Here is a 57671-nt window from a genome sequence, read left to right as displayed (position 1 = left end):
TCATTACAATAAAAAAAGCAACCATACCTAGGTGTACCGATAGTTGAGTTAATACATTTTCAGAAGTGTAATAACTGTACTGTCCCCAGAGTATAGATGTTATTTTAAGTGTCAACCAAGCAAGCATCCACCAATGAATAGATTGAATCTTGAACCTTTTATACTCAAAGAAAAAAAATATGATAAGTAAAAATATAAAGTATCTTGTATAATTTCCAATAATAAGATTTAAATAACCCTCATAAAAAGAAAGGATGATGTAAATGTATACAAGAATTCTTTTTAACTTACCTGGATATATATAATTATAGTGACTTTTTTGACTAATATTATTTATTGATTCCACTTAGCACCAACTCTCTCTTTAAATTAGTATTTCTTCAAACAATGATTTCCACTGATTTACAATTTCATTTATTTTATATTGCTCACAAATTTCTTTAGAAAAATAAGACATTTTTATTCTTTCCTCTTGATTATCAATCAGGAAAGATATATTGGATATCATTTGCTGTTTATCAAAAGATTCGATTAAAAATCCATTATCACCATTACGTATTATCTCATTTGGACCTGTTAAAACATCAAAACTTATTAATGGCAACCCATGTGCCATTCCCTCAAGTAGTGACATTGGAAAACCCTCATACCTAGATGTCATAACTAAAAATGCATAGTCAGGATAGTGCTTATATAGATTGTTAACAGAGCCTTTTAAAAATAGTTGATTTTCAAGTTTATACTCTTTAATCTTAGTTTCTAATGTATTCCTTAATTCTCCGTCCCCGTATATATCCCAAGTCCAATCTCTATTTTTATGCAAAACATTATTAGCGATATCGATTAATAGTTCAAAATTCTTTTGATAAGAAAACCTCCCAACGCTAATTATTTTCTTTGAATCAGCTTTGTATTTTTTAATGTATTTAAAAATCTCCTCATCGATAGGATTATATATCTGTATTACATTGTTATTTCGATATTTTTCCAAATACATTTTTTGATCATGTTTTGTTAAAGTTACAACTTTGTTAGCTTTTTTTGCACCAATTCTTCTGCTTAACAATTGGTATGAATGGTCTTTTGAATTTCTTACGTTTGAATGTTCCCAGCAAATGGTCTTTGTTTTTGTCCCAATAGAGCTTAAAATTGTAATTGGATAATAAAGTGCCCCACAAGCGACTAAAATATCAATATCGTTATTTAATAGATACTTTCGAAGCTTAGATATGCCACCATTCAAAATACCCTTTGTCATATTAATTGGTTTTTGAAATAAATAATCCTGTTTAATTCTCAAATCCAACACATAATTTTTCTCTTTTTGATTATTATAGAAACTTAATGTGTGTACTTTATACCCTTCACTTTTACAAATTTCATTTGCTAAAATAGAAGTTACTCGGCCTATTCCTCCTGTCCCTGAGAATCCACCAAGCAAAAAACAAACGTTCATTATTCTAGCCCCTTTAGTGACAATATTATATTTTGTATCCTTGTAGGTTTTTATTTCATGAATATCTGCGAATTTCTAGCTCGCAAATCAGTTATTTATGAGAATTACTGTTAACTCATTCTCATACTCCATTTTAGCTTCAAGTAACTGTGTTTAGTATTTTGGCAAATAAAATCTTCATTTATCCAAATCACTTTCAATGTACTTGAGCTATACTTTCATGTTACTTCAGTCAAAACACGTATAACCGATGCCGGCTTACTTCAGCTTGGAGATTATTCTTAAATACCACTTTTCCTTTTTATCTACCTTGTCAAATAACTTTATCTTATAATTTGTATGAACCCTCAAACCGACAGATATTTTTGGTATCTAGAACAAGCTTGTTCTTAATCAGATTCAAATTGTTTTTAATATGATTATGTCCCACCATAATAACAAGGATTTCTATCTCATTTAAAAAGTCTTCAAAATTCATATACTGATGGTCTACAATTCTTTGTTTTACAAAGGGGTCAAACACTTTAACTCCAAAAGCCAAGTGCTCATCCATTCGTTCTAATAATTGAAGGGTAGGGCTTTCCCTTGTATCGTCAACATTTTCTTTATATGCTAATCCATACAGACCAACTTTTGAAATATCTTTAATATCATGATCTCTCATAATATCTCTGATTCGTCCTAATACGTGTCTAGGCATGGAGTCGTTTACTTTTCGGGCAGTTAGTATAAGATTCGTTAGATCTGGATAGTCTCCAACCAAAAACCATGGATCAACTGAAATACAATGACCCCCAACACCTGGACCTGGTTCTAATATATTTACTCGTGGATGTTTATTTGCAATTTTAATAATCTCATATATATTCAAATTATCTTTACGGCAAATTTTAGCTAATTCATTAGCAAATGCAATATTGATATCTCTATAAGTATTCTCTACTACCTTAGACATTTCAGCTGATCTAATATCAGTTACGACAATTTCTGCCTTACAGAAGTTTGCATATAAACCTTTAACTCTCTCACCAATTTTGAAATTATCTGCTCCAATCGTTCTTGAGTTATGCTCAAGCTCGTAGATCATATTTCCTGGAATAATTCTTTCGGGAGCATGTAACAAATGTATATCCTCCCCAATAACATAACTTCTTTTTTCTATTTCAGGGCGAATATATTTATCAATTGTCCCTGGTGAAATTGTTGATTCAATTATTATTGCTGCACCTTTTTCACAAACATCAAGTACGTTATTCACGGCTGAAATAACATACTTTGGATCAAGTTTCTTACTTTCTTTGATAAAGGGTGTTGGGACCGCAATTATATAGGTATGTGTCTTTTTATATTCGGTTGTAAATTCAATTCCATTTGAAAGAGCGTCTTCGAAAATTTCTTTTAACCCTTTTTCTTCAAAAGTAAGCTTACCTTCTTTTAATAAGTTTACTAGATTAGTATTTTTATCAGTTCCTACTACTTTAAGTCCTCTTTTCGCAAACATCAAAGCTGTAGGTAATCCTATATATCCTAATCCTATAATGTTTATCATATATACACCTACCTATAAAATTTCTTATACTCATCGAAAAGTGTTGCTGTGTACTGTTTTGCTATTTCTTCATAATCATAATTCTCCTTCACATAACTAAACGCATTTCCTGCTACAGTACGATATTCTTCTTGTGATAATTTTGCAGTCTTTAATATCTTTTCCCTAAAATCATTCACTTCATCTACCTTGTAAACAAAACCATTATTATGATTTAACCTATCAATGTTAATATTATTATCTTCCGCTACCACTGGTAATCCACAAGCCTGTGCATCATAGAAACTTAAACTGCATTGTTTGGGAAACACACATAAATCCGCCATTTGGTAAAAAGCGGGTAGTTCTGTATATTTTTGTGTCGAGAACCTAATAATTCTATTTTTGGATCTTTTAAATATTTCATCCACTTCTTTTTCATAAAGACTATTAGAATTTCCGACAACAACAAGTACTATTTTTTTATCAATATCGAAACTATTTTCAAAAGCTTTCGCCAAGAGTTTTCCACCCTTAGCCTCTGTTAACTTACCGGTATAAACAACAACAAATTCATCTTCCTTAATGTTATATTGTTCCCTAAAAATTTTTTTTACTTTTGAATCAGGATGAAACAGTGTTGTATCTGATCCAAAAGAAATGAATGGAGTTTGTTCTTCTGGAATCCCTAGATGCTTATTAACATAATTGTCATCTTGTGTTCTAATTACTATTAACTTATTCTTTATTATAATTGGAGTAACAAAGGTCCTGAAAAATAGGCGAAAGATTTTACTTAATGGATTTTTAGATGCCATTTCTAGCATGTGATTATCAAACACAATAGGAATATTAAGTGATTTATATCTTTGTGTAATTCTTATGGAAGATAACGTGTCATTAGTGTGACACATTATCACGTCAGGTTCTAAGTCTTTTATTCTTTTAATATATCCCTTTTTATATATAACACGACCACTTACCACTTTATGAATTGGTAAGCGTATTATTTTAACACCATACTTAGTCATATAAATTTCGTCTTCTTGGATTATGTTATCGTTGTTCCCAAATTCAGCAAAAGTAGGATGCTTATCAATCTTATCTGATGTGAGAATTATTACTTCATGACCTTGTTTTACTTGATATTTAGGTAAAACGTTTATTTGATATCCAAATGAAGGATGGAACATCTCGTCCCAATGTAATATTCTCATACTATCTACCTCTACTTATTTATAATTTTCCGTAAATTTTTTAACATCATTAAAGTCTAAAGATGCTTGTAGTAACTCTGAATCCTTGTAGTTCCACCATTTACTGCTTTGGAGTTTTTCAATTACATCATTACTAAATCTTTTTCTAATAAATTTTGCAGGATTACCAGCCCAAATTTCATACGCTCCAACATCTTTAGTGAGAACTGAACCCATTCCGATTACAGCACCATCTGCAATAGTTACTCCGCTTTTTATTAAAGAATTATTCCCGATCCAAACATCATTTCCTATAACTGTTTTAATTCCGGTAATATAAGGATGGTTCGAAAAACTTTTCCTCATTATATTCTTTCCCTCATGGAACACAGGGGATGTTGATACCCAACCTATTGGATGGTTTGCACCACCAATAATACAATTATCTGCTATTGAGCAAAAAGCCGCTATTTCAGTATTTATAACGGTGCAAAAATTCCCTATATACGAATATTTTCCCAACTCGCTATTAACAATATGGGTTCCAGAACAAACTTTTGATGATCTATGAATTTTAGAATTCCTAATAGCAGGTAAATGGAGTTTTTTAATTATTTTAGATATATAATACAGGAAAGTCATTTGCTTACCTCTCGCTATTTTTTTTCCAAACAACACTATTCACATAATTTGTATAAGATAATATTATTCTTAGTACCTTTTCAGATACATTTGGCTTGCTATAGTCCTCTACATATCTCAATGTTTCTATTCCTTGAGTTTCTAAAATTTCAAGACCCTGAAGTATTCTTTCTTTCTCTAAACCTACCATCATAACCGCTGCCTCTTCCATGGCTTCAGGTCTTTCATGAGCTTGCCGAATATTAAGGGCTCTAAATCCAAGAATAGAGGATTCTTCGCTAATAGTTCCACTATCACTAAGTACCGCTTTTGCTTTAATTTGAAGCTTGTTATAATCATTAAACCCTAAAGGTTTCATAGTTTTTACTAATGGATTAAACTTGACCCCTTTGGCATTTATCATATTTCTAGTTCTAGGATGTGTACTAACAATCACGGGCATATTATATTTCTCAGCAACAGCATTTAGACTATCAACTAAATCTTTGAAATTGGTTTCTGAACTAATATTTTCTTCTCTGTGAGCGGAAATCACAAAGTATTTTCCTTCAGTAAGTTCCAAACTTTCTAATACATCTGATTTCTCAATATCAACCTTTCTAGAATTAAGCACCTCAAACATAGGGCTGCCAGTCTTAATAATTCTATCTGCAGGTAACCCCTCTCTAAGAAGATATTCTCTTGCAATATCACTATAAGTTAAATTAATATCGGCTGTGTGATCCACAATTTTTCTGTTAGTTTCTTCTGGTACTCTTTGGTCAAAGCACCTATTACCAGCTTCCATATGGAATATAGGTATATGTCTTCTTTTAGCAGCAATCGCACATAAGCAACTATTAGTGTCACCAAGTACTAATAACGCATCTGGTTTTACTTCTTCCATAATTGGATCGATTTTCACAAGTATATTTCCTATCGTTTCTACTGCTGTACCTGTAGCTGCATTAAGAAAATAATCTGGCTTTTTTAATTTAAAATCATTAAAAAATACTTCATTTAATTCATAATCATAATTTTGTCCCGTATGAACAAGCGTATGTTCTATTGCGTTTGATTCCTCTAATTTATTAATAACAGCAGACAGTCTAATAATCTCTGGTCTCGTACCAACAACTGTCATGACTTTTAGTTTCTGCATAAGTTATACCTCCAAGATGTAAGTATCCGGCTTTTCAGGGTCAAAGCACTCATTTACCCACATTACAGTGACTAGATCATTTTCTCCCACATTCACAATTGAGTGTGTGTAACCAGTAGGTATATCTACAACCTGTAACTTATTTCCGCTCACTCTATATTCAATGATTTCATCTGATCCTATCTTCCTGAATCTAATTAAACCTTCTCCGCTAACTACTAAGAACTTTTCATTTTTAGTATGATGCCAATGATTACCTTTTGTAATCCCCGGCTTTGATACATTTATGGAAACTTGACCTCTTTCCGGGGTTCTAATAAATTCTGTAAACGATCCTCTGTGATCACAATTCATTTTTAGATCATATGAAAACTTATCCTCTGGTAGAAAGCTTAAATAAGTGCTATAAAGCTTCTTAGTTAACGCATCTTCCATATTAGAAATACTTAAATACTTTCTACTTTCTTTGAAGCTCTTTATTAAATTTGCTAATTTACCAAGTTTGATTTGATGAGTAACAGGAACGGCACAAAAGTCACCTTGAGAAGTAGGATTCCCCTCTAAAGCTCTAAGAAATTCTTCTAATACGTCATCTATATAACAAAGAGTAAGCTCAGCATCTGGATTGTTTATCTGGATATCCAAGTCTCTAGCAATATTGTGGCAATACGTAGCCACCACCGTATTATAGTTAGGTTTGCTCCATTTCCCAAATAAGTTTGGTAATCTATATATGAAAACTTTTACGTCAGTTTCTTTATAGTAATCAAATAATAAGTCCTCTCCTGCCTTTTTACTTCTACCATAAGGATTATCCTTATCTGCTTGGATAGACGAAGTAATTAACACAGGTGCTTTATTACCTGTTTTCTTTAGACTGGCCAGCAACTCAGATGTAAACCCAAAATTGCCTTCCATAAATTCCTTTTCGTTTTCCGGTCTATTAATACCAGCAAGGTGGAATACAAAGTCACAATCTTGTGTGTATTTTTCTAGTAATGAAATATCACTTTCTCTACTAAATTCATATATATCGTAATAACCCTTATTTTTAAGTTCAGCTATAAGGTTTTTTCCAACAAATCCTTGGGAGCCTGTAACTAGAATTTTCATTAATTATTCCATCCCTTATTTCATTACGTAACTTGTTTCTTTCCATTTCTTGAGTTCATCTTGAACATAGTCTAAAGCAAGTAGTTTTTCCTTAATTTGTTCTATATTTAATAACTCTGTATTTTGCGAGTTATATTCTTCTACAGTAGTTAACTTTTTATCCCCATCTACAAAATACTTATCATAGTTTAAATCCCTTTGATCTGCAGAAACCCTGAAGAAGCCGCCCATATCCTCTGCTACTACATATTCTTCTCTTGTTAAAAGTGTTTCATATTGTTTCTCACCAGGACGAGTACCTATTACCTTTATTTCGCTAGTAGCATTAAATAGTTCTTTAATGGCTTGTGCAAGATCCCCAATTAAACTTGCTGGTGCTTTTTGAACCATAATATCTCCAGCTTCTGCATTCTGAAATGCAAATATAACCAACTCTACTGCCTCTTCAAGACTCATTAGGTACCTTGTCATATTAGGGTCTGTTACAGTCAGAGGCTGCCCACTTTTAATCTGTTCAATAAATAGGGGAATAACTGACCCTCTAGAAGCCATTACATTTCCGTATCTGGTACCACAAATAAGAGTTTTCTCTGGAGAAACTGTCTTTGATTTTGCTACAAATACTTTTTCCATCATTGCCTTTGAAATTCCCATTGCATTTATTGGATAGGCAGCTTTATCCGTTGAAAGACAAATCACTTTTTTAACCCCATATTCAATAGCGGCTGTAAGTACATTGTCAGTTCCTAATATATTTGTTTTTACTGCTTCAAGCGGAAAGAATTCACAGGAAGGCACCTGCTTTAACGCTGCTGCATGAAAGATATAATCTACCCCATGCATAGCATTCTTAACACTTGCTAAGTCCCGAACATCACCTAAATAAAACTTAAGTTTCTCGCTCTTATATTGTTTGCGAACATCGTCTTGTTTTTTTTCATCTCTAGAAAATATACGAATTTCACCGATATCTGTATCTAAGAACCGTTTCATTACAGCATTACCAAAAGAACCTGTTCCGCCTGTTATTAATATTGTTTTATTTTTAAACATATTATCTACCTCACTTTTCCGAAATGCATCTCTAATATTTCAACAGAACGTTTAACATTGAATTTTCTTTCTAAATATTTACGTCCATTTAATCCAAACTCAGAGAGTTTTTCTGATTTAGCCATTTCTTTTGCCTTAATAATAAATTCCTTTACATCTCCCGACCAAACCCATTTACCGCAATTGGCTTCGGCAATCATCTCCTTAAGATCAGTAACACTATCTGTAGCAGCAATCACAGGCTTAGCATATTCCATATATGCAAGTATACGCGATGGGTAATTTGGTATAGTGAATCTTGGGTCAAGCACAATCAGTCCAACATCACATTCCATAGTAATTTGTTCGTATTCATTCCTTGGTAGATTCTCAATCACTTGAGCATTGTTGATATTATTTTCTTTTATTGACTGTTCTAACTTATATCTATCCGTTCCCCTACCGATAAAGAGAAAGTACATATCTTTTTCATTCTTGCATTCTTCAATAACCTCGCAAAAGAGGTCTATATACTGAGGTCTGCCCATATTTCCACCAAATAAAAAAACACAGGATTCTTCAGAAATTCCAAACCGCTTTCTCATTGGGAAACCTTCTGGACTTATTCTATTTGTCAATTTCTTAGTATTAGGGAAGATTTCAACTTTTTCTGGGTTTAGCCATGAATTATGATCTAACACATATTGCTTATTGGCAGAAGACATACAACCAATGTAGTCCGCAGTTTGTAATAACCTTTTTTCCTTTGATTTAAAATATCGATGGAAAATACCGTTTCCTTTTATTATTCCTAAATCTACCGCGTTCTGAGGAAAAATATCTTTGAGCATTAGATATGAAGGACAATTGAACTTTTTCTTTGCCCATGCTACCAAACCTGCATTAGTTACTGGTGGTGATTCAAATAAGATAAAGTCAAATTCCCTATTACTTAAATACTTCTCTATACCTTTCTTCATTAGAATCGGTATTTTAAGAGTAGTTAGTCCTTTCTCAATAAAACCAACATCATAATAATTCCCAGTAATAATTCGCAGTACATCAAAACCTCGTTCTTTATTCATTTCAGTATGTTTTTTGTTCTTTGCCTGTTCAGATACAGCGACTGTAATCTCATGACCCGCTTCATGTAATGCTTCAGCTAAATCTGTATAGATTGTAGCTCCCTTACCTGGCTCCGGAAACGAAGTAGCAATGTATAATACTCTCAAAAAAAATCTCTCCTCAATTTCTGCTCCAAACTATTATATTTTGCTAATTAAGCTATAAATTCCATAAGTGGTAGATTTGATGACAACCTACTTGTTTACAACCAACTTTATGGTAAAAGTTAATAGCACCCATATTTCTTTCTTGAGTACCAACTCTAATTTCACTGAATCCACGTTGTCGGGCTTCATTTTCAACCACTTTAAATAAACTTGTACCAATTCCACCCTTAGCAGCATATTTGGATACCGCAATTAACTCGATTACGCACGCATTTTCAGAATATGAATGTAATAGAAATCCATTAATATCACCATTCTCGTCCTTAGATAATGCAAAATATTTATTTGGCTTTTCAAAAGAATTTATTAACCATTGACGATAAACTTGATCCCCACCACGGTTAGCTAATTCGGGATCCTCTGTAAACTTTGAGAATTGAAAGTTTGCTAGTTCTATTACTTGATTTTTTCTTTTTAACGCTTCATGAACTGTAATATTTTTTGGCACATCAAAATGCTCTTCAATTTTTTTTATAAACTGTATATTGACGTCTGCTAAAAACGCATGAGTATCTTTCCCTATCATTTGTGCATTAACAGGTTCTGAATTATGATTCTCAATTGAAATAAACTGATATTCTTTAAAGCTACTTTTCAGTTCATCCCATTCTTTTAATATAAGTGGTTTATGCAAAATAGCTTTTGCACTTGCGACCCCGAAAAACTCAGTATCCCACTTTAAATCATAGAAAGTAACTATTTTCTCTTCCATAACAAGCTCCTAACCTACATCCCCATATTAGAACTTTTATTAGAATTTTTATCAGTCACAAAAATATCTTCACTCTTCAGTACTGATATTGCTGTTTTAAAAAATACTTTTATGTCGAGCCACCAAGATAAGTGGTCAATATAGTAGATGTCATTTTGTATTCGTTCTTTCCAAGGTACCGTATTTCTAAAATAAGCTTGATTATATCCTGTTACTCCTGGTCTAATTTCTAGTTTTCGCTCTTCATTGCCCTCGTAAAGTTTACGATGTTCCGGCAAGTCTGGTCTGGGACCGATGATACTCATATCACCTTTAATAATATTCAATAGCTGCGGTGTCTCATCAAGACTAGTTTTGCGTATAAACTTTCCAATTTTAGTTAGCCTCGGGTCATCTTCTGCATTAAAAGTTGACCCATCTTCATTTCTAAGGTCAGGTGCATTCATTTTCATAGAACGGAATTTATACATCTTAAATACTTTTCCATTCATACCTAACCGAGGTGCATTATAAAAGATTGATCCTTTATCTTGGAAATAAATAATCGGCCCAACAATAATCAGTATTAATAGCCATAATGGCAGAGCTACTATGGCAAGTATTAAGTCAAATAGTCTTTTTAAAAAAATCTTATACATTCTGTCCCCTCACTTGAGAGCCATTACTTAAAACTTTATTTACTATCTTCTTTAAAGTCACAATAATATACTCTACATCTTCATCACTAAGTAGAGTATGCAGTGGCAATGTAATCTCATTCTTATAAACATCAAAAGCATTAGGATAATCCTTAATATCAAACCCTAAATTCTTATAGGCAGTAAACATTGGTAAAGGCTTATAATGAACATTACAAGCTACTCCTGCTTCAGCCATTTTTACAATTATTTCATTTCTCTCAGTTTTCCCAATCCCAGGTATCCTTGCTAAATAAAGATGCCCTGATGAGGCAAACTCATCACCATAATGCTGCAAACTTTGAATACCTAAAGGCAATAGCGCCCTATCATACATCTCAATAATTTCTTTCCGTCTATACAAGAGACCTTTGTATCTTTCTAATTGTATTAAACCAATCCCAGCCATAATATCAGTCATATTGCACTTGTAAGCGGGATAGACAATGTCATATTCCCATGCACCTTTTTGGGTTTTAGCCAAGGCATCTTTTGACTGGCCATGTAAACTATAAAGCATATATTGTTTATATAGCCATTCATCATCCAACCCTAAACCACTGCCCCAAACAACCGCTCCACCTTCAGCTGTTGTCAAATTCTTAACTGCATGGAATGAAAAACAAGTGAAATCTGCAACTTGTCCACATTTCAACTCATTTCTTTCAGCTCCGAAAGCATGTGCAGCATCAGTCATTACAATTACTCTATTAAACAACTCTTGGAGTCCATTATTAGCCTTAAATAGTTCTCGCTTGCTTTCTACTATTTCATATAAAAGATCATAATTACACATCTTACCTGCTATATCAACTGGAATAATTACCTTTGTCTTCTCTGTAATCGCATTAGCAAGTTTTGTATAATCCATTTCAAAAGAATCTGGTGCTGTATCAACTAGAACTATTTTAGCCCCAACATGATCTATAACCGAAGCAGATGCTGTATACGTATATGCTGAAGTAATTACTTCATCACCAGGTCCTACCCCTAAAATTCGGAGGGTTAGTTCCATTGCTGCGGTTGCAGAATTAAGACATACTGCTTTGTTTACACCTACATATTCAGCAATTTTCTTTTCAAACTCTTTTGTTCTTGGTCCTGTAGTAATCCAGCCAGACTTCAACGCCTTTATGACTTCTTCAATTTCTTCGTCCGTAATATCAGGAGGAGAGAAGGGGATGTTCCTTACTTTGGTATCAGGCATTTTTATTTTCCTCACTTTACTTAGGTATTGGTTTATAAAAATAATTATTCTTCTTTAGTCACTTAATACTTAGAGGGATATAAATTTTTATCTTATCCAACTAACTAGTAATCCACTAAAGTCGAAAGAATATTATTAAATATAATTATTTTAGTAACCTTGAGTGCTAGTCTTTAGTTGGTTAGTAATATGATATTCTTAACCAACTAAAGACACTATACTACCCCTACTTCAAACTTAATTGAACTTCTCTCACATCGTTAATCAGAGAATCATCGTTGCTACTTACTACATCTCTCAAATAATTTAAAATATCATCTCTGAGATCCTCATGCTGTAAAGCAAACTCAATCGTCGTCTTCACAAACCCAATCTTCTCCCCAACATCATACCTCTTACCCTCAAAATCATAAGCAAACACTCGCTGAATCTGATTCAACTTCTGAATCGCATCCGTCAACTGAATCTCACCACCAGCGCCAGTTTCCTGCTGTTCCAAATACATAAAAATTTCTGGAGTAAGAATATATCTCCCCATTATCGCCAGATTAGAAGGAGCAGTTCCTTGCTTTGGCTTTTCAACAAAATTATTTACTTGATATCTTCTACCGTCTTGGACCGAAGGTTCAACAATCCCATACCGATGCGTCTCCTCATTAGGAACAGTTTGAACACCAATAACAGATGAATGTGTTTCTTCATATACATTAATAAGTTGTTTTAAACACGGAGTCTCACTTTGGACAATATCATCACCAAGAAGAACCGCAAACGGCTCATCGCCTATAAAATTACGCGCACACCAAACCGCATGCCCTAAACCTTGGGGCTCTTTTTGACGAATATAATGAATATCAGCAAGATTCGTAGCGTAGCGAACCTTTTCCAAAATATCCAACTTTCCCTTTTCCATTAGGTTTTGCTCAAGTTCATGAGCTATATCAAAATGATCTTCAATGGAACGTTTACCCTTACCAGTAACAATAATAATATCTTCAATCCCCGAAGCCACTGCTTCTTCAACAATATATTGAATCGTTGGTTTATCAACGATTGGTAACATCTCTTTGGGCATTGCCTTCGTTGCCGGAAGGAATCTTGTTCCCAATCCAGCAGCCGGTATAATTGCTTTCCGTACTCGTTTCATGAAAAATCCACCTTTTTATACGAAATCAAACCGAGAGGTTTGAATCTATTAATCAATTATTTTATTTAACCGCAACTAAAGCAGTTCGCCGTTCATACTTATTATTAGCAACTGCAATCAAAGTATCATGCATCTCCATCTCACTCATATCTAACAAACTACCAATTAAACGGCGCAACTCCTCCGCCCGAATAACCTTCGCCTTCCCAATATGAATCTTCGGAAATACCTGTTCAGGATGCACCTCATTCTCATTAAGAAGTTCCTCGTACATCTTCTCTCCAGGACGAAGTCCTGTGTACCTAATTCCGATTTCTTCTATAGAATAACCTGACAGCTTAATAAGGTTTTTCGCAAGGTCAACAATCTTAACCGGCTCCCCCATATCTAAAACAAATATCTCTCCACCACGAGCAAGCGACCCCGCCTGAATCACAAGCCGTGAGGCTTCCGGTATCGTCATAAAATACCGCGTCATTTCAGGATCCGTCACCGTTACCGGTCCGCCAGCCTGAATCTGTTTCTTAAACAGCGGAATCACACTGCCGCGGCTGCCAAGTACATTCCCAAACCGAACCGCCACAAACTTTGTTTCACTATTCTGAGCCAAACTCTGAATAATCATCTCCGCAAACCGCTTCGTCGCCCCCATCACATTCGGAGGATTCACAGCTTTGTCCGAAGAGATCATCACAAAAGTATGAACACCGAAGGTATCAGCAGCTTCGGCAACATTCTTCGTCCCCAAAATATTATTCTTCACGGCCTCGCGAGGATTGTATTCCATCAACGGAACATGCTTATGTGCCGCTGCATGATACACAACAAACGGGCGATGCTCATCGATCACATCAAACATTCTTGCCCGGTCCTGAATATCCCCAATCACTGGAACAATCTCAATTTGACCTTGGTATTGCCTGCGGAGCTCCATATCAATCAAATAAATGCTGTTCTCACCGTGACCAACCAAAACAATTTTACTAGGATTAAACTTGCAAATCTGCCGGCAGATTTCCGATCCTATCGAACCGCCCGCTCCGGTAACCAACACTGTTTTTCCTGACACCCGTTCTGAAATGCCTGCGATATCTAACTCCACCGGTTCCCGTCCTAATAAATCCTCTACCTGAACATCGCGGAAATGATTAACGGAAACCTTTCCTGTCATTAAATCTTCCAGCATCGGCATGATTTGCGTCTTCGCTTTTGTTTTCGCACATTCATCAAAAATCCGCTTTAATTCATTTTGCTTTAACGACGGAATCGCAATCACAATATTGTCGATACATAGCTTCGTTACCGCCTCTTGGATCTGAGTAGAATCGCCAAACATCGGGATATTTAATATCTGCAGCTTGTATTTTTTCGGATCATCATCGATAAAGGCAACTGGCTCTAGCTCCGTATCCGCACTTTTCTGCAATTGCCTGGCCACCATGACTCCGGCAGCACCCGCACCAATAATGAGCGTCCTTTTTTTCGAGGTATCTCCCCTTAAATAGTTATCGCGAATCATTCGCCACACAAAGCGCGAACCGCCAATCGATAATACATACAGCATCCACGTTGTTATTAACGCTCTAACGTATATCTCAAAGTGGGCTATGTATTGAATAACCGCAGTCGTCAACACAGCGAATGTTACTGCCTTCACAATCGCCAGTAACTCCCCGACACTCGCATATTCCCACGCCTTATTATAAAGCCGGTAATAGCTAGCAAAAATATGATGACAGACCACAAGTGTTATCCCGCTTATGACCATAACGAATTTTGTTTCAATGATAATTGACGGATGTAATGGATAATAACTAAGATATAATGCCATTAAAACAAGACAAGAATCTAATATCCCTAACGTTACAAGCCTAGTTCTGTAAGTCACTCATCATTCCCCCTTTTATATTTTTTTCGTCTACCTAAACAGTCCTGGCCAAAAAAATAAATACCTAATGAAAACGCAAGTGCCTGACCACTTATTCTTTCATTAGATATTTATTATTGTAAATTTGTTTTTTAGTGGGCATTTAACCCAATCTCACATCATCCTTCTGGCGACCTGCGCCTAAGGGCCGAAAAGGCCCCACAGCATGATCGAGTGCCCCCATGGATAACGGACAGGGAAGCATCGCCGTAAAGAAGGTGAAGCCTGATTCATGATAAGAGAAGTATTCTTATCGGCTAATAGGTTAACTAACAACTTCTGAGTCCAACATGCCCGAAAGGGCAGGTCGCGGGACAAAAGTGGATATTGACGGTAAAAAGCATGAAGATAAGTCTTATTAACTAAAAAATCCCAAATATCTTCTTCTTCTTCCTAACCCGCTCCGGCACTTCCTTATAAACATGACTGCCCCCAACCACCAGCGCTGCATTTTCTTGAAACAAATAAACCATTTCATTCCCATACTTCGCCTGAATCACATCGAATGCCTCTCTCATCTTAAACGTCCGATTCCCCATATTATGGGCATCTGAAGCAATAAAATGAGTTAAGTTCGCCTCGATTAACTGGTGTGTAAAGTGCTTAATCTTCTTGCCAAAGTCGCCGGAAACGCTCGCTGCCGTGACTTGCGATAGTGCGCCCTTTTTCACAAACTGATACAGAAGATCCGGCTGTTCGACAATCTGCTGATTCCGCTCCGGATGGACAATCACCGGCACGAGCCCTTTCAGCTGCAGTTCATAAAACAACTTCTCCGTGTATCTCGGGACATGGCTCGACGAGAACTCGACCAAGACATTTTGGCTGCCATTAACCGCGAGGATCTCTCCTGATTCGTAACCGTCGGCCAGTTCTCCATAGATCCGTGTTTCCTGTCCAGCTAAAATCTTCAAATCTATCTTTTCTTGTTGTAATGCTCGATTCAATTCTTCGACACCAGCGATAATCCTTTGCTTCGGATTTTCGTACTGATTATTCAAATGATGCGGCGTGGCGACAATCGTGCGGATTCCCTGCTCGACAGCTTTCCGCGCCATTTCCAAACTCTCTGACAAATCCTGTGCCCCGTCGTCAACGCCCGGCAATATGTGACAGTGCAAATCAATCATAAGCCACACCCATTTCCGTTAAACTTTTATCTTATTAAGACTAACACGGTCGAAAGTCCTAGTAAAGGGGGGGATTTTGTCGAAATTTGTTACTTTGCACCATAATAATAGTAATAATCACTATTCTTAATCTCTTTATGGTTCAACACGACACCAAGCAGCTTACTTTGCGCGTGGTCAAGCAATTCTTTTGCCTTCTTCGCCTGCTCGATTTCTGTCTTCTCACTATAGACAACGAGAATCGAACCATCACACTTATTCGCGAGAATTTGCGGATCTGCTACGGCCAATAATGGCGGAGTATCTAAGATACAATAGTCAAATTGCGCCTTTACTTCCTCCATAAATTGCTCCATCGATTTCGAACTTAATAATTCAGCCGGATTCGGCGGCACCGGTCCGCTCGTTAACACATATAAATCCTGCTCTTCTGTTTCAACAACCGTTTTTTCGAGCGTCTTTTGCTTCGTTAACACGGTGGTAAACCCAAAGCGGTTATCCTCACCAAATGTATGATGAACCGTTGGCTTACGAAGATCGGCATCGACTAATAGGACTTTTTTCCCAAGCTGGGCGAAGGTTACGGCAAGGTTAGCCGCTGTCGTTGATTTTCCTTCTGCCGGTCCTGATGAGGTCACCATAATTGTTCTGATTTCTTCATCAATCGCGGAATATTGGATATTCGTGCGAATCGTCCGGTACTGCTCCGAAATCGGCGACTTTGGTGCAATCGCTGTAATCAGCTTTCTGCTTGGGTCTTTACTTGTTTGTGTCTTCTTCTGCTTACGAGCCAAGGGTCTCACCTCTTAACGTTGATTTTCGCGCCGCCCGCTTCAATTTCAATTCTTCGATTTGCTGGTCATCAATCGTGGCAATAACCCCTAGAATCGGCAAACCTAAGATTTTTTCAACATCTTGCTCGTTTTTAATCGTGTTATTGAAATACTCCAGCAAGAACGCAAGGCCAACCGCTGCCATTAACCCGACGACAATCGCAATCGCCACATTTAATAACGGTCTTGGTTTAATCGGCGCCGGATTTTCCGAAATATCCGCTTTTGCTAAAATACTGACATTATCAACCTTCATAATCTTCGGGATTTCTTTTTGAAATACTTCGGCTGTTTTGTTGGCAATTTGCGCTGCCACTAATTTATCCGGGTCTTGAACAGACAAGTTCACTACCTGCGAATCCTTTTCGCTGCCAACGGTAATCTTTCCTTTTAACTGAGAAGCCGTCATTTTTAAATCAAGCTCGCTCACGACGATATCTAAAATCGCCGGGCTAGTGATAATTACATTATAGGTATTAATCAATTGAAGGTTTGTTTGTACCTCACTTGGGCTATAAACACTTTGTTCATTTTTCTGTTGGTTGACGAGAATTTGTGTAGAAGCTTGGTAAATCGGGGTCAATAAAAAGTAACTAACCACACCACTTACAATGGCAGCTATTAAAGTTATCGACACGATTAGAAGTAATCGTTTTTTTAAGGTCTCAAGCAGCTCTTTTAAACTAATAGTCTCTTCCATTTCGGCCTCCTAATTTTATCACTACAAAACATAGAGTATTATATCACAATTTGTCAGCTTTTACTGTAATTTGTCAAATTTAATATTACATACTCTATTAAACACCCATTTGTAAGATATTTGAAGAGGAAATTAAAAAATGGTAAAAATTTCACCTATTTACAGAGGATCTAGCAAGTTAGCCAGCCGAACGAAAGACCTAAATAGAGTAGGCTCCCCGCCTCATTGCTCATTTCCCCCCCCTAACCCAAGCAACTCTTCACCGCTAGACGCCTCCCCTGCCAGTAATAAGAGGGAATTCGAAATTGGTATTAATTTAACACCAATCTTCCAAATATTAACAAGTTAATACTTCAAACTAAAAACATAAAAAAAAAGAGGTTTCTAACCTCATGAAAACAAACTCATTTCCCGATTAACCTGTGCACTGCTTGAATTTGTAATTTGGAAATATGGGCGGTCTTTTCCGAATTGGAAAAATGGGCGAGGTAGGTATCACCGAACGCTTCAATCTTGACGATTTTTCTCAGATTCACCACGTACGAGCGGTGGGTTCGGTAAAAGTAATTCGGCAGGCGTTTGGCGATATCCTGAAGGGAATCGGCGGACTCCACCTGATCCGCTTCCAAATGGATGATCGACTTTCTTCCTTCTTTCTCAACATAGACGATCTCTTCCATCGCAAGATAAAGAAGCGCTTGATTCGATCTTATAGCAAGCTTCCTGAGAGCGGCTGCTCCCTGCTTCGCTTCCAAGCGCTTGTGTAATTGCAGACCAATCCTGGCCTTTTCTAAGGCAATTAACAGCCGGACCTTCTCGATTGGTTTGACAATATAGTCGACCGCTGAGAGATTAAACGCCTCCACCGCAAACTCATCATACCCCGTCGTAAAGATCACCTGAAGAGATGGAACCATTTCCTTACACAGCTGTGCTGCCTCGATGCCGTTGATCCCTGGCATATTAATATCCACTAATACAATATCCGGCTGCTTCTTCCTGACAAGCTCAAGCAGCTCTTCACCGCTAGACGCCTCCCCTGCCATCACATATCCAGGAAATAACTGAATATAGTGGCCAAGCAGTTTTTTCGATGACAGGTCGTCATCCGCGATCATCACGTTCAGATTCTTCATGCCACCACTCACTTTTACACGCTAGTATTGATGCCGCTGCACCCCCATTATTTTACACCAATTTCGGGACAAAATGAAGGAGCAGTACGTTGTGTTTTAAGTGGGGACTGATACTTCCGAAAGACCGTCTGGGCGGTTAGTTTTTCCGGTTTGCCTAACAGGTAGCCCTGAATAATCGGCACATCGATGTTGATGGCCGCAGCTAAATCGTCGTCCTCTTCAATTCCTTCTAAGATCACGCCCATTTTGTACTGTGCATATTGAAGTAACAGCGAAATGATTTGCTGTTTTTCCGGCGACGTCGATAGTCCGATGGAAAAGTAGCGGTCCAGCTTAATGTAATCCGGGGAAAACTCAATCATTTTTTCTAACCCCGTTGCCCCTTTGCCGACATCATCAAGTGCGATCTTCATGCCGAGGTCTTTAATCAACGAGATTCTTTTCTTAAATTCAGGAAGAGCCCAGCAGGATTCTTCTTCTATCGTTTCATTTAATTCAATGACGACCCGCCCGCGAACGAACGGAAATTTTTTTACTAACTGATTCATGAATTGGTGAAAATGAGGATGGAGCAATGTTGATGGATAAAGATTGAGAAACAGCAGCCCCTCCGAAGGCTTTTTTAACGGAAACCGGCTGATCGCTTGTGCGAATGATCGTGTGTCAAGCTCGTATAACATCCCTTCCGTTCGGGCCGAAGCGAAGATCTGCTCAATATTGCCGCCGCCATAGCCCCCAGGAAACCGCAGCAATGCTTCATAACCAAAAATACTCATGGCGTCTACATTCCACATTGGCTGGTAAACATGTTCTATTTTTTGAAGGAGTACATCACTGATTCGACCCACGCTCATAACCAACCCGCCATTTCTGAAAGAGAATTTTTAAAATTCGTAAAAATTACCATAGCTTTTTATCATAAAGGATTTGTCATCCTTGTTTAAGTCGTTCAGTTTGCATGCTTGATTCTTGTTTCAAAATAATCCCAAAATGTTTCAACGGTGACAATAATCCGGTTGTGCTCAGCACTTCCTTCTAGATTCGAATCCGTGCCCTTCTTCGAATTCCCACCTGTAGATGCAACCTTTAGCTTACCCTCTGCCGCCGGTTCTACTCCCTGCTCTTCCGATGGCGCTTTATACTCAGCTAGTATATCCGCTTCGATCTCTTCCACGATTTCAACCGCATCCACTACTTCTTTTTTCAGCCAGGCTTCTCCATACAGAACCATCCATAGGACACCCAACGATAGCAGGACAGTAACAGCCTTTTGGATCACGATAATCCCCTCCATCTGAACGAGGGCCTTGGCAACCGTAGAAATCGTGCTAATCCCTCTAATTGGCGTACGGGAATACCTAGGATATTACTCCCTTAATTCCCTGCACATCCCAAATATAGCCATTAACGACAAAAGTGTCTAACCACCTTAATGCATGACAGACAGGAATATAGGCCTTATAACTTAAAATAATGACAGAATACGACATGAAATGTGACATTTCGCACACTTCCATAAATACGATTAGGTCTATTGTCACAGGAGGGTGGTCTTATTGATTGTGGGTGCTCTTTTTCCTGCTAAGGATCGGTCTCTGTGACCGGGAGACGCTTTTTTCCTCTGTCCGGGCACTGACAACCGCTCTCTGTGACCGAATGACCGCTTTTTTCCTCTGTCCGGGCACTGACAACCGCTCTCTGTGACCGGGTAACCGCTTTTTTCCTCTTTCCGGGCACTGATAACCGCTCTCTGTGACCGGGTAACCGCTTTTTTCCTCTTTCCGGGCACTGACAACCGCTCTCTGTGACCGAATGACCGCTTTTTTCCTCTTTCCGGGCACTGACAACCGCTCTCTGTGACCGGGTGACCGCTTTTTTCCTCTGTCCGGGCACTGACACCCGGTCACAGGCTTTATGAAACACTCTTATCGACCGTGAGTACTCTTTTTCCAATAGAAACAGCCGCCAGGAAATCTGGCGGCGGCTGATTAGTGTAAATGTTTCGCAACTACACTTAAAAAGGCTGGGATATCAATTGGCTTACAGATATATTCAGTAAATCCCTTCGCCAGTACCCGATTGATTTCATCTTGGAGGGCATTGGCGCTTACCGCAATGACTGGCGTTCGTTCGCAGGCAGGATTCGCTTTGATCCTGTCAAACACTTCACAGCCATTGAGATCAGGAAGGTTGAGGTCTAAAAGGATTAAATCCGGCCGCTGCACCACGGCCAGCTCGATTCCCTCAGCGCCGGTCACAGCAGAAAGGAAGCCAATCCCTGGAATCGTGCTGAGAATTTCTTTGATTAATTGCAAATTGGACAAATTGTCCTCAATATACAAAATCGTAAACTCGTTGTCTTCGAGCTGAACTAGCGCCGTTTTTTCAATCTGTGGCAGGCCGCTTGCTCCCGGAGTTTTCACGAGCGGAAGGCTGATGCAAAAGTCACTTCCTACTCCCATCTGGCTTTCGACAGCGACCGTGCCCCCCATTAATTGAATCAATTGGCGGACAAGCGAAAGGCCAATCCCTGTTCCTTCTATTTGCTGCTGACCGCTTCGGTAAAACGGTTCAAAGATCTGTCCTTGCTCAGATAAGGGGATTCCTCCGCCGCTATCGACAATATGAACGAAAAGGAAATCATCCCTCACGTCCCAGCGAATCGCCACGGTTCCCTTTTCCCGGTTATATTTAATCGCATTATCCAACAGATTCAAGATTACTTGTTGCAGCCTAAACCGATCTGCGACTACGTAACAATCATCCGGAGCGGTTTGCTCGATTAGGATGCGGACCCCTTTATTCGCTGCTAGCAGGGAGATAAAGCGAACACATTCATCAATAACGGTACCGATGCTTATGGCCTCCGTTTCCATTTTCAACTTGCCTGCTTCGATCGCCGCTGAATCTAGGACGTCATTAATTAATGTCAATAGATGAGTGCCGCCTTTTCCGATTTGATCGACAAACTCCCGCTGCTTCGCACTTAGCTTCTCCTCTAACTTCAGCAATTGCGAAAAGCCAAGGATCGCATTTAACGGCGTGCGAAGCTCATGACTCATCCGCGACAAAAACTCCGATTTCGCCTGATTGGCCTTGACCGCTTCTTCCTTTGTTTCGATGATGCCCCTTTCCATCGCCCGCCGTTCGCTAATATCTTCAAGCGCCCATATATGCCCCTTTAGTTCATCATCGATATAAAAGGGAAAATAGCTCCTTTTATAGATTTGTTTTTCAAAACGGTTTACTTCATCTACGACCGGCTTTCTATTCGCTAGGATTTCGTTAACAATATGCTTGTCCTGCTGATGATTTTGAAAATAGATATGCAGCAATTCAAAAAAATCCTTGCCAATCATCTCCTCAATCGGCATGTCTATTCGAAACAATTGGCAGCACCTGTGATTGATTGCGATGATTTTCCTGTCATCATCCATCACAACCATGCCAATCTCCAAACTATTAATCAGCGCCCTTTTTAACGCCAGCGACTCCTTGTGAATTTGCTCTGTCCGTTTGCGCTCGGTAATGTCCACACCAGAACCGATGACCTCGACGACTTTGCCCTTTTGCTTCACTGGACTTAACGTGACAAAATAATCCACACCGTGTAGCTGGGCTTCGTAAGCACTGATTTCGCCATTCCAGGCCTTTGAATATGCCTGCTCAATCCGATCCGCATCCTGTTTCGAATAAAACTGATGGAGATTTTTCCCCGTCACCATCGCTGGGGTAAGCCCCATTTTTTTAAGTAATTGACCTTCCATCAACGTATGAATGTAATGGTCGCCCTGTTTGACATACTTTAACGTCATTCCTTGCTGGCGGCGGATCGTATTGATTAAATCGAACTCTACATTTTTTACCCGTTGTCTGTATTTGAGGAGCAGCAGCAGTGTGGCAAACGAAGCTATCAGGGCAATCAGGATCGATGCGGCAGCAACTATAGGTTCGTACGAATTTGAAGCAAACATCTAAACTCTCTCCTTTATCTAACAGGCAGGGATTGTACAAGCCACATTTTCTCCCTTTCAACCATGAATTACCGCATTTGACAACTTTTACTATAAAAACAGTATAATGAATGGTATAATATACCTATATACTAAAAGGAGCGGCCCAAAATGACCTATTTATTAATGATGATTGAAAACTATCGAAATGAACTGTTTGAATTGGCCGAGCAATATGGTCCTACTGCCGCAGAAACGATTGAATGCAGTCAACAGTTAGACCGATTATTAAACTTATTAATAGCACTTGAGCAAAACCAACAACTAATTTCAAGAAGGTCAGTACGTTAAGGTGTCAGCTAGATCAGTTTTTTGATTTCATTAATTTTCAACTTCGAGATTTTCGCCAACTGGTCATAGTCCTTAAAATGAACGATAAAGCTTTCCTTTTGCGGGATGATTTGCGAAATCTTTTCTAAATTAATGATATAGGAACGGTGTCCATGGAAAAAAGAATCATCAAGACGAGGTAGTATTCGCCCCATGGGTTCGGACGTTTCATAGATCTCCTTTTCCGTATAAACAAGGCACTTCTTCCCTGCCTTTTCGATAAAGAGGATTTCATCGAGCGGAATAAACAGGGTCGTAGTTTGGTCCCTCAGCTGCAGAATTTTTTGCTGCTGCTTCGGACCGTTTCCGATTTTCTCCCGTTCAAACTCGATAATGTTTTTTGCTTTCTCCAACGCTTGCCCTAAACGCTCCTCCTCCACCGGCTTGACGAGGTAATCAACGGCAGCCATGGAAAAAGCCTCAATCGCATATTCATCATAACCTGTAATAAAGATCACTTTAAGCGACGGCAAAAAAGCAAGACACTCCTTCATCGCCTCAAGGCCATTTTTCTTGGCTAGTTTAATCGCAGTCAGCACGAGGTCAGGCTTCTTGACAATGACCTCCCATGCGAGCTGCTCCCCATTCACACATTGTCCGATCAATTGAAACTCTGGTAAACTTGTAAGTAAGCGTTTTATAATGTCTATGGATTCTTGATGATCGTCGGCTACTATCACCTTTATAGGACTCATACCTGCAATACCTTCCTTTAGACAAAAATAGAATCATGTCTATATTGTAAATGATTAATTACTACTATGAAAGAGTTGGAAATTAGCTGCAGGCAGGACATAAGACATTGCGTTCCATCCCCCTTCAGCCCCGATTATCGCCTTTTCACGTCCATCATCTTGCAAAATTGTAAATTGGTGCCTACAATAAATTCAATTACCTGACAATCCACAGGAGGAAACCCGCTAATCATGTATGTATTTCATTATTATTATTTGTTTATTATCTTCATCTTTTTGGTGATTACCTTTTTCCTAGGGCGATTTTTTCAAAAGAAAACGGACAGGCTGAAAACTTCTCTACAAGCAACAAATGAGAGGCTGACATCCTTCTTTACCCATACATCTGATGCGATTAATATTACAACAGTGGACGGATTGCTTGTCTATATCAATCCAGCCTTTGAACAAATGTACGGCTGGACGAAAATGGAGATACTCGGGAAACCGCTGCCGATCATTCCCGCCGAGCTGCACGAAGAGGAACGGCGAATGCGGGATAGCTTGCTTGCCGGAAACGCGATTAACCACTGGGAAGCTTCCTTTTTACGAAAAGACGGCTCTTTCCTTGATGTCGAGGTCTCGGTTTCGCCATTAAGGGATGTCGATGGCACGGTTAACGGCTTCGCGGCGATTACACGCGACATCTCCGAAAAAAAGCAATATGAGCAAAAGTTAATGGAACTCGCCTTCTATGATCCGTTAACAGGGGCCGACAATCGCCGCTCTTTCTATTTGCGCTTAGCGGCAACAATGGAGACGGCAAACGACGATAACCTTCGATTCGCCTTGCTCTATCTCGACTGTGACCACTTTAAATCAGTCAATGACACGATGGGTCACGATGTCGGCGATGAGCTGCTCCAGCAATTCGTCGGCCGGATTCAAGCCCTGCTGCCCCGGGCCGCTTCGTTGTTTCGCCTTGGCGGTGATGAATTCGCGATTATCTATTCAGAGCCGTCATCTGATGAGGAAATTACTCGTTTTGCGGACCGGCTATTGGCCGAGCTGCGTGTGAACTGGTCGATCCAAGACCATTCGTTTACAACCACCTGTTCGATTGGAATCAGCCTCTACCCGCACGATGGCACCTCGCAATCGGCGTTAATAACAGCCGCCGACCACGCCCTATACGAAGCGAAAGCCGCCGGGCGGGATGCTTATCGGTTTTATACCAAGGGGCATCGTGGAGCCGTGGTGGCGGCGGGAGCGGACGAGATTGGGGATGGGATTGGTAGCAGTGATGCGGGATGAGATCAGCACGGCGATTCGCCTTGTTAAGATTATTAGTTTGAATACAACTGCTTGGCTGCAGTTGTATTTTTTGTTTTGGGGAAGTGATTGAACGTATGGTTGATTTCAATCCAGGTATTACCTATAATATATGTAATACTATTCTTGAAGTAAGAGGTGATTCTTATGGAGCTCATTAGTGGAAAAATGACTAGTAAAGGCCAGATTACTATTCCCAAGGAACTGAGAGACAAATTAAATGTAATGGAAGGCGATCAGTTGAAATTTTTAATCAGTGATGATGAAGTGAAAATTGAGCCAGTGAAAAGAAAATTACTAAGTGAAGCCGTCTGGAAATTGACTTCGCACGAACCAATTGATTTAGAGACAATGCGAAAAATTACACAAGAAAAGGCTGCAAATGAAATTCACTTTGAAGAATTTGGTGGCCAGGATGAGTAAATTATTTGTTGATACAAATGTAATGATTAGATTAATCATAAAAGACGACTTTTCTAAACTTGAAACATTAACGAAATTGATTAAAAAGGTTGAAAACGGCGAATTCACATTGGTCATACCGACCATAGTCATTGCAGAATGTTGTTGGTTATTAAAGTCGTATTATCATTTGGATAAACAACAAATTAGTGAGTACATCATAGCTATTCTAGAATCAGATCATGTTGAAGCAGAGGAAAATATTGTTACGGAAGCACTTAGGATTTTTTCAGAAAAGAATGTTGATTTTGCCGATGCCTTATTAAGTGTAAAAGTGAGGAATAGTTTTCCTTTATTGACCTGGGATCAAAAGGATTTTAAGAAACTAAACTGTGAATATTTCAAGCCTGAGGATATTGTGGAATCATAATATCCTTTTTATATGGGGAAAGGGAAGTGAACGGTATTTTGCGGAAATTTTCCAGAAATAGATGTAAATTCACAGCCAAAAATGGTATCTTTTTTTAAAAGAGCTTTAAGGGGTGCTTCAATGGAGATTAACTACCATTTGACCGAAGATGATTATTTAAACTTCAATCTATATCATGTTAAAAATTCTAAAGCCGCGATGCGGACACTGAATATTCAGCGGTTCTTAATGCCAATTTTCTTTATTGCGGCGGCCTATCTGTTTTCCACTATCGATGATGTCCCATTTTTGTGGATGTTAGTTCCTTTTATTATTGTTAGTATTCTCTGGTTTATCTTTTACCCGAAGTATTTCTACAATCATGTAGCCCGGGGGACGAGGAAGATGATTAAGGAAGGGAAAAATGAGGGATTGTTGGGCGATCACACGATGCGGCTGTCCGACGAAGGCATCGTCGATTCCAATTCTAACGGGGAAACAAAAGTAAACTGGTCCGGTATCCACGAGTTCAAGGAAAGCAGCGACACCTTCTATCTGTATAACAGTGCCATCAGCGCCTATATCCTGCCAAAGCGGGAGTTGGCGAATGTTGCCGAGGTAAGGGAGTATCTCTCGGGGAAAATAAAAGCAAATTGACACGTGCAGCGATTCGAAGCCGGCGGGTTGGTGTCAGGCACCCGGGCGGAAAAGCAAAATAACAATTACCTAAGCCAGTCCCCAAAGTACGGGGCTGGCTTTTTTTTAATCGTTGAGGGGGATTATGACAAGTATTTTCTCCGCTTACAAAATATCCCTACAAAAAAATATCCGGCACTATGGCCGGATACGCAACAAAAATATATTTTAAAGGGGTTTGCGAGAAGAAGATGCAGTGACTTCTTTCCACGCTCTTATTATAACTGGCAAAAATGAAAAAACTATGAACAAACCATGAAAAGTTTCTTATTTTTCTTTTCCCAGCTGTTTCCGGCAGCAGGCTTACTCCCTGGACTTCTCCTGCATTACTTTTATCAACGCATCCAGCTTCTCATTTCTTGCTTGATCCAATTGTGTCTTTTCATTCATGAACCTGATCGCGCGGACGGTAAAATAAATACCAAACGCAATAATGAACAAATACAGTATGATTGGAACGAGTGCAAACAACCCAAATAAACCGCCCATCTCAGTTGACATAAAAATTCCTCCCAGAATGTAAACTTATACCAATAGTATACAGAGTGCTTGATCGTAATCCAAGCTTTTTTGTCGAGAGTGGCGAGAGATACCTGCCTATAGAGCCGGAATAATCTTGAAACGGGGATTTCGGGGGGCCAATAACGGCTATTGGCGACCGGTACGCTCTTGAAATCGCGAAAACGGGCTCCAATAAGGGTTAGAAGCGACCAGAACTATCGCCCCAAAAAAGGCCGTCGGGGGTCTCCTCCGGCAGCCTTATGTATCGTATATATAATTAGCCTATTACTAGACTCTTCAAATCCGCTTTCAAATCTTCCATTAATTTTTCTACCGTTAGTTCTTGCTCATTCAAGCCCTTGTCATATGCCTTTTTCACAATTTCTGAAAACTCTATGACATTCGAGCTGCTTTCCTTTTCAGGTTTCCGTTCCAATTCCCAAGATCCTCCTTCCAGTTATATTAGTTTCATATTCTACTAGATTTGAAGTCGATTGTAAATACATTTCCAGTTGAATATTGTGGAAATTGTGTGAATTTTGTCGAACCTCTTCGCTGCGGTGTCATACCCCACACCAGAAAAACAAAACAACAATTACCTAATCCAGTCCCCAAAGTGCGGGGACTGGATTTTTTAGATGATAGTCGAGAGTAAATTCAAAAAAGCTGAGAGTAAATTCCAAAAAAGTCGCGAGTAATTTCAAGAAAGTCGAGCACCCATCGCCAGCATTCGACACCACTGCGGAAAAATTCCACATTTTTTTTATATCCATTCACTGGCTTTTTTGTTATCCTATTACATGAGTACGAAAAAAATGTAATATTTTTGGAGGTTTAATCATATGAGATCTCAACGTAAGAAAAATAGAAAATGGTTAAAGGTGACTAGTATTATTCTTCTTGTCCTGATCATCGGGGCAGGGGCATATGCCTATACAGTATATAAATCGTTTAAAAATGCAGCCAATACAATGCATCAGCAGGTTGACCGCCAATCTGACAAGCGGGATGCCCCGGTTTCTTTTAAGAATAAGGATCCATTTACCGTGTTAATGCTCGGTGTCGATGAACGACAAGGAGATAAGGGCCGCTCGGATACGATGATTGTCTTAGCCGTTAATCCGAACAACAAATCAGTGAAGATGCTAAGCATTCCGCGTGACACGCGGACCCAGATCGTCGGAAAAGGCACTGAGGATAAGATTAACCATGCCTATGCGTTTGGCGGTGTGCCAATGGCGATGGATACGGTTGAAAACTTCCTTGATATCCCGATTGACTATTATATGAAGGTGAATATGGAAGGCTTTAAGGATATCGTAGATGCTGTTGGCGGAATCAAGGTTCAGAACAATTTAGATTTTACCCAAGATAAAATCCACTTTGCCAAGGGAGATTTAAAGCTAAACGGCAAAGAGGCGTTAGCCTATACTAGAATGAGAAAACAAGACCCTAATGGTGACTTCGGCCGCCAAGGCAGACAGCGTCAAATCATTCAAGGTGTTATTAAAGAGGGCGCAAGCGTATCCAGCCTTGCGAACTACTCAAACATCTTTGCAGCGCTTGGGAAAAATGTAAAAACAAACATTGCCTTCGATGATTTAATGGACCTTCAAAAGAATTACAAAGAAGCCGGTTCGAATATTCAACAAATGGAAATTAAAGAAACAGGGAAAAAGATTAATAAAGTCTATTATGGAATCGTATCTGCTGAAGAAAAGCAACGAGTTCAAAGCGAATTGAAGACACAATTGGAATTAAAATAATATAAAAAGTGACCCCGGCTGCGAAAGCCGGGGTCATTTTTTCTAGGTTGTTTTCGTTGCTGTTAAAAATAGCTTAAATAAACGGAGAAATTCCGGCTAATTCGTAATTATGATTAAAAAAGGCTTAAATAGGCGGATAAATTCCGCCTATTGAATAAAAAAACTCGAAAAAGAGGGATTTTGCTTGGCATAATCGGAAAATCTACCCTTATTTACCTCGAAATGAGCTCCATTCTTCATTTAACCGGAAAATCTCCGCTTATTATACTTTTGCTGGTTACTCGATTAGGGACAAGACCATTCTACTTAAAGGGGAGTGTGTTTTATCTCAAGAATCCAGGATGCATTACGGTGTACTAGCCTTTTTTATTAATGATATACAGTTAGCCCTGCACCCGCGGGTAACCCGCTCCAATTAACGATTAAAAATCCCCAACCGCTTCCCCTTAGGCTTACCACCCATTTCTGCCGTCCTCAATTTCCCGCTTCTTTTTTCCTGTACCTTCTGATGGAATTGCTTCTTTTCTTCCTTTGACAGCTTCCGGAATTCTCTAATAAATTGCTTGTACTGGGGGATGACTTCTTCAACGGGGCCGTATGCCTTGACCTCGCCGGCTTCGAGCCAAAGCGCCTTTTGGCAGAATTCTTTTACCTGGCCAATCGAGTGGCTAATAAAGAAAATCGTCTTGCCTTTTTCTTTAAAGCTGTTCATCCTTTCCAAACATTTTTCTGCGAAAATCTTATCGCCGACGGAAAGGGCCTCGTCAATAATTAAAATATCGGGATCGATATTAACTGAAATGGCAAAGCCAAGTCGAGATTTCATCCCGCTGGAGTATTTTTTCACAGGCTGGTCGATAAAATCACCAATTTCGGCAAAATCAATAATTTCCGGGATTAACGCTTGAATTTCTTGCTTTTTAAAGCCGAGCATCAGGCACTTTAGCTCGATATTCTCACGGCCTGTCAGCTGGTTATTAAGCCCCGCTCCGATTGAAATCAGCGCAGCTTCTCCCTTAATCTCAATCGAACCTGAAGTTGGCGGAATAACCCCGGAGATTAAATTGGACATTGTTGATTTACCCGCGCCATTCACGCCGATAATTCCAATACTGTCACCATGCTCCGCTTCAAAACTAATATTTTGCAAAGCATAAAAATCCTTCCCGTAGCCACCCGGCAACGCCAAATCCAGTAGTTTATCGGAAGTTTTTTTATACATTTTATATTTTTTTGTGACATTTTTAAAAGAAACCGAACTACTCATATTGTCTCCTTCATGTTGGTGAATGTACTCCTATTATCTTAATAAAAATAGCTTTTCATCCCATATTACCACAAAAGGCGCCTTAATATGACGATGTTTGAAATTTGCCCCTGTTAGCCATTTTAATCATTAATTTAGGATTAAATTGGTTCCCCTTGTCCGCATCCCTCGGTATAATAACTCTAAGTTACGTTTTTCTTTCGAACACCTATGAAAGTGGGCTTATGATGACTATATTAAATCGGCGCGACACGTTCAAAGCGAAGAAAACAAAGAAGCGAATTTGGAGCTTTACCATTACGGCAATTGTCGTTGCCGCCTTCTTTTTCTTCTTTAAAGATTTCGCTGTAAAAAGCGAGACTTCAAGAATCAACCCGGCAGATACCAATTATAGCGAAAGCAATCCAACAAATAACCATACACCAGATAACAGCACAACAGATAGTCCTCCTCCTGAGCAGCATCCCGAGGAGCGTCTATCGTTAAAAAATAAAGCGGACCACTCGATCACTCTTCATCTGGCTGATAAAACGGTAATGCAGTCGTTCGCGGTTGATGACGTCCATCAGCAAATTTATGTCTCACAAGTGAAAAGCGGGCGGGCGCCCGAGGAGGCAGAGTCATTTGTGATTACGCGCTGTTCGTTGGACGGTAAGATGCTTGACAGTATGACGTTAAAGTATGGCGGCCATGGAACCAATATCGGCGTCGAGGTTGAGGGCGGCTCTGTCTACGTATGGAGTTCTTATAACAAAATAGCTGAGGACGGGACGGTCACAGGGCATGATCTTGTGCGCTTCAAATATAAGGCGGGGGCGGTGTACTATCCGGATTCACATGCTCTTAAAAATTTTTCGAAGCTGATTGATCCTTCTGCTTCGATTCAAATTGCCGCTGCGGTTGACCCGATTAACAAGACACTTGCTGTCAGACAAAGATCTGGGACGACGACGAGTGTTGATGTTTACAGCTTGACAGATGTTCTGGGCGGCGGCGATACAAAGCTGTCCACCATCAGCGTCCCAAAGAATTTATATTATTTACAAGGATTTTCTCTCGATGGCGATTATCTATACTGGCGAACAGGAGATACGGATGAAACAAGGTTTAAAGATTTTGTCACCGTCTTTAATGTGGTGACTGGGGAAATGGTTTATCAAAAACATATGACCGCCGGCATCGATGGGTTGGTGAACGAGTCAAATTTCCGTGAACCGGAAGGGATCTTCCTCTACACAAATCCGGATACAGGAGAAAAATCACTGTTTACCGGGGTGGTAACGGGGTGGAATGGCGAGCGGTTTAATCGGATCGATTCGTTTTCTATTGGAGAATGAAATAGTAAAACACGCCTTTCACTCGGAAGGCGTGTTTTACATTAAATGGGTGCAGCCCATACTTTTTAGTTCTTGATCAAACTTGTCTTTCGCTGTCGTTCGTAAGTAGTGACCGAGAATGTTTGCTAATGGAGCGCTTAGTTCCACGATTTCCAATTCTTCATAATGGACAAATGCGTCCAGCTTTCCCTCTGTGACCCATACTCCTTTTCCATTCTCTTTGATGACGTCATATTCCTTTCCGATCATCTCAGGAGGCAATCGATCTCCGTTTATATCAGTAATTGATTGAACAATCTTTATTCTCATATGACTCCTCCCTTATAAGTGGTGACATGAAAATCTGATATAAATACAAAAAAAAGTTCAGGTTAAATTGAGGTATTCCATTAAACTTTAGCACGGAATACCGCCGTTTTCAAAAAAAGAATAACGCTAAATGCCGACAAAAGCTGGCTTCTACCAACACGGATTTGTCGGATAAGAAAACATATTATCTACTATACCCACTTTTCCGTCTACCTAAAAAAAGAAAAAACTTTAGAGGTGCAAACAGAGAACGTCATGAAAAGGATCGATATAAATAGTGAAATTTTCTATCAGTTTATATGATTCATATACTGGTTTTAGGGTAAATAAAGGATAGAAAATTAGTGCTTTTACCAATGAAAAGGGGGAGTTACCTTGGAGATGTTAGATTTCGGTGTTTGGTTCCATTATTTCTTGTTGATTATTAGCGGTTGTTTAGTTTTATTCCTTTTTTTGCTGTTATATACCAATAAATATACAAGTAAAAAAATGAATGAAATGAAACAGCAGGATGAAGGCTTTGGATCTTACACGGAATTTGACTAACGATGGCAAGAGTTGAGGATTGGAGCTGTTTGCATGGGTGCCATTTCCTATAAATATCAATAAAAGGCGCATGGATGCTCCATGCGCCTTTTCACTTAATGCAAAATTTCCCTATCGCCTATTTACGAGCAAACATGTCGGCTGTCTTCAAGGCTAACCGGACGGCTTTGCGATTTAATGTCCCTTTATACTTTTTCAGCGTTTTTTCTTTTTCAGCTATCTCATTTTGCAACTGCTTAATGATCGTTGTTTTCTCTGCTAATTTCTCTTTCTGCTTTGCTTCTGTTAGCGAGAAGTATCTCTCCATGCGGTCCGCGATTTCCACTGGACTGCAGGCGCTAATTGGCGACATTGGCGGAAGGTGTTCTATTGTCGCCATTTCCTCGTCTAAAGGCACCCTTGCCGGCTTCACGCCATCTTTATAAATATGATCGATGTTATTCTTATTCAAGAAGTCGATGTAGTGATCAAAGTTCTTGCCCTGGCGTTTCGTTGGTTGCTGGAAATCAACCTTTTCCACTAACTCGCTAAGTTTCGTTTTCGCGGTAATTTGATTCGCCATCACATGTGTTAATTGATGGTACTCCGCCAATTCTCTCATACGCGCATCTTTTGGAATCAAGATGCTTGGTGTCCCGGCGATAGTCGCTGTGATGTTGCCGTGCAGTCTTGCCCCGAAGCTCAAGTCTGCTTGTCTAAGGAAATCTAACCATGTCGGCACATTTAAGAAATAACGGACGCGGTCATTTAAATAGGCCGGGTCAGACATGCTAACAGGATAGTTCTTGCTTGGTTCAGTTGTTAACGCCGGCGCCCCGGCATAGGCGAGCTTCAGCTCTTTCATCCATTGCGGCAGGAAATAATGGTTCGGATACTCTTCCATCCCTCTTGTAATGAAATCTAATACCTTTTTCGGTGATAGCCGTGATGAGTTCACAGAAACGATCGAGTCCTTTGTGATCTTCGTTTCCCGGATGTTTAATTCGCGGCCAAAGGCATACATCGATGGACAGCCGATGACAGTGTGGTCAATCCCTTCCCGGAAGCCTAAGCGCGTCAGGTATTGGGAAGTAATTTCGCCTCGTAATCCGATCATGCTCGACTTCTCTAATACCGCACTGACAAACGCCTTGACATCTTTATCAAACGGGAAGCCTTCGTCTAACTTTGGTTCAAATGGGGCCCGCAACCCGACACCAATCACATAAACAGGAATTGTTAATTTTTTAATCAGGTTTGTATACTTCCGTAATGACGGGGCAAATTCTTCCCGGAACGCATCTGCGAGCGGGATGACGTAAGCATCATATTTTTCATTAATTTCATCGGCACGGCTTGGATCGTAGTCATAGTAGTCGGGCGTAATCGTCGTTTCTTCGGTCATTAACGTCCGGAACACACTGTATTGATAGACTAAATTCCCGACGTTCCCGCCGATTGAATTGTTGGCCATGATATGTGCTGCATCAAAATTATCGAGAGGCGACATCCCTGCTCTGATAATAATATTTTTCATGTTAAAAATCCTCCTGATTTCCTTTTTAATACCAATCTTCTTCATCCGTCTTTAACAAAATTTGCTCGACCACTCGTTCGCTTGATTTGCCATCAAGATCATCGAAGAAGTACTTTACAAACGGCTCAATCTTCTGCATTTCAAAATTTTCCTGTTGGATTGTTTCAATCATCTCTTCTGTCGTTCTGACAAGCGGTCCTGGAATAAACGATTGATAATCATAGTAAAAGTCCCTTTTTTGGACGTATTCTTCGACATCATAAGAGAAGAATAGCATTGGTTTGTTCAGTAAGGCATACTCAAAGCAAACAGACGAGTAATCAGTGATTAAGATATCGGTAATAAATAGCAGGTCGTTCACTTCACGATAGGATGAAAAGTCGTAAAAGAAATCACTGTATTGGTAAGGAATACTGAAATCATTCTTTACAAACGGATGGACTTTGAACAGGAACACATATTCATCCTTTAACGAATGATAGAGCTTGTCAAAATGCAAGCGATCGATTGGATAATGTGCCGATTGCTGTCCATTGCCGCGGAAGGTTGGCGCGAATGTGATCACCTTCTTATTCCTTAGAAACGGGTATTCCTCATAGAGTGATTCGCGAACCTTGTCCTGATAGTCTTGATCGAAAAAGATATCGGTTCTTGGAATTCCGGTTGCAATTACTTTCTCCTGGTCAATGCCAAAGCCCTCGGCATAGTGCTTGGCAATGTTTTTCGAGCTTACAATCGCTTTAGTATAGTTGCGGTGATTTCTCGACTTTGGCGATGGACCGCCAGGCCGTCCAAGGCGGCTGAAGCCAAATGTTTTAAAGGCGCCGACCGCATGCCAAAGCTGCACTAATTCTGCTTTTTTGCGAATTTTCAACGGATAGACCATCGGATAAAAATCATCGAGCAGAATAAATTTCGCTGTGGCCAGCTGATAAGCCAATTCCAGCAGCTCTTTGAAGGACTTCCGATCCCCAATCTCTTTTTTCAGCATAAAGTGATAGTCGAAATCGAGCTTCTGTTTCTGCATCTCATCAAAAACAAATTTGAAGTTACCGCTCATTTCTGACCGGCTATCGGATGCAAAGATCACTTTCTCCTCTTTTAGTGGAAGCAGCTTACAAAGATTGTAGGCGACTTTAAAGCCATAGGACCGCATAAAGCGATAGAGCAGGCTGTCATTTTTCGCGAGCATTAAATTATATTTAGATGGATCGATATCCTTCAGCTTGGTCGACTCGATCTTTAGTGTTTTTTCCCGTTGGTCATAGGTGGCCATTAGGTTATATTTCAGCTCTTGTTTAGCAGAGAAGTATTCCATCTTAGTGGTGTAAAACTGCTGCGGCAAGAATTTAAGTACATTCCCAAGCGGATACGTTTTTCGATAGATTTTATACTCCGATACTTGCACTTCCACTTCGAGATAGGTCCGATAGGTGGATGGCGACAGCGGCTTATTATTCTCCGTCATCGTCGAAAAATCAATTTTCCCTTTGAAGCCGGCCCATGTATAACGGCTTTCAATCGTACCCTCTAATGCAAGCTCCTCAATTGAAATATCGGTTAACGGAACGGTTGTTTCTTCGCCGTTTTCAGCTCTTAGGACCAATTGCTTTTTCACTAGGTCCTCATCACCCATCGAGATATCTTCAAGGTAGAAATAGCCTTCGATTTCCATGATTGGACCGTTCCACATTAATTTCGTAATTTGTCTCCGCGGGATAAGTTCCTTCCGATCGGTTCCGCCTTGCGCTAAACCTGGTAATGCTTCTTCAAGCTGTTTGCCTTTGATGACAATATAATCCTCTTCCGCAGCGGAGAATGGGGCTTCGGCTTTTGTTTGTTCTGGCGCCTGAGTCTTTCCACGCCTTTTCAATAATCTCCTAAAAATCAACTTTCGTGACACCCCTTACACTTCATTTTTAAAAAATAGTTTCGATGATTATGGTTAATACGGGCACCACAAAACACCCTTAAACTTTAGTTGATATGATTGTTTCGATGATCTTCCGGCTTACCTGGCCATCATAAACATCAAAAAAACGCTTTCGAAACGCATGAACTTGTGGAAGATTGAATTCTTCCTCTTTAATCCAAAAAGCCAGATCCTTCGGTTTCGTGAAAATAGGACCTGGGACAAACGATTCGTATGGATAATAAAAGTCTCTTTCCGATACATAGGCCTCTAAATCATTGGCGTAAAAGGCAATTGGGCGGCCCAGTAAACAATAATCAAAAATAATTGCTGAATAGTCGGTAATCAGGACATCGGCAAGTGTTAAGATTTCTTCGGTATTAAACTCATCATCTATTTGGTAAACAAAGTCCGTTAGGCCTTTGTCAATGTTCAGCTCTGATTTAATATAGGGATGAAGCTTCACCACTAGGGCATAACCGTTACCAAGCACGGTTTTCAACACAGCAAAATCCAGGTAACTTTGAGAGACTGATTGCTGATGGCTTTTTCCTCTGAAGGTTGGCGCATAAAGAATCAGCTTTTTTCCGTTAAGTTCCGGATATAACTGTAATAATCTCTTTCTTACCGCAATATGCTCTTCTCGCTGAAAGAAATAATCGGATCGCGGTAATCCTAATGGCAGTATTTGTGCTGCCGGCATATGAAAGGCTTCGGCATAGAATGGAATGACTTCCGCTGCACTTACGATCACGTTTGAATAATTCGAATGAACCTTGACATGTTTTAAATAGTGGCTGCTTGGGCCAAAACTTTTTCCAACCGTACTGTAGCCAAATTTCTTAAACGCACCGGCAGCATGCCACACTTGGATGATGCTCGTCCGTTTTCGCGGCTTAATGAAATAGACGGGAAAATAGTAGTCATCAATAAAGAAATAGCGCGATGTTGCCAAGTGATAGGTTGAGATGAGCATGTGCAGGATGTATGAACATTTCCCCGACCTGCTCGAATCGAATTTCTTAAACAAGTCCACGACTAAAAACTCTGGGTATTGCTGGTTTACTTCCTTTTGCAAATAGAGCAAATTACCCTGAATATCATCCGAACGATAGGAGGCAAAGGTAACCTTTTGTTGATTCACAGGAAAAATCAAACAATAGAACTGGTAGACGATGCTTACTAACGCTTTCGTAAGGATTGTCGGTATCAACTTTAGTCGCTTCATACACTAAACAGACCCTTCCTAAAGGGGGTTAGATATTCCATTCCATCACCGTTTTACCCCATGATGTCGTTAAGTCTTTTTCAAAGGCATCGATAATGTCTTGAATTGATTTCACTTCCTGGACATAACCAATCAATGTTTCTAGATAATCGACTACCTCCTGGTTGCGAGTAAGGAAATCAACGGTGTTTTTAAAATCGTTATAGCCGCTTCTCGAACTGCCAATCAAGGTAATTCCCTTTTCCAAAATCATTCTTGTGTTGATTTCGACCGGATATTCCGATACACCTAGAATCGAAATCGTCCCCTCCGGAGTGATATGGTCAATCATCTGGTTAATCGCATATTGGCTTCCGATGCCGCCGACACATTCAAAGGCATGATCAAACTGCAGATCTGCTGGAAGTTGATTAATATGATAGACTTCATCTGCGAAAGAAAAATTGTCTAGTTTAAAGGGCGTTTTCCCTGCGACGATGACTTTACTCTCTTTATATTTCTTTTTTAATAATAGCGCGGTAATATAGCCTAAGTTCCCGTCTCCCCAAACACCAAAGGTTTGGCGGCGGCTGTGGGCTTTCGCCTCAAATCTTGCGATGGAATGCATCGCAATCGTGATCAGCTCTGTGAAGGCAGCAACGTGAACATTAATATCTTCCGGCAAAACTATAAATCTATCTCTCTCTAAAAAAATATAATCCTGCATAAAGCCATCAAAACCACTGGAACGAAACTTGCTCGAGCGAAGGTAGTTTTCGGCAATGATTTCATCTTGTTCAACCGGTGTGTTCGGGATCATCACGACCCTTGTCCCTGGTTTGTATTCTTCTTTTGGATCGTAAACAATCTCACCGATTCCTTCATGGATTAAAGCCATTGGCAGCTTCTTCGCCATCGCTTCTTCACCGCGCGTCCCGGTATAATAGCGTTGGTCGGCGGCACAAATCGATAAGTGGGTAGGGCGGACCACGATATAATCTGAATGAATCGAACTATCCTTATAGGTAATCTCAAACTGACGGGCGGATACCAATCGATAAACTTGATTAATCATTCGCGATCTTCTCCGATAAAATAGCATTCGCTACCTTTAAATCATATGGAGTCGTAATTTTTATATTAAAGACCTCGCCTTTGACGATCTTGACCGGCTCGCCATATAAGGAACAAATCTTACACGCATCGGTGAGAATTTCTTTTTGTTCAGTCGTCAGCTGCTGATAGTAATTCACAAGCGTTTGAATATGGAAGCTTTGCGGCGTTTGCCCTTGATACATCAGATTTCGCTTTGGAATATTTGAGATCGTATCGCCGTCTTCTGACTCAATGATCGTATCGATGGCTTCAATGACGGTATCAACTGCTTTATATTTCTTGACCTGTTCGATGTTTTCTTCAATAATCCGATGGGTTAAAAACGGGCGGACAGAATCGTGGGTGACAATATAATCATCTTCAAATAAGCCGACGGTACTCTCGATGTAACGAATCCCATTCATGATTGACTCGTTCCGATCGCGACCACCCTCGACGACAGCAACTCGATTATTTTTTCCAATAAATTTGCTGATAATATCTTGTGTGTAATGGATCCACTCTCTTGGTGTGACGACTAAGATTTTTTCAAAATCAGGATTTAAAATGAATTTTTCCAGTGTGTGAATAATAATGGGTTTATTATTTAAGGTAAGGAACTGTTTCGGCATGTTGACATTGCCCATCCGCGTTCCTTTTCCACCGGCAAGTATTTCTGCATAGATCATCTATCCGTCCCCCTTCAGGGTATTGTCTAAGTATATATAAAAGAAGTAAATTGTCTTTTTATGTCAAAATTTAGCGAATTATGTTTTTAAGGCACAATGATTATTAAACTATATTATGACGTGGTTGACTAGTACTTTTTCGCATATGGAATAAATTTGACATATTCTCCAACCGAATCCATCACAAAGAGCTTTTATAAATAATCTACAAAGCGATCTTTGAATTTCAAATGGATGATCGAACCGAACCATAACAAGACGAAGACCACTGCCCAAAAGTAGAGCGTATATTTCGCATGATCAACGAAATACCATTCGGTACCGAGTAACGCCGCGCGATAGCCCTCGATTATATAATAGAAGGGATTGGCCTTCATTAAATTCTGAACCGGCTCTGGCAGCCGCTCGGAGGTCCAGAGGATCGGTGTTAAATATAATAACACCCTGACGACCGATTGGATGACCATTTGCACATCGCGGACAATCGTTGCCAACGTTGAGGTTATTAATGAAATTGCCACCAATAACACTAAATTTGCCAGCATAATGTATGGCAATTGGAAAGAGTAAATCGACGGCGTATAGCCGTAATAAAGCAGGATGCCCATGATAATGCCCACGAGTGTTACATGATGGTAAAACTTGGAGGTAATCACATAGGTGGGAATGACACTCATTGGGAAGTTCATCTTGGAAATGATGTTAATCCGGGTATAAATCGATTTGGATCCGAGCGGCAGTGAATGGGAAATAAAGAACCAGACACTAATTCCCGACAGCATCCACGGCAGATATTCAATGCCGTCAACAGGCTTCCCGCCTCGAATCCCGAACCCAAACACAAACCAATAAATACTGATTAAGATCATTGGCGTAATAATTTCCCATAACATCCCTAAATAATGATTATTATTAGTGCTTTTTAACTCAAACATCGATAACCGGCCGATTAAATGCAGGTTGGCTAGATTTTCTTTTACCACTTGTACTAATGATTTCATACTACTGCCCTTTCCAAAAACACTCTAAAATGTATTGCTAGTTTCTACGATATAATCGACAAGCTTCTTCGCGGCATCACCGTTTGAATATTCGTTCCAGGTCTGCGAAAACGCTGCAACTTGCGCTTGTCCATCTTGATCGTCTATCGTTTCGATTAATTCGATAACGCCAGCGGTATCGAAGCAAACCGGTCCGGGAACAACCGTCTCATAATCCGCAATTACGCCTCTTTCCCGTTTGTAAAATTCCAAGTCATACGAGAAAAAGATCATCGGCTTGTTTAACAGCGCAAATTCGAACGGAATCGACGAATAATCGGTAATCAACAGATCGGCAATAATCAGCAGTTCATTCATCCGTTTATAGCTGGAAAAATCGCAGACAAAGTCGGGATAAAGTTCTTGATAATTGTGACTCGATTGAACGGCTGGATGCAGTTTGATGAATAAAAGATAGTCATCCTTTAAGGTTTGATACAGCTTGTCAATATCAAGGCTAATCTGAAAATCGCTCAATTGTGAATCACGGAACGTTGGCGCGTATAGCACTATCCGCTTTCCCTTAAGCCGCGGATAGTTTTCGGCAAACTCCTTTTTAATTGATTCATGCTTTGCTTTATCAAAAAAAAAGTCCGTTCTCGGAACGCCGGTACGCAACATGTTTTCAGCTGGGACGGCAAAGGACTCGCTAAAAATTTCCGCCATCTTTTCCGACCCGACAACAATCCTGTTAAATTGCGCATAGACCCGTTTAAATCTTTGCTTCGCCGCTTTGCTGCGATAGACGACCGAATGATCCTGCAGTCCGAAAGTTTTCAGGGCACCGGCCGCATGCCAAATTTGGATACACTCGACATTTTTTCGTAACTGAATCGCTGCTAAAAAGGCAAAGTAATTATCAATAATCAGGTGCTTCGCGGTTGCGATATGGTAAATCGACCGCAGCGTACTGAATAAATTGGCTGATTCGAATGGGATAACGGTAGTGTTTTGTAAATCCTGTTGAAATTCTTCGGAAAAGGATGACTTATGCAGGATGACTACTTGGGACGGCAGCTTCCGTCTGGCGATTTCCTGATACAAAAACGATGTGTTTTCCTCAAATGAGACCACGAAAGTAATCTTATCCTTCTGCGGACATAGTTTAAACAAGTTATACACGAGTTTAAAACAGAGTAAATACCATTTTATTAGGATTTCTTTAACCATTTGTGCCGGAAAATAATTCATTTTTTATTTTTGTTGTCGATACACCCACAGTCCTTGGCAGGTAGATGACCTCGCAAAATTCCTGTAAATAATCAAAATGCCCTTTCCAGTCATCGCCCATGACAAATACATCGATATTGTTGCTAACAACGTCTTTCACCTTTTGATCCCAGCTTTTCTCAGGGATCACTGCATCCACAAACCGAATCGCTTCGAGAATCATTTTTCTATGTTCAAAACTATAATAGGAGTTTTTATGCTTCAAGCTGTCGAACTCGTCCGTCGACAAACCGACAGTAAGATGAGAACCTAACCCTTTAGCCCTTTTCAAAAGGTTTATATGTCCAAGATGGAGTAAATCAAATGTTCCATAGGTCAGTACTTTCTTCAAACTAGATCTCCCTCTCATTAAATCTTTTAATTCGATGATTTAAATACCTACCCAATAATACTATAATCGGTCATTATTAATTAAGATATTGTAAATAGTAAGTATAATTGTGTAAATGTTTTTAGAACATTATGTCGAAATTGTAATATTTATGTTAATATTATACCAAAAATATTGATTAATAATAGAAGGTACCTTTTGGATTATTTTAATTGACTTTGCGCAAAATAATAGAAATTTTAAATTATACATGAAGTATTTAATTGCTTATCGCTAAATTTTTGCACTAGTCAGGATTAGGGGTTTAATCATACATGCTCAACTTTAAGGAAGTACTGGGTTACCGTTTCGTCGATAATACGATGGCTGAACTTGTCGAGGAAGTTCATTCGAGGATCACCCACTCGCAAAAAACTTTTATCGTAACAGCCAATCCGGAAATTATTACGTATGCACAATCAAATCCTTCCTATGACGAAATCATCAAAAATTCTGATTATATAACCCCTGATGGAATTGGGATTGTTATAGCTTCAAAAATTTTGGGCAGACCGCTCCGGGAACGGCTTGCCGGATTTGATTTAATGTTAAAATTGTTGGAATTATCCGATAAGAAACATTATCGGATTTATTTATTAGGCACCAAACCTACTATTATTGATTTAAGTGCAAGTAATATCAAAAAGGCCTTTCCTAACCTTGAAATCGTCGGCTTTCACCACGGTTACTTTCAAAGTGACGAAAAGATGATCAAAGAAATTCAACAGAAACAACCTGATCTTGTCTTTGTCGGACTCGGATTTCCAAAACAAGAGAAGTGGATTTCCGAAAACCTCCCTCACTTTGCCAAAGGGGTGTTTATCGGCGTTGGCGGCTGCCTCAATATTTGGGCCGGAGTTACCAAACGCGCCCCAAAGCTCATGGTCAATCTAAACCTCGAATGGCTCTATCGCCTGGTTAAAGAACCTTCCCGATCGAAAAGAATGTTAGCGATTCCACTCTTCCTAAAACGGGTATTTCGCCAGAGGCAATAGGAGGGTGGGTTGCGGTGACAGGCCTCGTGTCCCTCCAAGGTTGGGACGGGGTGCCTGTCCCAAAGAAAAAACCTCTTTTGGTTACCCTAAATGTTCCATTAATCTAAGTTTGGTAGCTTATACCCCTTATAGGCTACCGAACTTGGACGGTTTTCTCGGTTTCGGTAGCTTATAGCCCTTATAGGCTACCTAACTTGGACGCGTTCCTCGGGTTCGGTCGCTTATAGCCCTTATAGGCTACCGAACTTGGACGCGTTCCTCGGGTTCGGTCGCTTATAGCCCTTATAGGCTACCGAACTTGGACGCGGTCCTCGGCGGGTTCGGTCGCTTATACCCCCGCTGATTCCTGCCTCCATGATCAAGAGGGTCCGCACTTATCGGTTGGGGATCAGGTTAAGCACCCGAGCTGATAAATAGACGGACAAATTCCGCTTAATTAGTAAATATTAATAAAAAAGGCTTAAATAGACGGAGAGATTCCGCCTATTGACTCAAAAAGTGTGAAAATGGGGGTTTTTTCTTGGCATTATCGGAAAATGTCCCCTTATTTACCCCGAAATGAGCTCCAATCTGCATTTAACCGGAAAATCTCCGCTTACTTTACTTTTGCTGATTACTCGATTAAGGACAAGACATCGTATTTAAAAGGGAGTTAGTTTTATCTCAGAAATCCAAGAAAACCTCATTTTGATGCATGACCGGGAACAGAAAAAAACCTCTTCTCAAATTTCAAGAAGAGGTTTTTTTGAATTTGTTTATTGAATCCATGCTCCGTCTTTGCCGATTTTGTACGTTCCGATTGTTGTGTTTGCTGCCATATGGCCATCGGTGTACAGGAAGTACCATTTCTTGCTGACTAGGACCCAGCCGGTTTGCATAGCGCCGCTAGTATTTAGGAAATACCATTTGCCGCTGACTTTTACCCAGCCGGTTTGCATGGCACCGTTAGCAGACAAGAAGTACCATTTTCCACCGGATAGTACCCATGAATTTGATTTCATGACACCATTCGCATCAACAAAGTACCACTTACCTCCAGAAAGTACCCAGTCATTGGTTTTCATAACACCATTAGCGTCCATGAAGTACCACTTACCACTGGATAGTACCCAGGCATTAGTTTTCATAACACCTTTTGCATCAAGGAAGTACCATTTACCACCATAAAGTACCCAAGCATTTGTTTTCATGACACCATTCGCATCGACGAAATACATTTTTCCGTTGGTAGAAATCCAAGTATTCTTAGCCATTACTCCGAATGTGCCAAGATAATACCACTTTCCTCCAGATAATACCCATTCATTTATGAGCATTGATCCTTCAGGTCCGAGGTAATACCAATTTTGTTTAGATTGAACCCAAGCATTCGTTTTCAGAATACCATTATTATAGTAATACCAGAGGTCATTTTCTTGATACCAACCATTTTTAACTTCAGGTTCTGGAGTTGTTGTTTCGCTAACCGTTACTTCCGTTGCCGCACTTTCGTTGCCTGCTGCATCTGTTGCGGTAACAGAAATTTTCTTGCCTGCTGCTACTTTTTCAATCGTAATCTCAAATTTACCTTCTGCATCCGCAGTTGCGTTGCCGATTTCTTTGCCATCGACTTTTGCGATAACTTTTGCTCCTGATTCTGCTGTACCTTTGATAACTAAGTCAGCGTCAGTTACTTGGTTTACCACTGGTGCTGCAGGTGCTGTTTTATCCATCGTAAACGTAACTGTTGTTGTATTTCCTGCTGCATCGGTTACCACTAATGTGTGGGTGCCATCTGCACTTACAACCGTTCCGCTTGTGAATGCTACTCCATCTAATGTCGCTGTTCCTTTATCAAAGGACACCGTGACATCTTTGTTGTAGAGTCCATTGTTTTCTACGCCTGTTACTTTTGGTGCTGTTTTATCAATCGTAAACGTAACCGTTGTTTTATTTCCTGCTCCATCGGTTACCACTAATGTGTGGCTGCCTTCTGCACTTACAACTGTTCCGCTTGTGAATGCTACTCCATCTAATGTCGCTGTTCCTTTATCAAAGGAAACTGTGACATCTTTGTTGTAGATTCCATTGTTTTCTACTCCTGTTACTTTTGGTGCTGTTTTATCAATCGTAAACGTAACTGTTGTTTTGTTTCCTGCTGCGTCTGTTACCACTAAAGTGTGGCTGCCTTCTGCACTTACAACTGTTCCGCTTGTGAATGCTACTCCATCTAATGTCGCTGTCCCTTTATCAAAAGAAACCGTGACATCTTTGTTGTAGATTCCATTGTTTTCTACTCCAGTTACTTTTGGTGCTGTTTTATCAATCTTAAACGTAACCGTTGTTTTATTTCCTGCTGCATCGGTTACCACTAATGTGTGGCTGCCTTCTGCACTTACAACCGTTCCGCTTGTGAACGCTACTCCATCTAATGTCGCTGTCCCTTTATCAAAAGAAACCGTGACATCTTTGTTGTAGATTCCATTGTTTTCTACTCCTGTTACTTTTGGTGCTGTTTTATCAATCTTAAACGTAACCGTTGTTGTGTTTCCTGCTGAATTTGTTACCACTAGTGTGTAACTGCCTTCTTCTGAAACTACGGTTCCACTTGTAAAGACTTTTCCATTTAATGTAGCAGTACCCTTATCAAAGGTGATGGTAACATCCTTATTGTAAATTCCGTTATCCTCAACACCTGTTACGACTGGGCTTGTAGTATCAGGAGCAACTGTTCCAACTAACTCCCTTGTATCACGAACACGGATACGGTCGCCTTCACTAAATTTACCAGATAAACCGACTGCTTCAAGCGTGTCACCGACCTTGAGACTTGGAACTGGAACTCCGCTTAGTTTTGCGACATAGCCATCTGTGAACACTAATACATCGCCAGAACCGTCGTTAATGATATATGAATTATCATCATAAATAGAAACGACTTTCCCGCTTACTTTCACAAGACTTCCTTGGTATGCATCGGAAATGGATTCCTTTGTGCTGACCAATTTCGGCTCAACTTCCGGACCAGTTCCAAGTTTTACAACACTTTCTGCAAAACTGCCGAACTCTAATTCTAAGTTATTTTCAAACGTTTTAATGTGTCCGTAAATTCGAACTTTGTCACCGTTTTGCAAGCTTCCTGCTGGTACATCGTTAAAGGCCATAATACCGCCAGTACTATCTTGAATATATACTGCATCAAAGAATACCGTTGTTGTTACAGTTCCTTCGACAACAACATTGGTTCCTTCTGCTAATTTACGTGCATCGCCAATTGATTTCACTTTTGGTTCAAGTTGTGATAACCAGTTGACAACATTGACTGCAAATTGAGCATTTCCTTTTGGACTAAAGGTTTGATCAATTTGTTTGTCATTAAAGATATTCATTCCAGATACAACGACTCTTCCTTTTCCAAGCTCTTCGGATGCAATTATTGGAATAATCGATCCCCCTGTGACTTGATCCAATGCTGGACCGTTTTTCCCATTCGACGTCTGGACGTTATAGGATACAGAATCGGCTTTGATACTTGGGCTATCTTGGAATGTTGATTCATTTCCTCGTGCCAAAATTGTTACGGTACTGCTATCTGTTAATGCAACCTTATTACCTGTTCCATCATTTTTAGCAAGACTTGAACCACTATAGTATTCAATAGTAGGAACAAAATCTGTTAATGCGTTTCTAACAGGTGTCGGGTGTAATCTTACAGAGAAATTAGAAGTTAACGGTGTACTCCAGAAGTTACCTTCTTTCGTTTCGTCAAATACTCCATCGTTGTTAACAGCGATTGTTGAACCAACTTCTGATAGGATTGTGTTTAGATTTTGGTTCGATCCACCGAAATTACTCTTTTCTGTCATTAGTAGTGAACCGCCATCAGCGACAAACTTTTTAATAGCAGCTATTTCATTTGCTGAGTAAGCAGATGTTGGGTGTGAAATCATAAATACATTAACATTTTTTAACACTTGATCACTAAGTGTTGTTGAATTTTCAACAACCGTATATCCTTGCTGCTTCATTAAGGTAGTGAATAATTTCAGGTTATCTTTGTATGTTCCCAGATCACCTTTTGTATTTTCATTACCGTGAGTACCATCAATCATAATTGTTTTGCCTAATGGTGCTTTAATAACAAAGCTTTGTTCAAAACTATTATCGCCTAGGTCATGACTGTCTGCAGAAAGAACAACAATGATATTGTGGGTTCCCGCAACTGGATTGTTCCAGACGACACTTGCATTACCTGAAGCATTTGCTGTAAGTGAGTCAATTCCAGCGTCAGCAATAAAGTGTGCCGCATCAATACTATCATAATAGAACTTTGCTTTTATTTTGCTTACCGTTACACTTCCGAGGTTACTAACTCCTGCAGTAAGAGTTGTTGGTACACCGCCAATAATCGCACCATCCGGTGTACTAATATTACTTACATTAACTGCTACAGCCTTTTCTTGAGACCAGATTGGCGCAGAGTAAATTTGATCGCCGTCTTTTTGTGTAACTTTAACGACAAACCATTGTTGTCCACCAGCTACAGTTACACTTGGGTTCCAATTAATAGAAGTCGTATCATCCTTCGGAATATATTTATCTATAACCCTCCCGCGATTTGTGATCAATTCAACCTTTGCAATTGCATCATTGGAAGGTGTTTTAATATAGCTATAATCTGGGTCAGACGCTTTCTCTAAAACAGGATCGCTGCCTTCAATGTGGAAATCCAACGTGTCAGTGTCCACAGTTGATCCCATATAGAAACCACTTGCAGATACATCTAACTTGAAGTTCGGATCTTCACTCATATAGACGCGCATTTTCTTCATCGCTTCAAGCAAGGAATCTGTTGTTAGTTTCTCAGCTACGATGACCGTACGTTTTTTCGTTTGTCCCCATGTGGCATCATGGTTGTCCTCACCGTAAGTTGGTGCTACATGCCAGCCGATATCAAGGGCGCTGTAGTACTTATCTTCAGCATTTGCGTATGAATACATTCCTGATCCGTTTCCAACTTCAAGCATTGTGAACAGCTTGTCGACTTTTTTGTCATACGGAATAAAATTATCGAACGCATTCGCTGACATCTTCGGATGATTGAACTGAGCGACGATATCATCGTAAGTGATTGCCCAGCTGTAATAATTTTGTAGCTTTTGATAGGCTCCACCATCAACAACACGGTCAATAAAGTTGTCTGTACCGAAAACGTTAGAGTGTCCCCATGTCGTCGAAGTCATTTCAAAGCCAGGGAATACAACAAATTTATCGTCTTTTGTATATTGTTTCGCTAAATCTTTTGTTAATTGCCAATCACTGCCGCCAGTACGTTCTTTCATACCTTTGTGATCGACTGTATCTTTATTTACTAGGCTCGCATCGATATCATGTGAGTGATCGGAGAAAGCATAGTAGTCATAATGATATTTCTGAGCCGCTAAGATTGATGCTTCAGGTGAACCAGCCGCATCATGGGAAATGTTCGTGTGGTTATGCGTTGTACCACGGTAGTGGTTTCCACCTACAAATCGTTTAGCCACAGTGAATTTCCACGAGAACTCAGAACGGTTTCCAAGATTATCTTTAACGGAAATAACGACAGTGTGCTCGCCTTCCGTTAATTCTTCTGCTTTTGTTAAAACTAACTTGATTTCAGTCGCACTCTTGATTGCTTTTGCTGAATAATCCTTGCCATCAATGGCTATTGATGCTGATTGTGCATCAACACCACTGGCATCTTCCAATTTCACTGAAATGGTAGGGTAACGAGAATCAATTACATCTCCATTTGCCGGTGTAGGATTTGAGATAACCGGGCCATCTGTTTTGGCAACAACATTTACCATGTTTGGCTCTGCTGCATTACCGACAGATTTTTTGCCTTCAGCACTAATAGCTTCAATATAATAGAAGAATTTATCTGTTGTCACATCTGCCTTTAAAATTTTTCCGTTATAGTTGCGGCCATCAGCACTGTTCATACTCACTTGTTTGTAGCTTGAATCAGCTTCACCTTTGTAATAAAGCGTTACTGAATCAGCATTTTTTGCCACCGCAGTAAAAGGAACATCGAAACCAGAGTATGCTTTCGTTAATGGCGTATGTGCTAATGACAATTGGCCTTTCACCGTCGAAGCAAGGAGATAATAGCCGCTTGTAAACGGAGCTATTTTCTTATATTGGCCAACGATTCCTGTGAAAGCATAGCTTGAACCTTGTTCAATATCGTCAATCGACCCTTGAATACGAACAATCGCTAAATGATCACCTGATTCATCACTTACTGTCACATCATAATCCGGACCATTTGTCGGGATGTTTGTTACTTTTCCAACAAATGTAACGTATTTACTTTCATTTGTTTCATTCACTGCATCAATTGTAATGTGCTCTGGTGCAGGTACCGTGTCGTCGCCAACATACTTAATTGCTGTTGGAATGAACTGTGTCATCCCTGCGTTAAAGACAACGCGTCCATCAATCTTGTACTTAGCTCCTGCTTTAATCGGAGCTGCTGGGTCGAGCTTATTCACGACATTGATCGCGCCGGTAGCATCTTGAAGATTAAAGTTAGTTTTTACATTTCCAGCTGGGTTGTTATTACCGTTTACTACCCCTTCAATTGTTGTTGTGTAGCCAACATTGATTGGAAAACCTTTAGCATCATTTTTTCGTAATTCACTTAATGCAATAACAGTCTTAGCTGAACCGGCAGCATCAATTCTTGCAAAGCTGCTTTCTAGTGCTGTTGGCTGTGTTGTATCTGTATGAGTCAAGTAAACTACTGAACTATTATTTGTAAAGCTCATTGTGAAAGAACCATCAGCAGCTGCTGTTGCTTCTTGTTGCTTTGTTACCTTACCACCGTTCTCCACATATGCTTTTACTGTAGCTGCAGCCGGAACTGAACCAGATTTACCAATAACTGTTCCAGTACCGTTGTCATTTGTAAACGTAATTTTTGCAGCATCAGGAGAAAGCATAAACTTGGAGTTACGAACGAACATTTCCTCAGAAGTTTCTCCACCTGATGGTTTATTAAACGTAAAATCTTTAGATGGATCTTTCGTAAACCAACCATTACCCATTCCAACCGCCGTACGCGGGTCTGAACCAATATCCGTCTTCCGGATAATCGTTCCGGCTTTCATCGTTGCATCTGAAATTGGGCTTCCCCAGTATAATGGATTTTTAAAAGTTCCTGTTCCATCTGTATAGGCTAATAAATCAATCGCATCCGGATCATCGACACCCGTCACAGCTGTTTTCTTCTGAGCTAGAACTAAAGCTCCACCCGCTGAACCGCTAGGATTTAATGTCGTTGTTACGTCCGGCTTTACAGGAAGGTCTATTCCAGTTGCTCCTGTCGACCCTGCCACTAGGAAGTAGCCATGGGCTTTAATCGTACCGGATAATGCTTGGCCTGCACCGAAGCTCATGCTTGATGCTGAAGTATAAGCGACTGACCAGCCAGTTAAATCGATATCTTTATCTGTATTATTGTAAAGCTCGAAAAACTTAGTTTTGTAAAATGCACCACTGTTTCCACCATTAACGTAAAGTTGGCTGAATACAACGTCTCCAGGTGAAAATTTCTTTGGTTCCTCTTTCGGACCTGTGTAGTTTACAGAAACCCTGTCACTTGGATCTTTGCCTGTTTCTTGCGCAGTAATGTTGACTACTGATTTAGATAGTGGGTTTGCAATTGTGAAGCTAAATGCCCCATCTGCACCCGCAGTGGCAGTTGCTACCACATTGTTATCGTCAAAATAAAGTTTAACTGTCGCTCCATTGGCCACTGCGCCTGCTGCACCTGTAACACTTGTATAGGTAGCATAGGTAATTTTTGAGGCTATCGGTGCTGCTGTTTTTTGAATAATTGGATCTGGATCCGGGTTTGGATTAGGGTCTGGATCTGGAGTGGATTCAGACGGCACACCAGAAACTACAATGTCACCAATGCGGTTAGTACCAGTTCCAGCAACTGTACCATTGCTAATAGAAGTTTCTGAAGCCTTTAACCATCTAACAAAAATAAGATCCTTGTTATCTGCATCACCAGGTAACGAAACATTCGTTGTCACCCAAGTACTAGCGGCTGGAATTGTTACCGTACCATTTTCAACATCTTTCCAGTTAGCACCATCTAAACTATATTGAATTTTAAAATCCTTTGGTCCTGTACCAGAACCATATTGTTTAGATGATAAAGTAATATTCTTATAACCGTTTGTTGAAAAAGGAACTTGCCAATATGATGGATTGTTTGTCCAAGTATTTGCGTTTGGAACGCTAATACCTGAAGTAGGTCCAGCATTATAACCGGTTATTGTTGCACCGGAAATGGATAATTGTTTGTCAAGGTTTACCTCTACTCCATCAGTTGCTGTTAAATTATTGCCCTTACTAAAATCCCACTTTGCTAGAGTAACAGGATCTGTTGCTGCTTTTGCCATGTTTGGATTAACCATTGATAACAACATTAATGCCGTTAAACAAAGGCTTACCCATTTCTTGTACTTTCTAATAAATCCGTACACCTATGACATTCCTCCTAAAAAAAGTTTTTATTAAAGCGCTTACACCATTATTATAAAAGTTAACCTTTCATTTGGATAATGGTAATGAATACCTACTATTCCAGCAACCACCTCTTTTTATTAGTAGTTCATTGCTCTTACAATTTTATTATGAATTTCGATTCAATTCTACAAAATTCTACAAATTTTACAAACTATTTATATTTATTTACAATTCATATGATATAGTTACTGTGATTCCTTAATAAATAACACATTTTCCGGAGGTATTTTATCATGAGTGCTAACCCGCTAGGCATAGATATTTTGTCGAAACGACGGAAATATTGTCGCTTTTTGCTCTTGTTAATCATTCCCATCGCGGTTTTTTTATCTACTATTCAGATTGCCGAAGCCCATGCCTATAGTGCTAGTTTTACCACTTTACAGCTGACAAAATCGGAATCAAAAATGACGTATGAGATCGATGAAGTTTCTGTAATTGAATTAGCAGGTGGAGATGTTAATAAAAATGGAATGTTAGAACCAGAGGAATTTGAAGCAATTAAAGATAAAATTGTATCAGTTTTAAAAGAAAATATTAATTTAAAAATAGATGGTCAGCAACAAGATTGGACTAATCTAAACGAAATTAGTTTAAACCGAAAAGGTGATGAGACTCAACTCCGTATTGTGGTTTTATTTCCCGCAATTACTACTTCTCAATCCATATCATTTACTGATAATCTATATCTAAATGATAAAAACGCAAACTATGTTGATCTATTAAAGGTTAATTATGGAAATCAAAATAGCACAGCGGCCCTTTCAGGAAGTAATCGCACTTGGTCCATGATCTTAAGTGAAAATGATTCCGCTGCCAATCATTCAGGAGATAAAAACGGAACTCCTAAGCAGGAAGGACAAGCTAATAAGCCTGCAGAAACACAGTCTTCTTCAACGTCCGGCTGGCTTTCATTTATGAAGCTAGGGATAAACCATATCCTTGAAGGATATGACCATATACTATTTCTTCTGTCACTCTTAATCGCTAGACAAAGCTTTAAGCAGATTGCGACAGTCATCACTGCTTTTACTATTGCACATAGCTTAACATTAACCTTGACCGTTTTAGGAATCATTAATATTCCGCCAAGCTTTGTGGAGCCTGCCATTGCCATTAGTATCTGTTATGTTGCCTTGGAAAATATTTTCCGCAAAAAGGTTAACTACAGATGGGTATTAACTTTTCTCTTCGGACTTATACACGGAATGGGATTTGCCGATATATTAACGGAGATGCATATCCCTAAGAGTGAATTAGCCATTGACCTGGCTAGCTTCAATATCGGAATTGAAATAATCCAACTATTAATAGTCGTCCTTTTATTACCGTTATTAACTCTGTTACACCGATCTAAATATTCACGGAAGGCAATTATCACGATCTCAAGTATTGCATTTCTTCTAGGTGGATTTTGGTTAATCGAGCGGTTACTATCTTAAAATCAAGGAGTTGTATCCTTTGAGAAATACAGCTATTAAAAAAAGCACACCTGTCAAATCAAATTCTCATCTGCTTTTTATTTTGAGTTTAGTGATCATCGGAATTTTATATGTTTTATCTGCTTATGACTCTAGTTCAATCGTAACGAGCCCTAAGTTGCAAATGTTTAAAATGATATTAATAAGCATTATTATTGAAGCGATGCCCTTTATCTTAATCGGCGTTTTTGTCTCGGCCATCCTTCAAGTGTTTGTAACAGATCAAATGATTCGGAAATTCATTCCAAGAAATCCGTTTTTAGGAATTATTGCTGCAAGTGTGCTGGGGATCATCTTTCCCATTTGCGAATGTGGTATGGTCCCAGCTATTCGTAAATTAATAAAAAAAGGGATGCCATTATATGTTGCCACAACGTTTATCTTGGTTGGACCCATTCTAAATCCAATTGTATTTTTATCAACATTAACTGCTTTTCGCAATCAGCCGGCGATCGCCTTTTATCGAATGGGACTAGCTTTTGTTGTTGCACTTATTGTAGGTTTGATTGTCTACAAATTTGTTAAATCAAACCAATTACGCGAACAATTAACGCATCCGAAAAATAATGATAGGGAAAATGATGAAAAGCATGTACATCATCATCACCACCATGTTAGTTCCCAGAAGCCAGTAAAAAATAAATTAATTGAAGTAATGGGTCATACAGTTAGTGAATTTTTCGATATGGGGAAGTATTTAGTGTTTGGTTCAATTATTGTTGCCTTATTGCAAGTTTTTGTATCACAAAACAGCTTGATAGCGGTAGGAAACAGCGGACCGATCGCCAATTTAGTGATGATGGGACTTGGATTTATCCTATCTCTTTGTTCCACATCAGATGCCTTTGTTGCCCAATCTCTTCAAACTATTTTTACGAAAAGCTCATTGATTGGATTTATGGTTTTTGGGCCGATGATCAATATTAAAGGGATTTTAATGATGCTTGCTGTCTTTAGATCTCGTTTTGTTATCTTACTTTGTGCACTCGTAACGATCTTGGTTTTTGTGGGGACAATCGTTTTGCAATTGGCTTTTTAATACCGTTGATTGGAAATACTAAAAAGGTAGTGATTTGATGAAAAACAAAATCAGTTCCACAAATATTCATCACTTTTTGAGGGCAGCCATACTTTTAGGCTTTTCCATTTATATGTTAGTCTTAACATTGACAGGAGATATTCTTCAATTTATTGTCCCGCAGCTTGTTATTTATGTTGATATCGCTGCTTTGGTTCTTATGATTGTTTCTGCTTTTCAATTTTATATTGCATTTCTTTCCTTAAAAAGACCTGTGATTATTTGTGAATGTGGACATGACCATGAACACGACCATGATCATTCTCACCATCACAGCCATTTAGAACATGATGAGAATGTTTTCGGTCATCACCATACACATTTATTTAAAAAATCATTATCGAAAGACATTTTTATCTATAGTTTATTTCTCTTGCCACTTCTTCTCGGGTTCTTATTGCCAAATCAGGCTCAATCCAGTTCACTTGCGGGGAGTAGAGGCATGAATTTAGGTGGTTTAGCTACTCAAAATCAAGCTAAGGGAGCTTTAGTGGAATTAGAAGGTAACGAGGATCCTGCGCTAAAGAAAATGTTTAAAACCAATGTTTATGATAAAGATTATGCCAAACTCGGGATGGTTTTATATAAGCAAGATGTGATTGAGATGAAGGATAAATGGTTCATTGAAAAGCTGCAATCGATGAATAATTTTGTGGATAATTTTCAAAATAAAGAAATTAAAATCAAAGGCTTTATTTATCGTGAAGATGGATTATCGAGTGATCAATTTATTATCGCAAGGATGGGCATGACCCACTGTATAGCCGATATTTCTCCTTTTGGGATTATTGCTGAGGCAGATAGCCCTGACCAATTTGCCAATGATTCTTGGGTTACAATCACTGGGAAAATCAGTAAAACAACATTTAATGGTCAAACCGTCATTAAAATTGATGTAGAAAAAACAGAACCAGCAGCTGCACCAAGTGTTCAATATGTTTATCCAGATTGGGATTTTGGTTCAAAGTTGTAATATGAACTGTTAAGAGGTGTATTGATGCTACTAAAACTAGGAAGTTTATTACTTGTTTTACTAATAACCGGCTATTGTATTCTCCACTTTAATCGTAACAAAGAAAATTTCTCCAAGGCAATTGGAACTGTTACAACATTACTAACAGGATTTTCTACTGCAACAGTTGGCTTTTTGTTGATGCAGATTTCTAATTATAATCTTACTTTAACGATTGTAATTTGTTTTCTAGTTGCTATCGTTTGTGGATTTCTTGTTGGTGGACCTTTTCAAAAGGTCAAAGGGTTAAATGAACTATTATCAGGGCTTATTGGAGCATCAATTGGCTCTACATTAGGATTTTTGACATTTATATCTATAACAGCTTTTCTAATAGTTGATATTCTTTTTGTTCTTTTCATCTTTTTCCTCTTAAAGCTTTTTGATAAACAGATTGTTACCGAACAAAACAAGGAGCGTTCTAAAAAAGGCAAAAACAAGGTTTCTCATGCACCAACTATTACACTTTCATCAATATTTGCTATCTTGCTCTTTATTATTTTTCTAAATCTTAACCAAATTCATGTTGGTGTACTTGGTCAGCCTCAGAAACAAAATGCTGTAATGGACGAAGAGAATGATTTACAGGTTGCAACAATAAATGTAACCCCATCAGGATTTGATCCAAAAAATACAGTTTTAAAAGCAAATACAATGATTAAAGTAAATTTTGTCGTCGACATTCAAGAAGGCAAACAGGTAACATTAGTATCTAACGATTTAAAACTCAATGTTGGATTAAAAAAAGGAAACAACATGGTGCTCTTAGATAACCCACAAATTGGACAGTATCACCTTAAGCTTGAACCGGGCAAATCTGAAGGTTTATTGACTGTAAAAGCCAACAAATAAATTAATTAACTGCAACAAATAAAATGTACCCTATAGAGTAGACACTTAAAAAAGTCTCCTATAGGGTAGTTTTTTGTTGAAATTTCTTCGAGTTTCGCAATTTATTATCCGAAACACTAGCAAACTATGGTAAAATGAGGCTAAATATGAAAATATGAGGTGATTTTTCTAGATGAAGAAAACTATCGTTCGCACTCTATCGACAACCGCCCTTTTTTCGACGCTGTTCGCCGGGTCCGCCTTCGCCGATAGCTACAAGGTTCAAAAAGGGGACAGCCTATCAAAAATAGCCTCGAAATATAAGACCAGTGTCAATGAAATCAAGGTGCAGAACGGCTTAAAATCCGATCTAATTTATGAAAATCAAATTCTACAAATCGGCTCAGCTCCTGCAACTACAACCGTTACAGCGGTAAAGCAAACCACTTACACAGTTGTCAGCGGTGATGCCTTAATTAAAATTGCCAACCGTTACAATGTGACTGTCGGCGAACTGCAGCAGTGGAATAATCTGAGCGGGACATTGATTCTTGTTGGACAAGTCCTGAAGGTATCAGCTCCCGGCCAAACCGTGACCGTGACTGCGCCGAAACCGGCAGCTCCGGCACCTGCAGCGCCCGTGACGCCGCCAGCAACCGCGCCGTCCCAGCAGGCATCTACGAGTGAGTATACCGTCAAGAGCGGCGACAGCTTGAGCAAAATCGGCGTCCAATATGGAATGACCGTCCAGCAGCTGAAGACGCTGAATAACCTAAAATCCGATATGATTTATGTCGGGCAGAAATTGAAGATTAACGGACAGACGGCTGCGGCGACAAAACCGGCTGCACCGCCTGCACAAACTGATTTTGCATCCAAGGCGGTTACGACTGCGAAGAGTTTAATCGGCACTCCTTATGTTTGGGGCGGCAGCACTCTCTCCGGCTTCGACTGCAGCGGGTTCATTTATTACGTCGCGAACCAGGCCGGCACGAAAATCGGCCGTTATTCCGCAGCAGGCTATTATGACCGCAGCTACTATGTCGACAAACCGCAAGCCGGTGACCTCGTATTTTTTGAAAATACATACACAAAAGGAATCTCCCACGTCGGTTTTTATCTCGGCGGCGACCAATTCATCCACGCCGACGAAAAGTACGGCATCATGATTTCCAATCTAAAAAGCCCCTACTATACCGCCCACTTCGCGGCATTTAAGAGGCTCTATTAAAAGCTTAAGCCAGTCTTCTATTAAAGAAGACTGGTTTTTTTTATTTTACATGATTAAAAGAGTGCTAGATTGGTAATAATACTAGTAGATCATAAATCGAGGAGGAATAAAGGATGGAGGAAAATAAATTGTTATTATCAGAATTTGCGAATGAAGATGGCTTCGACCTGAACACCTACTTAACCCATTTGTTTGATTATTTGTCTCGGGACACGGGGACAGGCACCACATCCCACTAAAAGTGGGACGGAGTGCCTGTCCTCTTGTCACTTAGGTCAATGCTTTTGGATTTGGGCCGTATTGGTTATCACCCGGCTGGCTATCGGTACAGGTAAAGACAAGGAAGACGATGCCGCCAACAAACGGAACCCAGTTAATTAACATCCACCAGCCGCTTCTTCCGGTATCGTGGAGTCTGCGAACTGTGACAGCTAAAGATGGTAAGATAGTAGCAAAAACATAAATGATACCGACTATTGCAATTGAATCTGAGGCTTCCTTAAAAAATATAAAAATAATGGTAATAATGGTATTAACAATAGTAAACATCCAATATTCCTGACGCCTTGCCCTCCCTTGAAATCCGACGTAATTCTGCAAAGCCTTCAAATACCACTGCATAAAAAAAATCCCCCTGAAAAATAAAATAACGGCTTACATTTTATAACTTTTTTAGTATAGCACCTGACATTTAAGCTGTATATTGGAATTTTTTAAAAATTAAATCAGACAGAAATTGACTTTTCCTTTCGAAAACCGCCATAAAGAGGCCATCTTTTAGGTTCATTAAGACCTAAGTAAAGTCGGAAAAATGTTTTGGCTACTTTTTTGAGTGTTTTGGCTACTTTTCAGGGGCTTTTGGCTATTTTTTTGGATTAAGTCCGTATAATTGTGTAAAAAGAAAAGAGTCATTTTTATCCTACTTGGCTACAATGTTTAACAACCACGATAAACATAGAAAAGAGGAA

Annotated in this window: 51 protein-coding genes and 1 pseudogene (1 of these 52 running past the window's edge); 16 read left to right on the top strand and 36 right to left on the bottom strand. The window is 39.5% G+C overall.

The features are described from left to right. The 21 genes from ACIQCO_RS25065 to ACIQCO_RS24965 all read right to left on the bottom strand — a co-directional run. On the bottom strand, positions 1–346 hold the 5' portion of the coding sequence (locus tag ACIQCO_RS25065; protein ID WP_400434427.1) for an O-antigen ligase family protein. Its footprint begins 827 nt before the window's first position; only the first 346 of its 1173 coding nucleotides appear in the window; its start codon is at positions 344–346; its stop codon lies off the left edge, out of view. A gap of 18 nt (positions 347–364) precedes the next feature. Then, on the bottom strand, positions 365–1456 hold the full coding sequence (locus tag ACIQCO_RS25060; RefSeq protein ID WP_400434424.1) for a glycosyltransferase family 4 protein: 1092 nt from the start codon (positions 1454–1456) through the stop codon (positions 365–367). Between the two features lie 328 nt (positions 1457–1784). Then, complete coding sequence (locus ACIQCO_RS25055; RefSeq protein WP_400434422.1) at positions 1785–3005, bottom strand: nucleotide sugar dehydrogenase; 1221 nt, start codon at positions 3003–3005, stop codon at positions 1785–1787. A gap of 8 nt (positions 3006–3013) precedes the next feature. Further along, complete coding sequence (locus tag ACIQCO_RS25050; protein ID WP_400434419.1) at positions 3014–4201, bottom strand: glycosyltransferase family 4 protein; 1188 nt, start codon at positions 4199–4201, stop codon at positions 3014–3016. 15 nt (positions 4202–4216) lie between these two features. Further along, a complete protein-coding gene (locus tag ACIQCO_RS25045) occupies positions 4217–4822 on the bottom strand; it encodes a CatB-related O-acetyltransferase (protein ID WP_400434416.1) in 606 nt (201 codons plus the stop codon). Positions 4823–4826: 4 nt separating this feature from the next. After that, a complete protein-coding gene (gene wecB / locus ACIQCO_RS25040) occupies positions 4827–5963 on the bottom strand; it encodes a non-hydrolyzing UDP-N-acetylglucosamine 2-epimerase (RefSeq protein ID WP_400434413.1) in 1137 nt (378 codons plus the stop codon). A gap of 3 nt (positions 5964–5966) precedes the next feature. Then, complete coding sequence (locus ACIQCO_RS25035) at positions 5967–7076, bottom strand: capsular polysaccharide biosynthesis protein CapF (RefSeq protein ID WP_400434410.1); 1110 nt, start codon at positions 7074–7076, stop codon at positions 5967–5969. A gap of 15 nt (positions 7077–7091) precedes the next feature. Beyond that, the gene (locus tag ACIQCO_RS25030; RefSeq protein ID WP_400434407.1) at positions 7092–8129 is read right to left on the bottom strand and encodes a polysaccharide biosynthesis protein; all 1038 of its coding nucleotides are present in this window, start codon (positions 8127–8129) and stop codon (positions 7092–7094) included. Positions 8130–8134: 5 nt separating this feature from the next. Further along, on the bottom strand, positions 8135–9340 hold the full coding sequence (locus ACIQCO_RS25025; RefSeq protein ID WP_400434404.1) for a glycosyltransferase family 4 protein: 1206 nt from the start codon (positions 9338–9340) through the stop codon (positions 8135–8137). Positions 9341–9392: 52 nt separating this feature from the next. Further along, entirely contained in the window at positions 9393–10112 is a 720-nt protein-coding gene (locus ACIQCO_RS25020) for a GNAT family N-acetyltransferase (RefSeq protein WP_400434401.1), read from the bottom strand. Between the two features lie 14 nt (positions 10113–10126). Continuing rightward, entirely contained in the window at positions 10127–10750 is a 624-nt protein-coding gene (locus ACIQCO_RS25015) for a sugar transferase (protein WP_400434398.1), read from the bottom strand. Beyond that, positions 10743–11996 carry a DegT/DnrJ/EryC1/StrS family aminotransferase gene (locus tag ACIQCO_RS25010; protein ID WP_400434395.1) on the bottom strand — a complete coding sequence of 418 codons (1254 nt, stop codon included), beginning with the start codon at positions 11994–11996 and terminating at the stop codon, positions 10743–10745. The genes ACIQCO_RS25015 and ACIQCO_RS25010 overlap by 8 nt, the downstream gene beginning before the upstream one ends. Positions 11997–12222: 226 nt before the next feature. After that, the gene (gene galU / locus ACIQCO_RS25005; RefSeq protein WP_400434392.1) at positions 12223–13143 is read right to left on the bottom strand and encodes a UTP--glucose-1-phosphate uridylyltransferase GalU; all 921 of its coding nucleotides are present in this window, start codon (positions 13141–13143) and stop codon (positions 12223–12225) included. A 61-nt stretch (positions 13144–13204) separates the two neighbouring features. After that, positions 13205–15031, bottom strand: a complete 1827-nt coding sequence (locus tag ACIQCO_RS25000) for a polysaccharide biosynthesis protein (protein ID WP_400434389.1) — start codon at positions 15029–15031, stop codon at positions 13205–13207. Between the two features lie 401 nt (positions 15032–15432). Continuing rightward, positions 15433–16200: a tyrosine-protein phosphatase gene (locus tag ACIQCO_RS24995; protein WP_400434386.1), complete on the bottom strand. Its 768-nt coding sequence runs from the start codon at positions 16198–16200 to the stop codon at positions 15433–15435. A gap of 89 nt (positions 16201–16289) precedes the next feature. Continuing rightward, positions 16290–16994, bottom strand: a complete 705-nt coding sequence (locus ACIQCO_RS24990) for a CpsD/CapB family tyrosine-protein kinase (RefSeq protein WP_400434383.1) — start codon at positions 16992–16994, stop codon at positions 16290–16292. Further along, the gene (locus tag ACIQCO_RS24985) at positions 16984–17733 is read right to left on the bottom strand and encodes a YveK family protein (RefSeq protein ID WP_066093627.1); all 750 of its coding nucleotides are present in this window, start codon (positions 17731–17733) and stop codon (positions 16984–16986) included. The genes ACIQCO_RS24990 and ACIQCO_RS24985 overlap by 11 nt, the downstream gene beginning before the upstream one ends. Before the next feature lie 404 nt (positions 17734–18137). Next, complete coding sequence (locus ACIQCO_RS24980; RefSeq protein ID WP_400434380.1) at positions 18138–18881, bottom strand: LytR/AlgR family response regulator transcription factor; 744 nt, start codon at positions 18879–18881, stop codon at positions 18138–18140. Between the two features lie 35 nt (positions 18882–18916). Next, positions 18917–19723, bottom strand: a complete 807-nt coding sequence (locus ACIQCO_RS24975; RefSeq protein WP_400434377.1) for an EAL domain-containing protein — start codon at positions 19721–19723, stop codon at positions 18917–18919. A gap of 95 nt (positions 19724–19818) precedes the next feature. Next, positions 19819–20148, bottom strand: coding sequence for a hypothetical protein (locus ACIQCO_RS24970; protein ID WP_400434374.1), 330 nt, complete (start codon positions 20146–20148; stop codon positions 19819–19821). A 709-nt stretch (positions 20149–20857) separates the two neighbouring features. After that, a complete protein-coding gene (locus tag ACIQCO_RS24965; RefSeq protein WP_400434371.1) occupies positions 20858–22843 on the bottom strand; it encodes a hybrid sensor histidine kinase/response regulator in 1986 nt (661 codons plus the stop codon). A gap of 150 nt (positions 22844–22993) precedes the next feature. Here ACIQCO_RS24965 and ACIQCO_RS24960 point away from each other — a divergent pair, with 150 nt between their 5' ends. Next, positions 22994–23173 (top strand): Spo0E family sporulation regulatory protein-aspartic acid phosphatase, encoded by a 180-nt coding sequence (locus ACIQCO_RS24960; protein ID WP_400434369.1) that lies wholly within the window; start codon positions 22994–22996, stop codon positions 23171–23173. Between the two features lie 8 nt (positions 23174–23181). On the opposite strand, the gene ACIQCO_RS24955 is transcribed toward ACIQCO_RS24960, so the two are convergent. Continuing rightward, complete coding sequence (locus ACIQCO_RS24955; protein ID WP_400434366.1) at positions 23182–23892, bottom strand: LytR/AlgR family response regulator transcription factor; 711 nt, start codon at positions 23890–23892, stop codon at positions 23182–23184. Positions 23893–24138: 246 nt separating this feature from the next. Here ACIQCO_RS24955 and ACIQCO_RS24950 point away from each other — a divergent pair, with 246 nt between their 5' ends. The 5 genes from ACIQCO_RS24950 to ACIQCO_RS24930 all read left to right on the top strand — a co-directional run bounded on the left by ACIQCO_RS24950 (position 24139) and on the right by ACIQCO_RS24930 (position 26962). Further along, a complete protein-coding gene (locus ACIQCO_RS24950) occupies positions 24139–25200 on the top strand; it encodes a diguanylate cyclase domain-containing protein (protein WP_400434363.1) in 1062 nt (353 codons plus the stop codon). A gap of 165 nt (positions 25201–25365) precedes the next feature. Then, the gene (locus ACIQCO_RS24945; RefSeq protein WP_400434360.1) at positions 25366–25641 is read left to right on the top strand and encodes an AbrB/MazE/SpoVT family DNA-binding domain-containing protein; all 276 of its coding nucleotides are present in this window, start codon (positions 25366–25368) and stop codon (positions 25639–25641) included. Then, positions 25634–26050, top strand: coding sequence for a type II toxin-antitoxin system VapC family toxin (locus ACIQCO_RS24940; protein ID WP_400434357.1), 417 nt, complete (start codon positions 25634–25636; stop codon positions 26048–26050). The genes ACIQCO_RS24945 and ACIQCO_RS24940 overlap by 8 nt, the downstream gene beginning before the upstream one ends. Before the next feature lie 120 nt (positions 26051–26170). After that, positions 26171–26686 carry a YcxB family protein gene (locus ACIQCO_RS24935; RefSeq protein ID WP_400434354.1) on the top strand — a complete coding sequence of 172 codons (516 nt, stop codon included), beginning with the start codon at positions 26171–26173 and terminating at the stop codon, positions 26684–26686. Between the two features lie 3 nt (positions 26687–26689). Beyond that, the gene (locus ACIQCO_RS24930) at positions 26690–26962 is read left to right on the top strand and encodes a hypothetical protein (RefSeq protein WP_400434351.1); all 273 of its coding nucleotides are present in this window, start codon (positions 26690–26692) and stop codon (positions 26960–26962) included. A gap of 66 nt (positions 26963–27028) precedes the next feature. Here ACIQCO_RS24930 and ACIQCO_RS24925 read toward each other — a convergent pair whose 3' ends face one another. Further along, complete coding sequence (locus tag ACIQCO_RS24925; protein ID WP_400434348.1) at positions 27029–27226, bottom strand: hypothetical protein; 198 nt, start codon at positions 27224–27226, stop codon at positions 27029–27031. 277 nt (positions 27227–27503) lie between these two features. Continuing rightward, entirely contained in the window at positions 27504–27662 is a 159-nt protein-coding gene (locus tag ACIQCO_RS24920; RefSeq protein WP_400434346.1) for a YwzD family small protein, read from the bottom strand. 406 nt (positions 27663–28068) lie between these two features. Between ACIQCO_RS24920 and tagU the strand changes: the two genes are divergently transcribed. Beyond that, positions 28069–28992 (top strand): polyisoprenyl-teichoic acid--peptidoglycan teichoic acid transferase TagU, encoded by a 924-nt coding sequence (gene tagU, locus ACIQCO_RS24915; protein WP_400434343.1) that lies wholly within the window; start codon positions 28069–28071, stop codon positions 28990–28992. Between the two features lie 478 nt (positions 28993–29470). Here tagU and tagH read toward each other — a convergent pair. Then, positions 29471–30259, bottom strand: a pseudogene (gene tagH / locus ACIQCO_RS24910) (teichoic acids export ABC transporter ATP-binding subunit TagH); the annotation flags it as partial. Between the two features lie 227 nt (positions 30260–30486). Here tagH and ACIQCO_RS24905 point away from each other — a divergent pair. Beyond that, the gene (locus ACIQCO_RS24905) at positions 30487–31596 is read left to right on the top strand and encodes a phage baseplate protein (protein WP_400434340.1); all 1110 of its coding nucleotides are present in this window, start codon (positions 30487–30489) and stop codon (positions 31594–31596) included. Between the two features lie 36 nt (positions 31597–31632). On the opposite strand, the gene ACIQCO_RS24900 is transcribed toward ACIQCO_RS24905, so the two are convergent. Further along, positions 31633–31905 carry a hypothetical protein gene (locus tag ACIQCO_RS24900; RefSeq protein WP_400434337.1) on the bottom strand — a complete coding sequence of 91 codons (273 nt, stop codon included), beginning with the start codon at positions 31903–31905 and terminating at the stop codon, positions 31633–31635. A 375-nt stretch (positions 31906–32280) separates the two neighbouring features. Here ACIQCO_RS24900 and ACIQCO_RS24895 point away from each other — a divergent pair, with 375 nt between their 5' ends. After that, on the top strand, positions 32281–32451 hold the full coding sequence (locus ACIQCO_RS24895; protein WP_400434334.1) for a hypothetical protein: 171 nt from the start codon (positions 32281–32283) through the stop codon (positions 32449–32451). A gap of 118 nt (positions 32452–32569) precedes the next feature. Here the strand turns inward: ACIQCO_RS24895 and ACIQCO_RS24890 are convergent, their stop codons facing one another. From ACIQCO_RS24890 to tagD, 8 genes are all read right to left on the bottom strand, one after another. Further along, positions 32570–33967, bottom strand: a complete 1398-nt coding sequence (locus ACIQCO_RS24890) for a polysaccharide pyruvyl transferase family protein (RefSeq protein ID WP_400434331.1) — start codon at positions 33965–33967, stop codon at positions 32570–32572. Positions 33968–33992: 25 nt separating this feature from the next. Next, positions 33993–35840 (bottom strand): CDP-glycerol glycerophosphotransferase family protein, encoded by a 1848-nt coding sequence (locus ACIQCO_RS24885; protein WP_400434328.1) that lies wholly within the window; start codon positions 35838–35840, stop codon positions 33993–33995. Positions 35841–35937: 97 nt separating this feature from the next. Beyond that, the gene (locus ACIQCO_RS24880) at positions 35938–37107 is read right to left on the bottom strand and encodes a CDP-glycerol glycerophosphotransferase family protein (RefSeq protein WP_400434325.1); all 1170 of its coding nucleotides are present in this window, start codon (positions 37105–37107) and stop codon (positions 35938–35940) included. Between the two features lie 28 nt (positions 37108–37135). Continuing rightward, complete coding sequence (locus ACIQCO_RS24875) at positions 37136–38161, bottom strand: ribitol-5-phosphate dehydrogenase (RefSeq protein WP_400434322.1); 1026 nt, start codon at positions 38159–38161, stop codon at positions 37136–37138. Continuing rightward, positions 38154–38870, bottom strand: coding sequence for an IspD/TarI family cytidylyltransferase (locus tag ACIQCO_RS24870; RefSeq protein WP_400434319.1), 717 nt, complete (start codon positions 38868–38870; stop codon positions 38154–38156). Before ACIQCO_RS24870 ends, ACIQCO_RS24875 begins: the two co-directional genes overlap by 8 nt. A 194-nt stretch (positions 38871–39064) precedes the next feature. After that, positions 39065–39871 carry an ABC transporter permease gene (locus ACIQCO_RS24865; RefSeq protein ID WP_400434316.1) on the bottom strand — a complete coding sequence of 269 codons (807 nt, stop codon included), beginning with the start codon at positions 39869–39871 and terminating at the stop codon, positions 39065–39067. A gap of 24 nt (positions 39872–39895) precedes the next feature. Then, positions 39896–41101: a CDP-glycerol glycerophosphotransferase family protein gene (locus tag ACIQCO_RS24860; protein ID WP_400434314.1), complete on the bottom strand. Its 1206-nt coding sequence runs from the start codon at positions 41099–41101 to the stop codon at positions 39896–39898. Then, complete coding sequence (gene tagD, locus ACIQCO_RS24855; RefSeq protein WP_400434312.1) at positions 41073–41471, bottom strand: glycerol-3-phosphate cytidylyltransferase; 399 nt, start codon at positions 41469–41471, stop codon at positions 41073–41075. Before tagD ends, ACIQCO_RS24860 begins: the two co-directional genes overlap by 29 nt. A gap of 314 nt (positions 41472–41785) precedes the next feature. Between tagD and ACIQCO_RS24850 the strand changes: the two genes are divergently transcribed. Next, a complete protein-coding gene (locus ACIQCO_RS24850) occupies positions 41786–42505 on the top strand; it encodes a WecB/TagA/CpsF family glycosyltransferase (protein WP_400434309.1) in 720 nt (239 codons plus the stop codon). A gap of 755 nt (positions 42506–43260) precedes the next feature. Here ACIQCO_RS24850 and ACIQCO_RS24845 read toward each other — a convergent pair. Next, positions 43261–51027, bottom strand: coding sequence for a DUF4350 domain-containing protein (locus tag ACIQCO_RS24845; RefSeq protein ID WP_400434306.1), 7767 nt, complete (start codon positions 51025–51027; stop codon positions 43261–43263). A gap of 276 nt (positions 51028–51303) precedes the next feature. Between ACIQCO_RS24845 and ACIQCO_RS24840 the strand changes: the two genes are divergently transcribed. From ACIQCO_RS24840 to ACIQCO_RS24815, 6 genes are all read left to right on the top strand, one after another. Beyond that, the gene (locus tag ACIQCO_RS24840) at positions 51304–52512 is read left to right on the top strand and encodes a HupE/UreJ family protein (protein WP_400434303.1); all 1209 of its coding nucleotides are present in this window, start codon (positions 51304–51306) and stop codon (positions 52510–52512) included. A gap of 19 nt (positions 52513–52531) precedes the next feature. Beyond that, the gene (locus ACIQCO_RS24835) at positions 52532–53590 is read left to right on the top strand and encodes a permease (RefSeq protein WP_400434300.1); all 1059 of its coding nucleotides are present in this window, start codon (positions 52532–52534) and stop codon (positions 53588–53590) included. 37 nt (positions 53591–53627) lie between these two features. After that, the gene (locus ACIQCO_RS24830) at positions 53628–54602 is read left to right on the top strand and encodes a TIGR03943 family putative permease subunit (RefSeq protein WP_400434297.1); all 975 of its coding nucleotides are present in this window, start codon (positions 53628–53630) and stop codon (positions 54600–54602) included. Positions 54603–54626: 24 nt separating this feature from the next. Further along, complete coding sequence (locus tag ACIQCO_RS24825) at positions 54627–55493, top strand: hypothetical protein (RefSeq protein WP_400434294.1); 867 nt, start codon at positions 54627–54629, stop codon at positions 55491–55493. A gap of 172 nt (positions 55494–55665) precedes the next feature. Next, positions 55666–56703, top strand: coding sequence for a C40 family peptidase (locus ACIQCO_RS24820; protein ID WP_400434291.1), 1038 nt, complete (start codon positions 55666–55668; stop codon positions 56701–56703). A 113-nt stretch (positions 56704–56816) separates the two neighbouring features. Further along, positions 56817–56942, top strand: coding sequence for a hypothetical protein (locus ACIQCO_RS24815; protein WP_400434288.1), 126 nt, complete (start codon positions 56817–56819; stop codon positions 56940–56942). Between the two features lie 31 nt (positions 56943–56973). Here the strand turns inward: ACIQCO_RS24815 and ACIQCO_RS24810 are convergent, their stop codons facing one another. After that, complete coding sequence (locus tag ACIQCO_RS24810; RefSeq protein ID WP_400434285.1) at positions 56974–57324, bottom strand: DUF805 domain-containing protein; 351 nt, start codon at positions 57322–57324, stop codon at positions 56974–56976. Positions 57325–57671 lie beyond the last annotated feature (347 nt).

The sequence above is a fragment of the Neobacillus sp. NPDC093127 genome (assembly GCF_044754175.1).
Taxonomy (GTDB): domain Bacteria; phylum Bacillota; class Bacilli; order Bacillales; family Cytobacillaceae; genus Neobacillus.
This window is presented reverse-complemented; position numbering and strand designations above follow the sequence as displayed.

What these genes read in the sequence shown, in the direction of transcription:
- ACIQCO_RS25050 (WP_400434419.1), bottom strand. Translation starts at nt 4,201, where the DNA reads ATGAGAATATTACATTGGGACGAGATGTTCCATCCTTCATTTGGATAT.
- ACIQCO_RS24940 (WP_400434357.1), top strand. Translation starts at nt 25,634, where the DNA reads ATGAGTAAATTATTTGTTGATACAAATGTAATGATTAGATTAATCATA.
- ACIQCO_RS24975 (WP_400434377.1), bottom strand. Translation starts at nt 19,723, where the DNA reads ATGAGCGTGGGTCGAATCAGTGATGTACTCCTTCAAAAAATAGAACAT.
- ACIQCO_RS24985 (WP_066093627.1), bottom strand. Translation starts at nt 17,733, where the DNA reads ATGGAAGAGACTATTAGTTTAAAAGAGCTGCTTGAGACCTTAAAAAAA.
- ACIQCO_RS24810 (WP_400434285.1), bottom strand. Translation starts at nt 57,324, where the DNA reads ATGCAGTGGTATTTGAAGGCTTTGCAGAATTACGTCGGATTTCAAGGG.
- ACIQCO_RS24870 (WP_400434319.1), bottom strand. Translation starts at nt 38,870, where the DNA reads ATGATCTATGCAGAAATACTTGCCGGTGGAAAAGGAACGCGGATGGGC.
- tagU (WP_400434343.1), top strand. Translation starts at nt 28,069, where the DNA reads ATGAGATCTCAACGTAAGAAAAATAGAAAATGGTTAAAGGTGACTAGT.
- ACIQCO_RS25020 (WP_400434401.1), bottom strand. Translation starts at nt 10,112, where the DNA reads ATGGAAGAGAAAATAGTTACTTTCTATGATTTAAAGTGGGATACTGAG.
- galU (WP_400434392.1), bottom strand. Translation starts at nt 13,143, where the DNA reads ATGAAACGAGTACGGAAAGCAATTATACCGGCTGCTGGATTGGGAACA.
- ACIQCO_RS25015 (WP_400434398.1), bottom strand. Translation starts at nt 10,750, where the DNA reads ATGTATAAGATTTTTTTAAAAAGACTATTTGACTTAATACTTGCCATA.
- ACIQCO_RS24945 (WP_400434360.1), top strand. Translation starts at nt 25,366, where the DNA reads ATGGAGCTCATTAGTGGAAAAATGACTAGTAAAGGCCAGATTACTATT.
- ACIQCO_RS25010 (WP_400434395.1), bottom strand. Translation starts at nt 11,996, where the DNA reads ATGCCTGATACCAAAGTAAGGAACATCCCCTTCTCTCCTCCTGATATT.
- ACIQCO_RS25035 (WP_400434410.1), bottom strand. Translation starts at nt 7,076, where the DNA reads ATGAAAATTCTAGTTACAGGCTCCCAAGGATTTGTTGGAAAAAACCTT.
- ACIQCO_RS24925 (WP_400434348.1), bottom strand. Translation starts at nt 27,226, where the DNA reads ATGTCAACTGAGATGGGCGGTTTATTTGGGTTGTTTGCACTCGTTCCA.
- ACIQCO_RS24860 (WP_400434314.1), bottom strand. Translation starts at nt 41,101, where the DNA reads ATGAATTATTTTCCGGCACAAATGGTTAAAGAAATCCTAATAAAATGG.
- ACIQCO_RS25030 (WP_400434407.1), bottom strand. Translation starts at nt 8,129, where the DNA reads ATGTTTAAAAATAAAACAATATTAATAACAGGCGGAACAGGTTCTTTT.
- ACIQCO_RS24850 (WP_400434309.1), top strand. Translation starts at nt 41,786, where the DNA reads ATGCTCAACTTTAAGGAAGTACTGGGTTACCGTTTCGTCGATAATACG.
- ACIQCO_RS24880 (WP_400434325.1), bottom strand. Translation starts at nt 37,107, where the DNA reads ATGAAGCGACTAAAGTTGATACCGACAATCCTTACGAAAGCGTTAGTA.
- ACIQCO_RS24830 (WP_400434297.1), top strand. Translation starts at nt 53,628, where the DNA reads ATGAAAAACAAAATCAGTTCCACAAATATTCATCACTTTTTGAGGGCA.
- ACIQCO_RS24865 (WP_400434316.1), bottom strand. Translation starts at nt 39,871, where the DNA reads ATGAAATCATTAGTACAAGTGGTAAAAGAAAATCTAGCCAACCTGCAT.
- ACIQCO_RS25045 (WP_400434416.1), bottom strand. Translation starts at nt 4,822, where the DNA reads ATGACTTTCCTGTATTATATATCTAAAATAATTAAAAAACTCCATTTA.
- ACIQCO_RS24950 (WP_400434363.1), top strand. Translation starts at nt 24,139, where the DNA reads ATGTATGTATTTCATTATTATTATTTGTTTATTATCTTCATCTTTTTG.
- ACIQCO_RS25055 (WP_400434422.1), bottom strand. Translation starts at nt 3,005, where the DNA reads ATGATAAACATTATAGGATTAGGATATATAGGATTACCTACAGCTTTG.
- ACIQCO_RS24875 (WP_400434322.1), bottom strand. Translation starts at nt 38,161, where the DNA reads ATGATTAATCAAGTTTATCGATTGGTATCCGCCCGTCAGTTTGAGATT.
- ACIQCO_RS24935 (WP_400434354.1), top strand. Translation starts at nt 26,171, where the DNA reads ATGGAGATTAACTACCATTTGACCGAAGATGATTATTTAAACTTCAAT.
- ACIQCO_RS24815 (WP_400434288.1), top strand. Translation starts at nt 56,817, where the DNA reads ATGGAGGAAAATAAATTGTTATTATCAGAATTTGCGAATGAAGATGGC.
- ACIQCO_RS24960 (WP_400434369.1), top strand. Translation starts at nt 22,994, where the DNA reads ATGACCTATTTATTAATGATGATTGAAAACTATCGAAATGAACTGTTT.
- ACIQCO_RS24995 (WP_400434386.1), bottom strand. Translation starts at nt 16,200, where the DNA reads ATGATTGATTTGCACTGTCACATATTGCCGGGCGTTGACGACGGGGCA.
- ACIQCO_RS24965 (WP_400434371.1), bottom strand. Translation starts at nt 22,843, where the DNA reads ATGTTTGCTTCAAATTCGTACGAACCTATAGTTGCTGCCGCATCGATC.
- ACIQCO_RS24820 (WP_400434291.1), top strand. Translation starts at nt 55,666, where the DNA reads ATGAAGAAAACTATCGTTCGCACTCTATCGACAACCGCCCTTTTTTCG.
- ACIQCO_RS25060 (WP_400434424.1), bottom strand. Translation starts at nt 1,456, where the DNA reads ATGAACGTTTGTTTTTTGCTTGGTGGATTCTCAGGGACAGGAGGAATA.
- ACIQCO_RS24900 (WP_400434337.1), bottom strand. Translation starts at nt 31,905, where the DNA reads ATGAGAATAAAGATTGTTCAATCAATTACTGATATAAACGGAGATCGA.
- ACIQCO_RS24890 (WP_400434331.1), bottom strand. Translation starts at nt 33,967, where the DNA reads ATGAAAAATATTATTATCAGAGCAGGGATGTCGCCTCTCGATAATTTT.
- ACIQCO_RS24825 (WP_400434294.1), top strand. Translation starts at nt 54,627, where the DNA reads ATGCTACTAAAACTAGGAAGTTTATTACTTGTTTTACTAATAACCGGC.
- ACIQCO_RS24840 (WP_400434303.1), top strand. Translation starts at nt 51,304, where the DNA reads ATGAGTGCTAACCCGCTAGGCATAGATATTTTGTCGAAACGACGGAAA.
- wecB (WP_400434413.1), bottom strand. Translation starts at nt 5,963, where the DNA reads ATGCAGAAACTAAAAGTCATGACAGTTGTTGGTACGAGACCAGAGATT.
- ACIQCO_RS24905 (WP_400434340.1), top strand. Translation starts at nt 30,487, where the DNA reads ATGACTATATTAAATCGGCGCGACACGTTCAAAGCGAAGAAAACAAAG.